Source organism: Streptomyces sp. RK9 (assembly GCF_045070545.1).
Classification (GTDB): Bacteria; Actinomycetota; Actinomycetes; order Streptomycetales; family Streptomycetaceae; genus Streptomyces; species Streptomyces alboflavus.
Genome location: NZ_CP173703.1, coordinates 3,739,136 through 3,794,695, shown reverse-complemented (window position 1 = coordinate 3,794,695; position 55,560 = coordinate 3,739,136). Strand labels below are relative to the sequence as shown.

Sequence of the window (55,560 nt, the reverse complement as noted above, 5' to 3'; positions counted from 1 at the left end):
GCCTACGACGAGCTGATCGCCGAGCTGCGCGCGCTCGCCGCCGAGGGAGCCGGCAGGGCCGAGGTCATGCGCGCCTACTACCGCGTGTACGCGGGACAGCGCGCCGCGGACCTGTCCGCACAGGGGCGTGCGTGGTTCCGGCGGGAGCAAAGTGCCGGGGAGCTGTTCCTGCCCGCCTGCGTGGAGGCCTTCCAGGAGCATCTGCGCCGGGGAGACCTCACCGTGCTGGTGTCCGGCTCCTTCGCCCCGTGCCTCGATCCGCTGGCCGACTTCCTCGGCGCCGCGCAGGTCGTGGGCGCGCGCCTCGAAACCGTCGAAGGCGTCCACACCGGCCGCCTCGTCACGCCCATGCTGGGCGAGGACAAGGCGGCCGCGGCCCAGGCCGTCATGGACGCCCACGGCATGGACCCCGCCGAGTGCGCCGCCTACGGCGATCACTCCTCCGACCTGCCCATGCTCCTGACCGTCGGGCACCCGGTCGTGGTGGGCGACGATCCCGTCCTGGTCCGGTACGCGACGGCCCGTGGCTGGCGGCGGCTGCCGGGCCGGACCGGCTGCCTCGACGCCACGACGGCGCCGGAGGATGGCGCCGGATTCTCGCCAGCCCGCCCACCCCCCGGCTGGCATCGTTGATCTCCCTCCCCGCGAAGCGTTCAGAGGAGTCCAGACATGACCGACACGACGGAGTACGCAGCCGAAGCCGCCGACCCGTACTTGCTGTCCCCGGGCGAGGGCGCCCGTCTGCTGGCCGACGCCCCGTGGAAGCGGCTCGCCGTGCTGGGCGACAGCGGCGCGGAAGGAGTCACCGAGGCGTACGAGGGCTATCGGCACCTGCCCTGGGTGGAGCGCTTCGTCCCGGAGCTCCGGGCCGTGCAGCCGGGCCTGGAGACCCTCAAGCTGGGGCTGCGCAACCTCTTCGCCGCGCAGGTGCGCGAGACGCAGCTGGCACCGGCGCTGGAGTTCCGGCCGGACCTGGCCGTCGTGTTCTGCGGGGGCAACGACATGTTGCAGCGGCACTTCGACGTCGACGCGGTCGAGGCCGAACTGGCCCTCATCATCACGCCGTTGCGCGAGGCGGGGGCCACGGTCGTCACCTCGGGCCTCTTCGACATCACGGTCTCCCCGTACGTCGACGAGCGCTACCGCAAGCCGATGAGCGAGCGCATCGCCGCCTGGTCGGAGCGGACCAAGCAGGTGGCCGAGCGGCTCGGCGCGGTCCACCTGGACCTGCCCCGGCACCCCGCCGGCGACCAGGAGATCTTCAGCACCGACGGCCTGCACCTCAATGCCCGCGGCCAGGCGATCTTGTGCACCGAGATCGTACGAAGCCTGGGGAAGCACCTGCAGGGCCGCTGACCGGAGCCTGCGTCGCGGGCGCCGCCGACCACATCTGTCCAGGGGAGAATCTGTGATGTCCGGTGCGCGGGCGTGCGTGGCCACGACCAAGGACGACGTGCGCCGCCTCGGCGGCTCCTTCATGAAGAGCCCGGAGGCCCGGCAAGCCGCCGCGGACCTCGGCATGTCCCGCTTCGGCTACTACTTCCGCGGCCGTGGCGGTGTCCTGGGCCCGGTGAGCGCGGAGGTCACCGCCGCCGTCTTCGGGTTCTTCCCGCCGGAGTTCGTGCGCACGCACTGCGCGGCGCCACCGGACACCCCGCCGCTGCCGCGGATCGCGGCCAGCTACGCGGATTCGTGCCGTGCCTGGGGGCGCCGCTGCCTGGCCGGCTTCTCGTCCGCCGACCGGCTGGCCGAGCTCCTGGAGGCCGTCGTCGACCGCGTGGAGGTGCCCGGCATCCCGCTGTTCGCCGGCTGGCGGGACGTCCCGCGCCCCGACGACGCGCCCGCGCGCGTGGGCCAACTGGCCCATGTCCTGCGGGAGCACCGGGGCGGCCTGCACCTCTCGGCCGTGCTCGCCACGGGGATCAGCCCGCTGGAGGCCACCCTCACCCGGGACAACGGCCTGCGACGGGCGGAGTTCCTGGGCTGGGAAGGCCCCTACCCCCGTATCGACGGCGAGACCCGCTCCCGCCGTGCGGCGGCCGAGGAGCTGACCGACCGGATGGCGGCCCCCGCCTACGAGACGCTGAGCGCGGGCGAGGCCGACGAGTTGACCGGGCTGCTGCGCGCCGCGTCCGCCCTGGCGATGGCACGGCACCGGCCCGCCGCGTCGCAGACCGCCGGCACCCCCGCCTGAAGCGCCGTCGTGCGGGACCGGAGTTCGCCCGGCCCCGCACGACGGCGCTTCGTCACTCAGATACGGCTCGACAGGAGCATCCCGAGGCCCTGGATGACGGCCCCCGCCGCGATGGCGTGGCCACGGCCGTTCAGATAGGGAGCGGTCGAGCTCCACGGGCTCGGCCCCGGTGTCACGGGCCGCCGCGCGAGGTCCACGTAGAGCGCCCCGTGCCGCAGCGAGATGGCCTCGGTGCGCTCGGCCAGGAGCCGGGCGCGGTACCGCGTCTCGACCCGGCACTGTTCCAGCACCAGCTGGGGGCAGGACAGATCGGGCACGCCCATCGTGAGCACCGCGCAGCCGGTGTCGCGCAGCGGGCCGATCATCCGGCTCAGCTCGATCTCCACCGCGTGGGCGTCGAAGGAGTCGCCCAGGACGTCGGTTCCCCCGCAGGCGATCACCGCGAGGGTGGGCTTGAGGGTCAGCGCCCTGGCGAGCTGACGGGCCCGTACGTCGGCGGCGAGCAGATCCCGCTTACCGAGATTGATGTAGGCCAGTTCGGGATGGACGGCCCGCAGCGTGTTCGCGACACGGTCCGCCCACGACCTGCGCCGGAACCCCTCCACCGGCTCGCCCACCCCCTCGGCCGCTCCGTCGCCGATCACCACGAGGCGATGCCACGGGGAGCCCGCCACCAGCCGCTGCGCCTCGTCCTCGGGCAGGCAGCACGGATCGTCGAGCTCCGCCGGGGCCGCGACGGTCACACCGCCGCGCACGCGTGCCTTCACCCCGCCACCCGCAGGGTCTCGGCGTCCGGCCCCGACCAGTCGGGGACGTCCTCGATCTGCACCACGGCGGTCGTCCAGCAGTAACCGATGCCGACGCCGACCAGCACCACGAGGTCGCCGGCCCGCAGCTGACCCGACTCCAGGAGGTAGGTGAGCCCCGCGAACTGGTCACCCGCGCCGATGTGCGCGGTCCGCCGTCCCCACTCCCACAGGGTCCGGTCCAGGTCGATCTTCAGGGGAGCCAGCAACTGCCAGCTCAGCAGCGGCTTTCCGAGGTTCGGGAGCACGATCTTGACCATCTGGTCCAGGTCGGTGCCGGCCTCGGCCAGGGTCTGCTCCACGTTCTCGACGAGCGCCGCCGAGAGCCGGCCCATCACGGTGTCGAGGCCCTCGCGCTCCGCGAAGCGCTTCTTGCGGCCCCGCAGGTCCAGCGGGGTCCCCGCGAGGTGGGGAGCGTCGGTGAAGCCCCGGTCGGTGTCGCGGTAGAGCCCCTCGAAGAACGGCTCCGACGAGGAGTGGGTGGCGAGCACCCGGGCGACCCCGCCACCGCGGGCGGCCACCATGGCCGTTCCGCCGTCCCCGAAGGCCAGGCCGATGTCGCTGCTCCAGCGGTTGAACCCGGGCGGTGCGAAGCGGTCACCGGTGGTCAGCAGGGCCGCCGCTCCCTCGGGGCCCGCCAGCAGCGTGGGGATGGCCAGGTGCAGGGCGACCATGCCGCCGTCACAGCCGTGGTTCAGCTGGATCGAGGGCGCGCTGCCGCCGATGGTGTGCTGCTGCACATAGGTCGCGGGCGTCCACAGGTCCTCGCCCTGGTGGTAGGTGTGGGCGTGCAGCAGCAACGTGACGGCCTCGGCGTCGAGGCCGCTGCGGGCCATCGCCTGGCGTCCCGCGGCCGCCGCCATGTCGACGGCCGGCTCGCTCTCGCTGACGAGGGCCGATATCAGTTCGTTGTCCTTGCACTCCTGTGTGGAGTATCTGCCTTCGGACACCGCCGTTTCAGCGGGCTCCGGCGACGGCAGGCGGGTTCCCAGACCGGCGATGTAGATGTCGTTCCAGCGCACAGGTGCCAACTCCCTCAGTGGAATGAATCCCGGGCCGTGCGGTCAGACCGTCGGCCGGGCCCGCCGTTTGTCGAGCACCATCAGGGCCACGTTCTCGATGGTCCGGAAGTTGTCCGGGCTCATGTCGCGGGGCGACACGGTCACCTCGTACCGCTCGCTCACGAAGGTGGCGAGCCGCGTCGTGTTCATCGAGTTGAGGATCCCCCACTCGAGGAGCGGGGAGGCGAAGGTCAGGTCGACCGAGGAATCCCCGTCCAGGAACTCCTTGCGGATGTAGGCGTCGATGTCGTTCATCACCGAGGTGGGTTCCATGCGGCGGTGCCGCCTTTCCATGGGTCGTGGGAGGGGGTCGTGGGAGGGGGTCGTGGGAGGCCGGGTTCAGGCGTCGGGGGATGCGGGGGAGCCGGGAGATCCGGCGGACTTCGTGGAGTCGGTGGAGTCGGTGGAGTCGGTGGAGTCGGTGGAGGGGAGCAGGGCGGCGCGCAGCGCCTGCCGGTCGGTCTTTCCGTTCCGGGTGCGCGGGAGTTCGGCGACGGTCAGGACCGCGTCCGGGATCATGTAGCGCGGCAGCCGCTCGGCGCAGTGCCGCTTCAGGGCAAGGAGTCCTGGCGGGGTGCCGTCGGGGACCACCGCGGCGACGATCCGCGCCGCGGTGCCGACGCCGTCCACGAGCACGGTCGCCTCGCCGACGGCGGGGTGCCGGGCCAGGCACGCCTCGATCTCGCCGAGCTCCACCCGGTGGCCGCGCACCTTGACCATCTGGTCGAGGCGGCCGCGGTACTCGAAGCCGCCGTCCGGCCGTAAGCGCACGATGTCGCCGGTCCAGTACGGGCCCTTGTGCGCGCCATGGCCCCAGTAGCCCGCCATGACGGTGGGCCCGTCGACGACCAGCTCCCCCTCCTCTCCGGGGCCCGCGCGCCGCCCGTCGGGCAGGGCCGCCCACACCTCGTCGCCCGAGCAGGCCCGGCCGATCGGCACGGCCTCGCCGGAGGCGATGTCCGCCGCGGTCACCTCGTGGAAGGTGCACACGTTCGTCTCGGTCGGGCCGTACAGGTTGAGGAAGCGGACGCCCGCCAAGTGCCGGTACAGGACGGACAGATAGTCGACGGCGAAGGGTTCACCGGCGAAGAGCAGCGCCCGCAGCGCCGGGGGCGGCGGTCCCTCGCACAGGCTGCCGTCGCGGATCATCAGGATGAGGACCGACGGCACCGAGTACCAGACCGTGATCCGCTCGGCGTGCAGGAACTCGCGCAGCTGCTGCGGCGCGTAGGCCATCGCCGAGGGGATCAGATGGACGGAGGCACCGGCCCGGAAGGCCACGTACAGATCGAGCACCGACAGGTCGAAGCCGAACGGGGCGTGGTTGGCGAAACGGTCCTCGTCCGTCGCGGCCACTTCGGCGGCCGCCCAGTCGACGAACGCCAGGGCGTTGCGGTGGCTGACGCACACCCCTTTGGGCTCACCGGTCGAGCCCGACGTGTAGAGGATGTAGGCGAGATCATCGGGATCCACGGGCGCGGCGGGCACGGCGGGCAACAGCTCACGCCCGTCGTCGTCGGGAAGGCCGTCCAGGACGAGGAGCGGGGGCAGGCCGTCGTCGGACTCCCGCAACAGGGCCGCGCGCCGGGAATCCGTGACGATCACCGTCGCGGAGCAGCCGCGCGCGATCACCTCGGCCCGCCGCGGCGGCACCGAACCGTCCACCGGCACGTAGACCGCGGCGAGCCGGAGCACCGCCTGCATGGCGGCGACCGCCGCGATCGACTTGTCCAGCCAGATCACCACGCGCCCGCTTCCGCGCACCCCCCTCTCGTGGAGCTGCCGGGCCAGGATGTGGGCGGCCCGGTCGAGTTCGCGGTAGGTGACACGGCCTTCCGCGCCCGCCACGGCGAGGTTCCCGCCGGCCCGGCGCGCGCTGTCGCTGACCAGTGCGGCGAGGTTCACAGGCCGAGCCCCTTCGCGATGAGTTCGTGCTGGATCTCGGAGGTCCCGGAGAAGAGCTTGGCCGGGATCACGTCCCGCAGGACGCCTTCGAGCCCCTCGCCCACGAGGTAGCCGCGCGAGCCGAAGATCTGTATCGCGTCGATCGCCGCCTGGACGGCCGCCTCCGATATCGCGAGCTTGGAGAGCGCGCTGTCCATGGGCTCGGCCTCGTTCCGGTCCAGGCGGAAGCAGGCCCGGTAGAGCAGCAACCGCCCGGCTTCGAGCCGGAGTTTCATGTCGGCGATGCGATGGGACACCGCCTGGAAGTCGGCGATGCGGTGACCGAACTGGCGCCGCTCGCGGGCATGGGCCACGCACTGTTCGAGCAGCCGGTCCATGAGCCCGATGTACCCGGCGAACAGGCAGGCCCGCTCCCACGCCATCGAGTGCTGGAAGACGGCGCCGCCCTGCCCCTCGAAGCCCAGGAGGTGGTCCGCCGGAACCCGGCATCCGTCGAACCGGACCGCTCCGGCCGCGCAGGTGTCGAGCCCCATCTTGTCGAAGGGCCCCTCGACGACGAGTCCGGCGGTGTCCCGCTCGACGACGAAGGCGGAGACGCCGAGGAAGCCCGCCGTCGGATCGGTCACCGCGTAGGTGACGAAGACATCCGCCTCCGGAGCGTTGCTGGCCCAGGACTTCACCCCGTCCAGCACGTACGCGTCGCCGTCGCGGACCGCACGCGCGGTCATCGCGGAGACGTCCGAACCGGCCCCGGGCTCCGTCATGGCGTTGGCGGCGACCGAGGTGCCGGAGCACATCGCGGGCAGCAGCCGGGCCTTGAGCTCCTCGGAGGCGAAGACGGAGATCGGGACGGCGCAGGCGAACTGGTGGGCGCTCGCGGCGAAGACGAGTCCCGTGTCGGCGCAGCCCCGGCCGAAGGCCTCGGTCAGATGCGCGGTGTCCAGCGCGGACCGGCCGCCTCCGCCGTGCTCGGCCGCCACGCAGAGCCCCAGCAGCCCCAGCTCGCCGCAGTGCTTCCACAGCTCCCGGAACCCGCCGTCGGCGGTGGGCCCGCCGCTGAAGCGCTCTCGGACCGCCGAGAGCATGTCGTCGTACTCCTTGGCCTGATCGGGCTGCCAATCCAGAAACATCTGACCTCGCTGTAGGGGCGGGAGGAAACCGAAGGGGCCGCGAAGGCCCGGTGCACGGGCACAGGGCGCTCTACCAGCTGACCGGCAGCTCCTCGATGCCGCCGAGATGGGCGTAGGAGCGCCAGCGCAGATCCTCGAAGGGCACCGCGAGCCGCAGGCCGGGGAAGCGCGGCAGGAGGGCGCTCAGCGCGCTCTCCAGTTCGACGCGGGCCAGCGAGGACCCGACGCAGAAGTGCGTGCCGAAGCCGAAGGCGATGTGCGGGTTGCTCTCGCGGTGGATGTCGAGCCGCTCCGGGTCCGGGAAGACCGAGGGGTCCCGGTTGGCCGTACTGATCGACGCGACGACGGCGGTCCCCGCGGTCACCCGGCCGCCGCCCAGCTCGACGTCCTCGGTCGCGATGCGCAGGAACGAGCCGTCTCCGGGTTCGTTGAGCCGCACCAGCTCGTCGATCGCCTTCGGGACCAGCGTCGGGTCCGCGCGCAGCTCCGCGAGGACGTCCGGGTTGCGCAGCAGGGTGATGACGCCGCCGCCGAGCGAGGTCACCGTGGTGTCGTGGCCCGCGAGGAGCAGGATCACGCCCAGGCTCACGAGCTCGTTCTCCGTCAGCTTCCCGTCGGTGTCCCGGGCGTGCACGAGGGCGCTGAGCAGATCCTCGCCGGGGTCCCGCCGCTTGGTCTCGATCAGCTCGGCCAGATAGGCCCGCATCTCGGCGTTGGCCCGGCCGACCTCCTCCAGCGGATACTTCGCGTACGACATGAAGTGGTCGCACCACCGGCCGAACCTCATGTGGTCGGCGTAGGGCACTCCCATCAGATCGCAGATGACCTGCAACGCGAGCGGCCGTCCCAGGAGTTCGTTGAGGTCACCGGGCGGTGTCGCGGCCTCCATCGCGTCGAGCAGCTCGGCCACGTGCTTCTCGATCTTCGGGCGCATGGACTCGACGCGGCGCCGGCTGAACTCCCGGTTGATGAGCCCCCGCAGCCGGGTGTGGCGCGGCGGGTCGATGCTGATGATGCTGTCCTGGTCGGGCTCGGCGAGCTGGGAGCGCGGCGCGCCGGGCTCGAACAGCGCGTCGCGGCTGAAGCGGGGATCGGAGAGCACGGTCCTGACGTCCTCGTACGCGCTGACGAACAGCGCGGGGAACCCCGTGGCCAGAGTGATGGGACAGACCGGCGCCTCCTGCTGGAGCCGCTTGTACTCCTCGGGCGGATCGGTGACCGTCGTCCGCTGGACCGGATAGGTGAGGTGCGGTGGCTGTGCAGACACGAGCAGCAGACCTTTCGCCGGATACGGGAGAGAGTCGCGTGAGCGGGGGTCGCGGTCGGCGCCGCGTGATGCCAAGCCGCCGACGTCTGTCACCGTCACCACTGGGCCTCTCGTGCGAGCAATGTGTCAGCCGACCCTGAGATGCCGCTGACATCCCCCTGGCGTGGCCGCCGTCAGGCGCCGCGCCTCGCCGCGGGACCGGCGGCGAGGCCGGTCTCACGCACCGTGACGCTCACCCGGCCGCCCCGGATGCCCAGTTCGGCCGGGGCGGTGCCGGGCAGGGTGCGCACCACGGCGTGGTGGGCCATCCGCGCCGGGCCGCCGAAGACGAACAGGTCACCGCTGTGCAGCGGCACGTCCTGCCAGGGGCGCGTGCGCGTCTCGTTGTTCCCGAAGCGGAACACGCAGGTGTCCCCGAGGCTGAACGAGACCACCGGCGCGCCGCTCTCCTCGGCCCGGTCCTGGTGCATCCCCAGACGGGCCCCGTCGTCGTAGAAGTTCACGATCGAGGCATCGGCGGCATGGGTCCGGGGGCTTCGGCACACCTCCGGGTCGAGTGCGGCCGCCTCGGTGACCGCGTCGCGCGTGAGGTCGGCGAGCCACCCCGGCAGCGGTTTCACCGGCACCGAGTCGCCCGTGGTCCGCGTGTAGCCGAAACCCACGGAGTAGTGCCAGCCGAGGCAGACCGACTGCACCCGCATCGGCGTGCCGTCGGGCATCACCGGGCGGTACAGTCCGGCGGTCCCGCGGGCCCACTCCCGGCAGGCTTCGAGCAGGCTCCGCTGCCGCTCGGGGTCGAGCCACCCCGGGAGCAGCACCGCGCCTTCGCGCAGCACGAGCGGCGGACGGCCGAAGAGCGCGTCGTGGTCCTGGTGGGTCAACGTGCGTCCTCCGCGGCGGCCCACAGGTGCTGGGCGGCGTACGACCGCCATGGGCGCCAGGCCTCGGCCCGGTCGTCGACCGGTGGTTCCGCGTCGGCGGAGGACGGCCCGGACGCGTCGTGCGGCGTCGGCGCCTCGGTGTCCCTGGGGACGAGGACGTCGGGGTCGCCCAGCGCCCGCATCCTGATCACGGCGACGGTCCGCGGTCCGATGCCGTCGACCTTGCGGAGTTTCCTGGTGGCCTCGTCCCGGTCGACGCCACCGTCGAGGACCAGGTCCTCGGCGGCGAGGGCGGTGGCGATCGCCTTGACGCGGACTCCCCGCTCGCGGGTGCCCGCCAGCTCGTCCGGCGCCAGCTGGGCGAGGGTCTCGACCGCGGGGAACGTGTGCGTGATCCCGCTGACCTCCCGGGTCAGCGGTTTGCCGAAGCGGGCGACGAGCAGGGCCGCGTCGTCCCTGGCCTCCCGCGGGTCCGTGTCCTGGGCGAGCACCGCGCGCACGGCGCACTCGGCCGGGTCCACGGAGCCGGGCACCCTGCGGCCCGGGGTGCGGGCGACGAGCGGGGCGAGCAGTGGATCGCGCGCCAGCACCTCGTCGACGGACCCGGGATCGGCGTCCAGGTCGAGGAGGTCGCGGCACCGCTGGACGGCCGCGGTCATGTCGCGCAGGTCCTGGAGGTGCAGCTCGCACTCCACGAAGCCGCGCCCCGGGGGCTGGAGCGTCTTGCCCGCGGGCTTTCCTGCCGCCTTGAAGAGCGTGGCGACGGCGGGGCCGTGCGGCAGGGACAGCGCCCGGTGGTAGACGCCGTCGGTGTACTCCTCGATCCCCGGCACCGCCTCGTCGCCGAGCTGACCGAAGAGCACCCCGAGGTCCAGCGGGGTGCGGTACGGCAGCTGGATGCGGATGCCGTGGCCCCACGGCTGGGCGGGCGCTCCCGTGCGGGGGCGGCGGGCGGTGGCGCGGGCCCGCAGCTCCGTCGGGGGCATCGAGAAGATCGCCCGGATGTTGTCGTTGAACTGCCGGATGCTGGCGTAGCCCGCCGCGAACGCGACCTCGCTGACATGCAGGTCGGTGGTCTCCAGGAGGAGCTGCGCGGTACGCGCCCGCTGCGCCCTGGCGAGCGCGAGCGGGCCCGCGCCGACCTCGGCGACGAGCTGCCGCTGGAGCTGGCGTTCGCTGTAGTTCAACCGCGCGGCCAGGCCGCCGACGCCCTCACGGTCCACGAGGCCGTCGGCGATCAGCCGCATCGCACGGCCGACCAGGTCGGCCCTGCTGTTCCACTCCGGGGATCCCGGGGTCGCGTCGGGCCGGCAGCGCTTGCAGGCACGGAATCCGGCGGCCTGTGCGGCGGCCGCCGTCCGGTAGAAACGCATGTTGACGCGCTTGGGAGTCATGGCCGGGCACGTCGGGCGGCAGTAGATGCCGGTGCTGGCCACGCCGATGTACAGCCGTCCGTCGAATCGGCTGTCGTTGCTCAGAGCGGCCCGGTAATGGAGCTCCTCTTCCGTCATCTGTCCACCATGGAGTTCCGCGGAGGCCATTGCCAGCAGAAATCCGACATCAACGTCCGTGGGGCACGCGGGGCCGGGCGTGGTTCAGGGCCGCATCCGTACGGGCAGCCGCAGCGGGCCGCGGAACAGGTACAGGTCCCGGTACGGCGGCTCGTCGGTGAGCAGCTCCAGACGCGGGGCCCGGGCGAGCAGTGCGCGCAGGGCGACCTGCATCTCCATGCGGGCCAGCTGGGCACCGAGGCAGCGGTGCGGGCCGTTGCTGAAGGTGAGGTGGCGCGGTGCGCCCGGCGGGCGGTCCACGTAGCGCGTGACGTCGAAGGTCTCGGGGTCCGGGAACGCCGCCGGATCGCGGTTCGCCGCGCCCACCATCAGGATGATGCCGTCGCCGCGCGCGAAGGTGCGGCCGGCGAACTCCCGCTCCTCCAGGGCCACTCGGGAGGTGAACTGGATCGGCGCGTCGTGGCGCAGCGCCTCCTCGACCGTCGCGGGGACGAGGCCGGGGTCCGCCGTGACGAGGGCCCGCTGGCGGGGGTTGCGGTGGAGCGCGATCATCAGGGCGCCGAGCGCGTTGACCGTGGTCTCGTGCCCGGCGACCATCAACATCGCGCCGATCTCGTGCAGTTCGTGGTCGGAGAGGATGTCGTTGTTCTCCCTGGCGGCGACCAGGTCGCTGAGGAGGTCGCCCCGGTGGTGCGCGCGCCGGTCCTCGGCCAGCGCCTTGAAGTACTCCTCGAAGGCGGCCTCGGCCTCGTAGCGCGCGGTGATCTCCCGCGGGCTGAGCAGGTAGTCCGGATCGACGCCGCGCACGATCGCCGTGGACCACTTCCGGAAGAGCGGCATGTCGGCCGTCGGTACGCCGATCAGTTCGCAGACCAGGGTCAGCGGCAGCGGGCTGGTGAACGCGTCGACCAGATCGACCTCGCCCGCTTCGAGTGCGGCGTCGAGCAGGCGGTCCACGATCTGCTCGACGCGGGCGCGCAGGGACTCGATCCTGGCCGGTTTGAAGACTTTGCTGATCAGTCGGTGGAGCCGGGTGTGGTCCGGCGGGTCCATGCCAAGGAGTGAGCCGGGCACCTCCTCCCGGCCCACGCCCGGCCGGAAGGGGCTGATCCGGTCGCCGTAACCGTGGCCCCAGAGCGGGTCGCTGAGGATCTTGTTGCAGTCCGCGTGGCGCGAGGCGAGGTGGATCCGAGGTCCCATGGGGTGGACCGGACCTGCCTCGCGCACCGCGGCGTAGAGGGGATAGGGGTTGGGGCGGTGTGTGGGGTCGAAGATCTCCAGGGCGCGTCGAGACGGTGCCGTGGTCATGCTGCGAGCTCCTCGGAAGGGGGACTTCAGTGGGGGGCCTTCGCGCCGAGCCTCGTGGGGGGAGGGTCAGGGCCTGGGTCAGGGTCTGGGTCAGTTCTGGGGCGTGGTCAGCCGGTCGTGGTGGTGGCGCCACGCGTGGGGGTGGTGGCGGGAGCCGAGGGCTTGGGCGGACGGGGCGTCAGGGACAGTCCGAGACCGGCCAGGCCCGCGATGCCCGCCGCCACCGTGCAGAACAGCAGTACGTGGGCGAACGGGGTGGTGGTGGCGGTGTCCGCGCCGGCGAGGATCGAGGCGAGCACCGCGATGCCCAGCGCCCCGCCCACCTGACGTGCCGCCATGTTGAGCCCGGTCGCCCCGGCGAACTGCTCGGGGGGCACGGACAGGGCCGCCGCCGTCGAGACGCCGGTGCTCACCGCGCCCATGCCGAAGCCCGAGATGACGGTCGTCGGCAGCCAGAGGTCCACCAGGTGCGGTTCGGCGGGCAGTACGGCCACGAGCCACACGCCGATCCCCACGATGAGCAGGCACCCGCCGCAGACCATCAGCCGCGGTGACGCACGCTTGCCGAGGACGCGGCCGATGCCGATGGCCGCGAGCGCGGAGAAGAGGGCGCCGGGGCTGAGGACGAACCCAGCCTTCAGCTCCGAGTACCGCCAGACGTTCACCAGGAACAGCACCCCGCACAGCAGCCACGCGTAGAGCGCCGCACCGTAGAAGAACGAGACGACGTTGGCCAGGGAGAAGGTCCGGCTCCGCCACAGGGAGGTGTCGATCGCGGGGACCGGCCGGGTGCGCGCCCGCAGCACGCCGTACGCGAGCACGGCGACGCCCGCCAGCAGGCAGCCGAGCGTCCGGGGGTCGCTCCACCCCCAGTCGGAGCCCTGTGTCACGCCGAGGACCACGCCTCCCATGCCGAGCGCCAGGGCGAGCGTGCCCAGCACGTCGGGGACGCGCCCGGCGGGCGGCCGGGTCTTCTGGACGGACCGCGCACCGAGCATCAGCGCGATGCCGAGCGGCACGTTGATCAGGAAGACGGTCCGCCAGCCGAAGGCGTCGATGAGAACGCCGCCGAGGCTGGGTCCGATCGCCGCGGCGGCGGACCCGGAGGCGCTCCACAGACCGATGGCCGCCATGCGGCGCACCGGAGGCGTGTCGAACAGGATCACCGCGAGCGACGCGGGGATCATCGCCGCCGCGCCCGCGCCCTGCACCGCACGGGAGACCAGCAGGAAGGGCAGGTTCGGCGCGACGGCGCACGCCAGGGAGGCCAGCGTGAAGAGCCCGACGCCCGCGCCGTAGAGCGTGCGCCGCCCCACCGCGTCCGCGAGGCGTCCGGCCGGGGCCAGGAGCGCCGCGAAGAAGATGGCGTACAGCGTGATGACCCAGGAGAAGTCGGCGATCGACGCCCCCTGGAAGGTCTCCTGCATGTCGGAGACGGCCAGGTTGGCGATCGTGGAGTCGAGGATCGCCAGGAACATGGCGCCGGCGCCGAGCACGGCGACCGTCAGGTATCCGGGCCGCCGCGCGGAAGCCTCGCCCCCGCTCACGCGGCGCCCTCGGTGGCGCGCCGTGGACGGGTCAACAACTCGCCTCCGCAGTTCGGGCATCGGTTGCCGCCGCTTTCGGCGCAGGTGACGCAGAACGTGCACTCGTAGCTACAGATCTTGGCAGGGGTTCCGAATGCGAGCGCGGCAGCGCACTTTTCGCATGTGGGCTTCATCTCGAGCATCGCCGGTGTCCTCCAGAAGAGTCGGAGCCATGCAATCCTGTCGGGCCCCGGCTGCGCTGTCTGGCAGATTTCGGTCGGCAACCTCCCGCGTCGGAAAGGGAGTTGAAGCCGGAAGTCCCCTAGCGCGGCGCCGGGAATTGCGCGAAGGTCACCCCCTGGCCAAGCCGCATGTGGGGTTTGTATCCGCTGCCGCGCGCGCCGTTCCCGTCAGCTGTCCGGAACGACCTGTGGAGGGATTCACCAGTGAGCGAGACCGTTGTCCTGGCAGGCGCCCGCACACCCCTGGCGCGCGCCCTCGGGGGCCTGCGGGCCCTGTCCGCCGCCCAGTTGGGCACCGTCGCGATCCGCGCGGCCCTGGAGCGGGCCCGGGTCAGGGCCGGCGAGGTCGATCAGGTGCTCCTCGGGCACACGGCCGCCGACGCCTCCGACGGCCGCGCCGCACGGACGGCGATGGTCGACGCGGGGATCCCGCCCGAGGTGCCCCTGCGCGTCATGAGGAGGATGTCCCTGTCGGGCCTGAACGCCATCGCCCTGGGCGACCGGCTCATCCGTTCCGGCACCAGTGACATCGTCGTCGCAGGCGGCATGGAGTCCATGACCGCCGCACGCCCGGTCCTCGACGCCCCCGCGCGGTCGCGCCCGGCGTGCCCGCGGCGCAGACCGCTGAAGCTGGACCGGCGCACCCAGGACGAGATCGCCGCGCTGTCCCACGAGCGCGCCGCCGCGGCCCAGCTCAAGGGCCTCTTCGGCGAGGAGATCGTGCCGGTCGCGCTGCCCCGGCACGCCGGCGGCGGTTTCGTGCGCAGCGACGAGGGCGTCCGGCACGACCTCGACGCCGGGACGCTGGCCGCGGCCGAACCGCTGTATTTCCCGAACGGCACGGTCACGGCCGCCAACACCTCCCCGGCGGCCGACGGAGCGGCGGCGGTGGTCCTGATGCGCCGCTCGCTCGCCAAGGAGCGCGGCCTGGACTGGCTCGCCGAAGTCATCGGGCACGGCGAGGCGTCGGGCCGCGCGGACGGCCTGCACCTGCAACCCTCGCTCGCCATCCGCCGGGCGCTCGTCCCGCTCGGCCTCAAGGTGCGCGACCTCAACCTCATCGAGATCAACGAGTCGTTCGCAGCCGTCGTGGCCCAGGCGGTGAGCGTGCTGTGCACCGGCATGAACCGCATCAACCCGCACGGCGGAGCCATCGCCCTGGGGCACCCGACCAGCACGTCGGGGGCGCGCATCGTCCTGCACCTCGCGCACTCCCTGCACCGCAGGGGCGGCGGTCTCGGAGCGGCCGGCGTCTGCGGCGAAGGCAGCCTCGGCGAGGCCCTGTTGCTCCGCTCCGACGGCCGCTGACCGGTTGAACGGTCACTGGCACCACGGTCTCAGTGGCGTGCCAGTGGCGGCTGCCAGTGTTCCTCCCGAGGTTCTTCGACCAGGGAGGAGAGTGGTGGCATGCCCGCACCCCGGTGGGCCCGTACGGCGCTGGTCCTGGTGAATCCGGTGGCCGGCGCGGTCGATTCGCGCCTCGTCGACGAGGTGACGCGCCGCTGCCGCTCCCACGTGGACGACCTGGACCTGATCACCACCCAGGCCCCGGGCGAGGCGGCGGACATCGCGGCGAAGGCCTGCGAGAACGGCATCGACGCGATCGTCGTCCTCGGGGGCGACGGCACGACACGGGACGTGGCGTCCGGTATCGCCCGCACCCGGCTGCGCAGCCCACGGAGCGCGGGCGCGGGCGGCACCGCCATGGTCAACCTGCCCGCGGGGACCGGCAACTCCTTCTACCGCGAGATCTGGTCGGACCACCCCTGGCAGGACGCCCTTGAGGGCGCGCTCGCCACGGGGCGTCCGCGGATCCGCAGCATCGACATGGCGCGGATCGTCGAGACGGACACCCTGGTCCTGCTCGGCGCCTGCTCCGGCCTGGTCGCCGAGGCCCTGGTCACGGCGGGTGAACTCCGGGATCTGACGGGCCGGGAGCGCTACCGCGCGGCCGTGGCCCGGACCCTGCGGACGTTCCGGCCGTATCCGGGCCGCGTGACGGTCGACGGAGTGATCGTCCACGAGGGCACCGCGGTGCTCGCCAACGTCGGCGGAGGCCGCTACCGGGGCGGTCAGTTCAAGGTGCTGCCGCGCTCCGTGCTCGACGACGGCCTGCTGGACGTGTGCGTCGTGGGCGGTGAGCTCGACCCCGCGGCGCTCCCGGGCCTGACGGCCGACGGAAGCCATGTGGACCGCCCCGAGACCGTCTACGCCAGGGGCCGCCGCATCGTCCTTGAGCGCACCGACGGCGCGCCCCTGACCTTCGAGCACGACGGTGAACTCCCCGCCACCGGCGCCGGTCGCCACACGATCGAGGTGCTGCCCGACATTCTGCCCGTCCTCGCCGCACCGGGCGCATGAGCGAGGGCCGGAGGAAAGCCGAACACGGAGGACTGGTCATGAATGCCAGCAACGTCCCCGATGGGACGTCGAAGAGCACGAACTGGACGTTTCCCACCGCCGGCGACAACTTCTTCACCTGGGAGTACGACACGGGACGTGAACGGCTGCTCAACCTCTACCAGAAGGGAAAGGACAAGCAGTGGGACAGCACCCAGCGCATCGCATGGGAACTTGAGGTCGACCCCTACGACGCCCTCGGAACACCGGAGAAGACCCTCGCGCTGTACGGGTCCCGGCAGTACGAGAAGCTGAACGCGCGTGAGCGGCAGGAGATGCGCCAGCACATGGCGGCCTGGGAGTTCAGCCAGTTCCTGCACGGCGAACAGGGCGCGATGATCTGTTCCGCCCGCATCGTCCAGTCGGTGCCCGACATCGACTCCAAGTTCTTCGCGGCGACCCAGGTGATGGACGAGGCGCGGCACGCCGAGATATTCACTCGTTTCCTCAACGAGAAGATCGGCATGACCTATCCGATCAACCCGCATCTCAAGTCGCTCCTCGAAGACTCCCTCAACGACTCCCGCTGGGACATGCCGTACCTGGGAATGCAGGTCCTCATCGAGGGACTCGCGCTCGCCGCCTTCGGGATCCTGCGCGACAGGACCGACAAGCCGCTGCCCAAACAGATCCTCGCCTACGTGATGCAGGACGAGGCACGGCATGTGGCGTTCGGCCGGCTCGCGCTGCGCGACTACTACGCCGAGCTGTCGAGCAAGGAGATCGCGGACCGCGAGGAGTTCGTCATCGAGGGATGTCATCTGATGCGGGACCGCTTCCGCATGCAGGAGGTGTGGGAGAACCTCGGCTTCGACATGAAGGAGTGCATGGAGTACATGAACCGAGGGCCGCGGATGCGCGCCTTCCGGTCACTGCTCTTCGCACGGATCGTGCCGTGCGTGCGGGACATCGGACTGTGGGGCCAGGCGGTCCGGGACGCCTATGACGGCATGGGGGTCCTGGACATGGCCAACAGCGACCTGGTCAAACTCATGGAGTCCGACGAGGCGCAGGCCGACGAACTGGACAGGGAGCGACGCGACACCCTCGCCCGCACGGCGGAGGTCCAGGAGAGCATCGCGCTCGGCGCGGCGGCCGCCGAGGACGCGCCGTCGGCCGCCCCGTCCGGGCAGCGGCCGTGAAAACGGCTCCCGGCACGGCCGACCGCAGCGGAAGGCCGCGTCCGGCGTTCCTGGTGGACTGGTCCCCGACCCGGTTCCGGCGCCGGCTGAGCCCGCTGTCCCGGACCCCGCACACCGGACGGATCGGTGAGGCCTGGCATCTCGCCGCCCGGCGCGGCCGGTTCGGCCCGGTGATCGTCGACCGGGCGCCCGACGTCGACCCGGACGGGCCCCTGGTCCGCGGCTACGCCGAATGGGCGTCGCTGGTGGACGAGTTGACGGCACGGCTCCACGCGCTGGGTGTCCGTGCGTGGGACCGGGTCGCCGTCGTGAAGCGCAACCACCTCGACGTGGCGCTGCTCGCCTCCGCCGCCGCGCGGCTCGGCGCCATCCCGGCGCTGATCACGGACAACCACCCCGCCGAGACCCTCGTCGTGCTGCTCGAACGTCTGGAGCGCCCCTTCCTGGTGGCGGACCGGAACACCCTGGAGCGGTTGGGCGTGGACGAGGAGCGCCTTGCCGCGCTGACGGAACGCACCGTCTGTCTCGGCGCGCCTCCGCCGGACCTGCCCCGGGTGCCCGACCTCGCGGATCTGGCCGGCGGCCCGGCGCCGAGGGTGAGCATGCGCAGGCCGCACGAACCGATGGTCATCACCCACACGTCGGGCACGACCGGGGTGCCCAAGCTGGTGCTCCACTCGGCCGAGTCCCTCTACTCCCTGGGTCTGGTCGAGACCGAGCGATGGCCGCTGTTCCGGCTGCGCCGGAACGACACCGTGGCGTTCTGCCACCCGTATGCGCACCAGCGCGTCATCACCGGTCTGCTGCCCCTGACCACCGTCGGACCGAAGCTCCTCATGCTGTCGGACCCGGAGTCGCCCCGCGCCCACGAGCTCCTCGCCCAGCACGCCCCGACGCTCGTGGAGACACTGCCGAACGCCTTCCTGGCCTGGGAGGAGCTGGCTCGTGACCCGCGTCGGCCGTTCCGCGACGTCCGCCTGTACGTCAACTCGTTCGACGCGATCCACACCCGTACCGTGCGGATCTTCCTGGCGGCCACCGACCGCAGGCTGCCCGTCTGGGTGCAGTCCTGGAGTCAGACCGAGGCCGGGGCCGTCGCCATCCGCCCGTACGTGCGCGGCTCGGTGAGGCGGCGCGGGCGCCGGCCGCCGCCGACGCAGAACGTGGGGTGGCCGGTACCGGGATTCGGCAAGGTGCGCGCCGTGTGCCCGGACAGCGGTGAGGCCGTGCCGGCCGGGCAGGTGGGTCTGATCCAGTTCTCGGCGCCCGGGCGCTGCCTCGGCTACGTCGGCGAGCCGAAGCGGCACGCCGACAAGTGCGAGGGACCCTGGTGGGACCTCGGTGACATGGCCGTCATCGGCCGCTGGGGAACGGTCCGTCTGATCGACCGTGAGATCGACCGCATTCCCGGCACGAGCGCGCTGGAGATCGAGGACCTGCTCCTGGACCGGTTGCCGCAGATCACCGAAGTGGTCGTGCTCGCCGTCCGGGACGGCAACCCCCAGCCCGTGCTCAGCGTGCGCGAAGGAACCGACATCACGCCCGGGCAGTGGCGTCGGGCGACCGCGGGCCTGCCGGTCATGGCGGCGCCCGTCCGCATCGGGTGGGACGAGTTTCCGCGCACCGCGACGTGGAAGATCCGCCGCACGATGCTGCGCGAGCAGCTCCTCGCGGGGACCTCGGGGATCGGCATCGGCCGGTGGACGTGACCGCGGGAACAGGGCACTTCGGGTGCCGGACAGGGGCTCCGTCGTGCTGATGAACCGCATCGAGAAGGCGGCGATCGACAACGCAGGGCGCCGGGCGCTGCAACGCCACTACGAGTTCCCCCGGTTGCTGCGGCTCGCGGGCGGGCCACTGGCGCCCGGCGCACACGCGGTGGAGATCGGCTGCGGCTCCGGCTACGGCACCCGGCTGATCCTGGAGAAGTTCCGCGCGGCGCGGGTGGACGCCGTGGACCTGGACCCCGGCATGGTCGCCAAGGCGCGCCGCCGACTGGCCCGGCACCACGCGGACCGGACGCGGGTCGCCGTGGGAGACGCGACGGACCTGCGGTCCGCCTTGGGCGCCACCGACGGTTCGTACGACGCCGTCTTCGATTTCGCGATCATCCATCATGTGCCGAACTGGCGTGACGCGCTGGCCGAGGTCGCCCGCGTGCTCAAGCCGGGCGGCCTGTTCGCCTTCGAGGAGGTCACGGCGCACGCGCTCGCCAGGCCCAGCTACCGGCTGCTGTTCGATCACCCCGACGAGGATCGCTTCACGGCCGGGCAGTTCCTCTCCGAGCTGCATCGGCACGGCCTGACGGTGCGCGACGCCCTGACCCGCGTCAGCGGGGACTACCTGCTCGGAGCCGCCGAGCGCCGGGCCTGACGAGGGCGTCCGCCCCCGTCGGCGCCCGCTGAGAAGGTCGTCTCAGCGCCGTGCAAGCCGGAACTGCCATGCTGTTGCTCGTCACCCGCCAAGGGTGGCAAGGAGAGATGCCCATAGCGGCCCAATGGGGACCGGAGCCTGCTCCGGTCAGGGGTTCTGCCCCACGCAGGTTCGAATCCTGCTCTCTCCGCCGACCAACTCGGAGACCGGACGCACCGCATTGCCGTACGCGGCAAGCTCGGTGACGGGATTGGGTGACGGGATTACGACGGTACTGCCGACGCCTGGCGGGTAATGCTGGTCCATGAGGATTGTCGTGCTCTGCGGAGCGGAGAGCCTCGAACGCTACGTCTCCCTGGAATCCGGCCTGTCGGTGGCCCGCGCGTTGACGGAGCTGGGGCACGAGGTCGAGGTGATCGACCCGGCCGCCCCGCACCCGGTCCTCGCAGGGCCGACGCGCGACTCCGGCGCACTGCCACGGTTCACCTCACCGGGCGGCCTCCCCGACAGGGACGAGGCGGAGGACCGACGGCGGATGTTCACCGCTCTCACCCGCGGCCCCGTCCGGGACGCGCTGCTCTCCGCCGACCTGGTCTTCCTCGCACTGCACGGAGGCTGGGGCGGCGACGGGCACGTGCAGTCCCTCCTGGAGATGGCCGGCATCCCCTTCACCGGTGCGGGCAGCGCCCAGTGCAGCCTCGCCTGGGACAAGCGCCGCACCCTGCAACTCCTTCCGCACGCGGGCGTGCGGGTCGGGCCGTGGGCGGCGCACCGCACCGACGACGGACAGCTGCCGCCGGAGTCCGTCGCGCTGCTGAAGGAGGGCCCTGTCGTGGTGAAGGCCGCGGCAGGCACGGCCCACGAGATGCTCCATCTGGTGTGCGTGGAGGACGAGTTGTCCCGCGTGCTCCACGGCACGCCCGGGGGCGAGGAGGTGGTGCTCACCCCCTATCTGCCCGGCCGGGAGTTCTCGGTGGGGGTGCTGGGTCGCCGCGTACTGCCCGCCGTTGAGTACATGTTCGACGGCCCCTTCCTGGACTACCGGGCGAAGTACGCCGAGGGCGGCGCGTCCCACGCCTGCCCCGCTCGGATCCCGCCCCGCCTCGAGCAGCACCTGCGCGAGCAGGCCCTCCGGGCCCACCGTGCCGTGGGCCTCGGGGACGGGGACTACTCCCGCTCGGACTTCCGCTGCGACCGGCGGGGAGAACCGCACTGCCTGGAGGTGAACGCCTGCCCGGGGCTGCGCACGGTCAGCGCCCTCGCGCACTCGGCCGAAGGCGCCGGCATCCCCTACGTCGGCCTCATCGACCAGATCCTGCACATGCGGCGGCACGGAGATCACAGCGAGCGCTAGGTCGTCCCGTTTCGGACCGGCGGAGGCGCGTATCGTCAGGAGATCTACGTGGTTAGGCTTTCACGGTGGTCAACTCGCCTATAGCTCCTGACGAAGTGGTGGTTCGGGTCTCGCGGTCGCATGCCCGGCTGCTCGAACTGGTCGATCGACTCGACGACCGGGAGAAGGACTCACCGTCCGCCCTGCCGGACTGGACCCGCGGGCACGTGCTCCAGCACCTCGCCGACAACGCCCGCGCCTTCGAGCGGCAGGCCCTGGCCGCCGCGCGGGGCGAACTCGTCGACATGTACGACGGCGGCCAGGCGGAGCGCGACCAGTCCATCGACCGGGGGGCCGCTCGGCCCGTGGCCGACCTGCGCGAGGATCTGATCCTCGCCCAGCAGGCGCTCGTCGCCACATGGGGCCGACTGACGGCGGCGGACTGGCAGCGCACGGTCCGCTTCCGCCACGCACGGGTCCTTGACACCGCGCTGGCGCGCTGGCGAGAGGCGGAGATCCACGCCGTCGACCTCGCGGTCGGCTACCGTCCCCGCGACTGGCCGCGGGAGTTCGCCCTGCACGCGCTGGACTTCCTGTCCGCTCGTGCCCCCGTCGGCACGCGGCTGGCGCTGCGGGCCACGGACGACGCGTTCTCCCGGGTGCTGGGCGCGGGCACGGAGGTCGAGGTCTCCGGTCCTGTGCGTGACCTCGCGGCCTGGATGGCCGGCCGGAGCACCGATGAGCGTCTGGAGACGACCGGCTCCCACATGCCGGACCTGGGGCCCTGGCCCCCTGACCCCGCGGACTGACGTGCAGGCGGCGCACCTGCCCGCGAGAGCGGATGCGCCGCCTGACGGCCCGGCCGTGCCAGGTGGGGGCCTGCGCCGGTCGGGTTTCCAGGCGGCGTACCAGCCGCGCCAGGCGTTGGACGTGTAAGTGCTCCGCCAGTGGGTGCCGTTGGCGGCCTTGACGACGAACGTGCGTCCCCCGTGGCCCCAGTAGGCGTGGACGGTGTCGACGGCGCGCCCGTTGTTCGGCATCTGCTTCCAGCCGCCGGAGGTCTTCCAGATGTGCCAGATCTTGTTGTTCGAGGTGATCGCGAAGACCTCGTCGGTGGTGCGGTCCTGGTGGGCGGTCCAGTTCACCTTCAGGACGTGGCTGTTGCACTTCACGACGGCTCTGTGCTGGAAGTAGGTGCCGCCGTGGCAACTGGCACTTGCCGTGCCCGCGCCGTGGTTCATAGCGTGGCTCGCGCATGCGGCAACGGTGGGGGCACACGGGGGGGGAACCGTGCGATGGGTCGACCGGAAACGCCTCTGGATCCCGGCGCGGGGCCGGTCCAGGAGTTCGCGTACGCGTTGCGGAAGTTGCGCCAGGAGGCCGACAGCCCCACGTACCGGCAGATGGCGCGGAGCGCGCGCTACTCGGTGACGGCCCTCTCGCAGGCGGCCGCGGGCACGGCCCTGCCCTCCCTCGCCGTCACGCTGGCCTATGTCCGCGCCTGCGGTGGGAACGTGCCGCAGTGGGAGGACCGGTGGAAGCAGGCCCACGAGGCGACGGCGCTCGCGGAGCCGCGCGACGACAAGATGCAGCCGCCCTACCAGGGTCTTGCCCGGTTCGAGCCGGACGACCACGACCGGTTCTTCGGGCGCGACGCCCTGGTGGACGTCGCACGGGCCCTGGTGGGTGAGCACCGGTTCACGGCCGTGCTCGGCCCTTCCGGCAGCGGCAAGTCCTCCCTGCTGCGCGCCGGGCTGATCCCCGCGCTGCGGGCTCGGACGGACGGCGTGGCGGCGATCCGTATCCTCACCCCCGGCGAACACCCCTCGCGCACCCACGCCCCGGCCCTGCAGCCAGCCGACGGCGACGGCGACACCGTCGTCCTCGTCGACCAGTTCGAGGAAGTCTTCACGCTCTGCCACGACCCGGCAGAACGCGCCGCCTTCATCGACCGACTGCTCGCCGCCCGCGAACCGGCCGGCAGGCTGCGCGTCGTGATCGCCGTCCGCGCCGACTTCTACGGCCGCTGCGCCGAACACCGCGCCCTGGCCGACGCCCTCACCGCCTCCAGCCTCCTGGTCGGCCCCATGAGCGAGACGGAACTGCGCGAAGCCGTCGTCCAACCGGCCAAGGCCGCGGGCCTGATCGTCGAGCGCGACCTCACCACCCGGCTGATCAGCGAGACCAAGGACGAACCGGGCGGACTGCCGCTGCTGTCCCACGTGCTCCTGGAGACCTGGCGCCGCAGCCGCGGCCGCACCCTGACCACGGCGGCGTACGAGGCAGCGGGCGGCCTGCACGGAGCGATCGCCCAGACCGCCGAGACCGTCCACACCCAACTCACCGCCACCCAGGCGGACCTCGCCCGACTCATCCTGCTCCGCCTCATCACCCCCGGCGAGTGCGCCCCGGACACCCGCCGCCCCGCGCCCCGCTCCGAACTCGACCTCACCGAGGACACCGGAGACGTCGACCAGGTCCTGGACCGGCTCGCCCGTGCCCGCCTCATCACCCTCGACGAGGACACCGTGGACCTCGCCCACGAAGCCCTCATCACCGCCTGGCCCCGCCTCCGCGGCTGGATCGACGCCGACCGGGAACGACTGCTCGTACACAGGCGACTGACCGAGGCAGCGCACGCATGGGCCCAACTCCATCACCACCGCGACTCACTGTGGCGGGGCCCTCGCCTGACTGCCGCCGAGGAACACTGGACCACCCCGTCCCAGCAGCAGTCCCTGACCTCCCTGGAGAGAGACTTCCTCCGCGCCGGCACAGCGGCCCGCCGCCGCGCCCGCAGACTCCGGCGCGTCCTGGTCTCCGTCGTGTCGGTCCTTGCCGTACTCGCATCGCTGGCCGGCGGCCTGGCCCTGCAACAACACCGCACCGCGGAGCGGCAGTACGAGGAACAGGAGGGCCGCAAGGCCGCCATGGCCGCGGTCAGCCTCATGGCGTCCCCTTCCGGGCGCGACCGCATCCTGGGGATGAAGCTCAGCGTCGCCGCCTGGCGCATCGCGTCGGTGGAGGAGACCAAAGCCGTACTCAGCCAGGCACGGTACATCCAGTACACGTCCGAGCGGCTGTCCTTCCCCCGTGATCCGGCCACCGCCGACCCCGAGGAAGGAGAGGAACTGCGCCGCACCCTCTTCAAGGGACGCCAGACCTTCAAGATCTTCCTCGCGGACGACTACGACGGCGGCAAGGGCTTGGCAGGCATGGCTGACGCTCTCTGCGCCTACTTCGGTGGCCCTTCTCGCCAGGAGTGGAACTCGATACTGCGTGCTCCTTATCGGGACGTCTGCTGATGCCGCCGTCCGCAGGGCACACCACGAGGCAGGCCTGGTGCGGGCCGGTCGAGCAGACGCGGCCCGGCGGTGAAGTTCCCGTCCCCGCCGAGGCCTACGGGGCCCTCTGGCTGTCCGCGATGCGCTCGACCTCGATCAGCTGGGCCGCGCCGATGCGGCCGTCGTCCAGGGAGAGCAGCCAGGGCAGCAGCTCGGGCGTGACGTGCAGCTCGTCGTAGAAGCCGAGATGGAGATCGGCGAGATCGTCCTCGATGAGCCAGCGGTCGAGTGCGTCGCGCAGGTGCAGGTCCGATGCCTCGGTGCGGGTCTCGGCCCAGATGGCCAACCAGGGTACGGACGTGCCCTCGGTGGTCGAGAGTACGCCCAGGATGTCAGTGACATGCCCGATGCCTGGGTGGGTGTGCAGGGCCGAGCGCCACCAGGCGTGCCAGAGCCGCTCCAGAGCTGTGCGCTCCGGCGCGGGCCAGTTCTGCCAGTCGGCGGTGAGCAGGCGTGAGGCGACCAGGCTGTGGTCGAGCTCGTCCGCGGTGAGGAGGCGGACGATCCGGGGCGTCAGCCGTCGGTACAGGCCGGGGAAGTCGTCCCAGTGGTTGAACGCCTCGTGCGCGACGCAGGAGATCAGCTCGTCGGAGACCCGGGGCACGGGACCGGCCAGGGCTTCGAGATCAGCGGCGCTGTAGCAGTAGGTGCAGCCGCCCACGGAGACGGACAGCTCCGCCAGCGGTGCGAAGGCAGTGTCCAGAGCGTCGAGTGCGTCGTGGAACTGCTGGTGCGGGTCGATCATGACGTGCCTGACAGGACTCCGTCCGGACGTGCCGGAGAAGAGAGGGACGCTATCACGGACCAACCGTGGGACTGCCGGGACTCCGTACGTCACGTTGAGCAGGACGGCGCGCAGTGCCGTGTCGCCTGCGGACCGGCCAGGACATCGAATCCGTACCCGAAGGCGGCGGTCCCGCCGAGCACCAGGACCGGCAGGCCCAGTCGGAGCAGGTCCTCCTTGGCCTCGCCCTCGAACCCGCCGAAGAGGCCCCTCAGTACCACCAGGAACTGCCTCCAGCACCAGGAACCGCCCCCGGTCGATGTGGCGTCCACCACCGCGACAGGAGTACGGGAAGCGTCGCGCGCAGCGTGGAAGGGGAGGCGGCCGTGTGGGTTGCGATGTCGCTCCTTGCCGGTCTCACCCTCCTCGGGTTCGGCACCCATGAGGCCGTGCTCCAACGCCGCCTCCAGCGCGACGGCGTCCGTGTCAGGGGCCTGGTGGTCCGCCATCACAGGGAAGGCTCCGGAATGGACGGTGACCCCGTCTACTTCGCGATCGTCGAATTCGCTGACGCGCGGGGCAGCCGGCACACCTTCCAGGCCGGGTCGTCCGGAGTCAAGGGCTTTCCCGTGGGCGGCGGGGTCCCGGTGCGCTACCTTCCCGACGCCCCGAAGAGCGCGCGCATCGACCTGCGCGGACGGCGAATCGGGGAGGTCACGGCACTTCTCGCGGGCAGCGCCGTGTTCACCGCCATCGGCATCTGGCTGCTCGTCACCGGTCGTTGAGCCCGTCCCTCGGACCGTGTGCTTCCGCCGTCGCCGTCTTCGACTGCTCGAAAGGCCTTCCGCACAGGCCGACCTCTCCTACTTCTGCCCGGCCGAGCCCCGGCACGTCACGTCCTCGGCGGGCAGCCTGCCCGTCGTCAGACAGACCGTCGCGGCCCTGTCCGCGCAGCGGTTGCCGTCGGGCGCGTAGAGGACGCCGTGTCCCTCGCCGCCGACGACGGTGAGCATCCGGGAGCCGCGCAGGGCCCGGTGCATGGCCCGGGCGGCGAAGAGGGGCGTCTGGGAGTCCCACTCGTTCTGTGCGATCAGCACGCCGCCCTTGTTGTCGATCCTGGTCTGCGGCTCGCTGCCCCGCGCCCATACGGCACAGGGTCGGACGGCGGCCTTCCGTACGTGGAAGAACGTGCTGTTGTCGGCCCGGTGCGGGAACAACTGCATGTAGACGGCGCCGAGGTAGGTGCCGTACGAGGCCCCCCAGACTTGTACGGGGTGTCATTCTGCTCGTCCGCGGTGAGACCGCAGCTGACGGGGCTGCTCCGCCCGACGCCCCGCGGGTCGAAGCCGACGAGGTCGTAGCGCCGCTTCACCTCCGCGGGGAACTTCATGAGCGGGTCGGCCGGCAGACCCAGTCCCGGCCCGCCGGGGCCGCCCGGCTTGAGCAGCAGAACGCCGCAGCGTTTCCAGCGGAGCTACCGCTGCGTGAACTGTCGCAAGGACTCCTTGGCGGTCGAGGTGTCGGATGCCTTGGACGGGGCGGAGAGCGTTTCGGGCGCAAACGCCGCGAGGGAAGCTGCCGCCAGGCCCGCGGAGAGCACGACGGCCATGCGGGCTTTCTGTTTCGCAAGGTGATGCTCGTCCTTACGGTGATGCTCGTCCTTGTCGAGAAGGGCGGTCCTTGTCGAGAAGGGCGGTCCTGGTCGAGAAGGGCGAGGGGGCGAGGAGGAAGAGGAGAATGCAGGGGGCGAGGAAAGTCGGCTGCCGGTCCGCCGGTGCGGGAAGGCCGGTCAGTTTCCGTTCAGGTGCTCGCGGACGCACTGCGTGTACTGGTGGAGGCTTTCGGGCTGGTAGCACTCCTGCGTCTTGTTCGCGTACCAGACCATGAAGACGGCGACCAGCCCGGACATCACGATCGCGAGGGACGACGTCACCACGGCGGTGACGGCCTTGCCCCGGCCGACGCCTGTCCGCCCGTACGGCGTTGTTCTGCCGTACGGCCTGGTGCTGCCGTACGACCTTGTGCTGAGCGGACACCTGGCGGTCCGGCGGCGTCTCGATTTCCTGGGCGTTCATCAACCCGTCCTTCCGTCCCGTCGATTGCTGAGGCCCTGATTCTGGTTTTCGGGGCGCACGCGCACATCGCGGAAAGGCAGGAGAATTCCCTCCCCCGATCGAGGGAGGCCGAAGGTGGGCCGACCGGTCATGCTTGCCTGGCCATGTCCAGAGGAATCCGGCCGCTGCTGCGCGGGTCCACGTATTCGGGTGCGCTCTTCGCCTCTTGCGGCGCGTTGGCGAGCCTTCCCCTGTTGCCGTTCGCAGCACTGCCGGCGATGGCGTTGTCGTCCGCGTCACTGGGAGTGCAACTCGCTCTGACCCTGCTGGCCTGGTCCGTACTGATCGGCGTGATCGGGCTGGCCCGCACCACGCGGCGGGTGCTGGTCGCCTGCGCCCGGCGGATGCTGGGGGTGCCGCTGCCGGACCCCGTGGACGGACGTCGACGCGCGGGTTCGCCCGATGACGGGACGGCCTCCTCGACGGCGTCGGGCGCCGACCGCCTGCGGACCCCGCTCTGGCTCCTGGCGCACGTGGCGCTGGGGTGGGCGGGGGCGCAGCTGAGCGTCCTGCTGTTCGTCGCGGGCCTGCTCCTGCCCGGCGGTTGGGCCGGCGCGGAGGCCGGGGTGAGTGTGAACGGCTGGACGCTGCGGGCGGAGAGCGGCTGGCAGAGCTGGGCAGCGGCGCTCTGCTGCCTGCTCCTTGCGGTGGCGCTGTGCCCGGCGGTGACGTTCGCCCTGCGGTGGCTTGCGCCCAGGCTCCTCGGCCCGTCGTCGGCCGAGCGGCTCGCGCTGGCGGCCGAGCGGGAGCGGGCCCTCGCCGCACGCAACCGGCTGGCCCACGAACTGCACGACTCGATCGGGCACACCCTGACGGCCGCCACGATCCAGGCAGCCGTGGCGGGCGAAGTGCTCACCGCCGACCCGGTGGCGGCGCGCGCCGCCCTGCGCAGCATCGAGGAGTCGACCCGGGCCGCCCTCGAGGACCTCGACTATGTGCTGGGCATGCTCCGCGAGGAGAAAGCGGGGACGGCGCCCGCCCGCACCCTCGCCGACCTGCCCGAGCTGCTCGACCGGCTGCGGCACGCGGGCGCGGTCCTCGAGCCGGAGCTGTCGGGCGACCGCGCGCAGGTGCAGGGCACGCTCTCCCGGGCGGCGTACCGGATCCTGCAGGAAGGCCTCACGAACGCGCTGCGGCACGGGGCGGGCGGCCCGATCCGGGTCACGGTGGCGGCCGCGCCGGACTCACTGGAGCTCGAGGTGGTCAACCGGACCGGAACCGGAACCGGAACGCGCCCGGGTGCCTTCCCGACGTCCGGGCACGGACTGCCCGGCCTCATGGAGCGCGTACGGCTCCTGCACGGCGAGATCGCGGCCGGACCCGACGGACCGGAGCACCGGCGGCTCGCGGTCCGGCTGCCGGTACGCTTGCCCGCATGACCGGCTCACCCGCGAGCGCGGCGGTCATGACCGGCCCCGACACGAACGCAGCCGTCACCCCCGGCCCCGACCCGAGCGCAGCGGACCCCGCCGACGCCTCCGGCCGCACCACCCTCCTGATCGCGGACGACGACGAGGTGACCCGCAGCGGCCTGCGCACCCTGCTCGCCCTGCAGCCCGGGATCGACGTCGTCGGGGAGGCCGCCGACGGCGTCGAAGCGGTCGAGCGGGCGCGGCAGTTGCGGCCGGACGTGGTCCTGATGGACGTACGGATGCCGCGCCGCAACGGCATCGAGGCCACCCGGCAGCTCCTCGCCGGTCCTGCCGAACCACCGAAGGCCGTGGTGATCACCACCTTCGAGAACGACGACTACGTCACCGCCGCACTCGGCGCCGGAGCCAGCGGCTTCGTCCTCAAACGGCTTCCCGTCCCCAAGATCGCGGAGGCGGTGCGCGTGGTCGCGGCGGGCGAGGCGATCATCTTCCCGGCGGCCCTGCGCCAGATGGTCACCGCCCGCCCGCGGGGATCCGCCGAGGCGCTGCCGCAGGCCGCGCTGACGGGCCGGGAGGAGGAGGTACTGCGCCTGATGGCCACGGGCCGGTCCAACCCGGAGATCGCAGAGTCCTGCAGGGTGAGCCTGGAGACGGTGAAGACCCACGTCGGGAACGTGCTGACCAAGCTCGGCGCGCACAACCGGACGCACGCGGTGGTGATCGCGTACGAAACCGGTCCTGTCGTGCCCGGGGTCACGGGCTGACGCGACATCAGGTGGTCAGCCCCCGGCCTGCCGGTGCCGCTGGACCCGCCTCGCGGGCGATCCGCCCCTGCCCCGAGAAATGTGGCGCCCTGGAGCCCGCTCCATCCTGCACAATCCCGGCATGAAGACTGCTGAGCACATGGAACTCCTGGAGCGCGAAGGCACGTTGCTGGCGGACGCGGCGCGGGAGGCGGGGCTGGACGCGCCCGTGCCGACCTGTCCCGACTGGCGGGTTCGCGACCTGCTGCGGCACACCGGCACGGTGCACCGCTGGGCCACCCGGTTCGTCGCGGAGGCGCTGCCCGGGTTCGAGCCGTGGCAGGAGCGGCTCGACCTGGACGGCGACGCCCTCCTCGACTGGTTCCGGGAGGGGCATGCCCGGCTGGTCGCCGCGCTGCGGGAGGCGCCCGCGGACCTGGAGTGCTGGACGTTCCTGCCCGCGCCGTCGCCGCTCGCCTTCTGGGCACGGCGGCAGGCCAACGAGACGGCTGTCCACCGGATCGACGCGGAGTCGGCGCGCGGCGGTGCGCTGTCGGCGCTGGACGCGCGGTTCGCGGCCGACGGGATCGACGAGTTGCTGCGGGGGTTCCACGGACGCGCGAAGAGCCGGGTGCGGACGGCCGAGCCGCGCGTACTGCGGGTGCGGACGACGGACACGGAGGGGACGTCGACGTGGACGGTACGCCTGTCCGCCGACGTCGCCGTCACCGAGCAGGGGGAGACGGCGCCGGCCGACTGCGAGGTGTCGGGCGCGGCCGCGGACCTCTATCCGGCCCTGTGGAACCGGCGGTCGTTCCCGGAGGTGTCGGGGGACGCGGACCTCGCGGCGCTGTGGAGCGAGAAGTCGGGGGTCTGAGGCACCGGCCCGACCGCGTGCGCCGGGTGTGACGTCGGGCGTCCACGCCCCGGCCAGGCGTCAGGCGCCCGCCCCCGGAAGCATCCGGGCGAGGACCGCCCGCTGCACCGGCCGTGCCTCGGCGTGCACCTTGCGCCCCTTGTCGGTGAGGCAGACCCGGACGCCGCGGCGGTCCTCGTTGCACATGCCGCGCTCCACCAGGCCGTCCTTCTCCAGGCGGCCGATGAGGCGGGACAGGGCGCTCTGACTGAGGTGCACGTGGCAGGCGATCTCCTGGACGCGGAAGGCGTCGTCGCCGTCCTCCGCAAGGCCCGTGGCCAGCACGTCGAGCACCTCGAAGTCGCTCGCGCCCAGGCCGTGCTGATGCAGCTCGCGGTCCAGCTCGCACTGGGTGCTCGCATGCACCGCGAGGATCTCCCGCCACTGCTTCACGAGCCGCTGCTCGGCGTCAGTCGCCGCGGGCCCGGCCTTGGTCGCCGCCATGGACGCACGGTAGCAGGAACAGGACCTTTATTGCACATGAATTAAATGCACTTGCATTGAATGCATGTGCATGCGAGCCTCCTCGGCATGACTTCTCCGCTCCCCTCCGGCTCCACCGGCCTCCCCGGCCAGGCCGGCCCCGCAGGCTCCGCCTCCCCGTCCCAGGAGCGCTGGACCCCGCGCCTGTGGGGCACGCTGCTCGTCCTGTGCGCAGCGATGTTCCTGGACGCCCTCGACGTCTCGATGGTCGGCGTCGCCCTGCCCTCCATCGGCTCCGAACTCGACCTGTCCACCTCGTCCCTGCAGTGGGTGGTCAGCGGCTACATCCTGGGCTACGGCGGTCTGCTGCTGCTCGGCGGACGCGCGGCCGACCTGCTCGGGCGCCGTGAGGTGTTCCTGATCGCGCTCGGCGTCTTCGCCCTGACCTCGGTGCTCGGCGGGCTCGTCGACTCCGGTCCGCTGCTCATCGCGAGCCGCTTCGTGAAGGGCCTGAGCGCCGCGTTCACCGCCCCCGCGGGCCTGTCGATCATCACCACGACGTTCGCCGAGGGCCCGGTCCGCAACCGCGCCCTGTCCATCTACACCACCTGCGCCGCCACCGGCTTCTCCCTCGGCCTCGTCCTGTCCGGCGTGCTCACGGAGGTCAGCTGGCGGCTCACCATGCTGCTGCCCGCGCCCATCGCCGTGATCGCGCTCATCGCCGGTCTCAAGCTCATCCCGCGCTCGGCGCGCGAGGAGAAGCGCGGCGGCTACGACGTGCCGGGCGCCGTCACCGGCACGGCGTCGATGCTCCTGCTCGTCTTCACCGTCGTGCAGGCCCCCGAGGTCGGCTGGGCCTCCGCGCGCACGCTGCTGTCGTTCCTCGCGGTCGCCGTCCTGCTCGCCGTCTTCGTCCGCATCGAGCTGCGCACCCCCAACCCGCTCATCCGCCTCGGCGTGCTGCGCTCCGGGCCGCAGATCCGGGCCCAGCTCGGCGCGGTGACGTTCTTCGGCGGGTACGTGTCGTTCCAGTTCATCGCCACCCAGTACCTCCAGTCGCTGCTCGGCTGGTCGGCCCTGGAGACGGCGCTCGCGTTCCTGCCCGCGGGCGTGATCGTGGCGCTGTCCGCCACGAAGATCGCCGGTGTCATCGACCGGTTCGGCACCACCCGCGTCATCGTGACGGGCTTCGCGCTGCTCGTGGCGTCGTACGGCCTCTTCCTGCGCATCGACCTGACGCCCACGTACGTCGCGGTCATCCTGCCGTCGATGGTGCTGCTCGGCATCGCGTGCGCGCTGGTCTTCCCCTCGCTCAACATCCAGGCCACCAACGGCGTCGACGACCACGAGCAGGGCATGGTCTCGGGCCTCCTCAACACCTCGATCCAGGTCGGCGGCGCGGTGATCCTCGCCATCACCACCGCGGTGATCACGGCGTCGGACGGCGGCTCCGCCGAGGGCACCGCCTCGCCGCAGGCGGTCCTCGACAGCTACCGGCCCGGCCTGGTCCTCGTGACGCTGTTCGCACTCGCGGGCCTGCTCATCAACCTCACCGGGCTGCGGGCACGCCGCAAGCAGCAGACCGTCGTCGTCGCCAAGTCGCCGACCGCGGCGCCGTCCCGGGAGAGCGCGGACGAGCGGGTGGCCGTGGGCGACTGAGACGAGCCGGTTCGTCCTTCAGGTGTGGAACGGCCCGGCGTGGATCCCACGCCGGGCCGTCTCCTGCCTCCCCGGACGCCCGGAGATTTCCTTGCCTACCGGGCATTCGGCTGTGAGACTCCCCGTACAGGACGAACTGCGGGGGAACGGGAATCATGGACGAGGCAGTGGGCCAGGGGCGGCGCAGCCAGGCCGAGCGGGACGCCATCACGGTCGAGATCGGGTACGCGCTCGCGAGCGCGACGGCCGTGGCGCTCGCCATCATCGGCGTCGTCGTGGCCGGTCCCGCGATCGCGTTCAGCCTGTCGGAGTCCACCGAGCGCGCCCTCCTCGGCGTGGGCGGTTCGCTCGCGGCGACCGCGTTCGTGGCGCGGCTCGTGACGGTGCTGTGGCGCTTCACCACACGCCAGCGCGAGCGGCGGGCCCTCGGCGACACGGGTGTCACCGGGGGCGGGATCGCCGACGGCGGCCGTGACAGGGGCGGCGCGGGCCTGTCGTGACGGGGGCGGTCGGTCCGGTGGCGGATCAGCCCAGCCAGCCCGGCCTGACGAGGCCCGCCTCGTAGGCGAGCACGACCAGTTGGGCCCGGTCGCGGGCGCCGAGTTTCACCATCGTGCGGCTGACGTGCGTCTTCGCGGTGAGCGGGCTGACGACGAGGCGGCGGGCGATCTCCTCGTTCGACAGGCCGATGCCGACGAGGGCCATCACCTCCCGTTCCCTTTCGGTGAGTTCGCTCAGGGTCTCGGCTGCGGCGGGCTCCTTGGAGCGCGCGGCGAACTCCCCGATGAGACGGCGCGTCACACCGGGCGAGAGCAGCGCGTCCCCGGCGACCACCGCACGTACCGCGCGCAGTAGTTCTTCGGGCTCGGTGTCCTTGACCAGGAACCCCGAGGCACCGGACCGGATCGCCTCGAAGACGTACTCGTCCAGCTCGAACGTGGTCAGCATGACCACCTTCACGCCGTCCAGGGCCGCGTCCCCCGTGACGCGCCGGGTCGCTTCGAGGCCGTCGAGCACCGGCATCCGGATGTCCATCAGGACGACGTCGGGCCGAAGTTGCCGCACCAGACGCACCGCCTCGTCGCCGTCCGCCGCCTCACCGGCGACCTCGATGTCCGGCTGCGCGTCGAGCAGGGCCTTGAACCCGGCGCGGACCAGCGACTGGTCGTCGGCGAGCAGTACGCGGATCACTGGGTCTCCTCGGGTGCGGTGCGGGTGGGCAGGACCGCCGTGACGCGGAAGCCGCCGTCGGGGCGCGGGCCCGCCTCGATCGTGCCACCGAGGGCGGCGGCGCGCTCCCGCATTCCGGCGAGTCCGTTGCCGCTGCCGCCCGCCTCCGCCCCGGTCGCGGGCCCCTCGTCGTCGACGCGCAGGGTGACGGCGTCGGGAGCACGGTGGACCAGGACAGTGGCTGTCCTGGATTCCGAGTGCCGTACGACGTTCGTCAACGCCTCTTGGACGATGCGGAACGCGGCCAGATCCGCGCCGGGCGGCAACGAGGCGCGGCGGCCCTCGGTCGTGACGGTGACGGTGAGCCCGGTGCTCCGGGCCTGCTCGACGAGTTCGGGGAGGCGGTCGAGCCCCGGGGCGGGGGCGCGCGGGGCGGCGCCGGGGGCGCGGAGGGTGTCGAGGACCTGGCGGACCTCGCCGAGCGCTTCCTTGCTCGCGGCCTTGATGGTGGTCAGGGCGGTGCGGGCCTGCTCGGGGTCGGAGTCGAGCAGGGCGAGGCCGACGCCCGCCTGGACGTTGATGACGGAGATGCTGTGGGCGAGCACGTCGTGCAGTTCCCGCGCCATGCGCAACCGCTCCTCGTCGGCGCGCCGCCGGGCCGCCAGCTCCCGCTCGGCGCGCTCCTTGGCCCACTGCTCGCGGCGGGTGCGGGCCAGCTCGGAGACGGCGGCGATCGCCACGACCCAGACGGCGATGACGACTTCCCCGCCCCAGGAGCTGGGGCCGTCGTCGCCCGGCGGGAGGTACTGGTAGAGCCAGTGCGCGATCAGCAGGTGCCCGGCCCACAGCATGCCGACGGCGCCCCACGCCGCGTACCGGTGCCCGGCGACGACCGCCGCGAAGCAGCCGACGGCGACGGTGATGAGGACCGGCCCGTACGGGTATCCGGCGCCGAGGTACACCAGCGCCGTCCCGGCGGTGGCGTACGCCACGAGGACCGGGTGGCGGTGCCGGAACAGGAGTGACGCCGTGCCCGCGAACAGCAGCGCCCGCGCGAAGCCGTCAGGTGACTCGCGGTCGGACTGGCCCTCCGCGGCGAAGGTGGTGCCGACCTGCACGAACACGGTCAGCACCGCGGTGGTCAGCCACGGCAGGCGGCGCGTGGCCGCGTCCCCGATCCGCCACCACGGCGGGCCCTGGTGCCACCACGGCGGCCCCTGCCGCCAGGCCGCCGGTCCCCGGCGCGGCGGCGGCCCGCCCGCTGTCCGGGGCGGGCCGCCGCCGTCGCGCTGATGCTGCTGTTCCATGGCAGTCACGCTAGACCGGGGCGTCCGCGGAGGGCGTCCGCCAGGCGTGGCGATCAGGCGTACTCCCGGTGGAGTACGAGAGGGGGTGCGCGGTGGGGTGCGGGAGCCCTGGCCCGGCGGCCGTCAGGGACCCGGCCTGACGGCCCGGGCCTCCGCCAGGGGCGGGTCCCGCCGGACTACCGGTCCAGTCGGCTCAGCGCCCGTCCCGCCAGCGGATGCGTCCGGACCAGCTCGGCCAGCGTCATCGAGCCGCGGGTGATCTTGGCGAAGGCGTTCCACGCCGGGCGGAAGCCCGTGATGGCCGTGTGCAGCAGGCCGGGGCGGCGCTCGAAGACGTTCAGCATGCGGCGGCCGACGCTCATCTCCACGCCGAGGCCCGCCTTGATCGCGAACGCGTAGTTCAGGGCCTGGCGGCGGGCGTCCACCGCGTCGTGGGCCTCCGCGATGCGCACGGCCCACTCCCCCGCGAGCCGCCCGGAGCGCAGCGCGAACGAGATGCCCTCGCGGGTCCACGGCTCAAGAAGGCCCGCCGCGTCGCCGCACACCAGGACGCGCCCGCGCGAGAGCGGCGAGTCGTCGCTGCGGCAGCGCGTGAGGTGGCCGGAGGACAGGCTCGGCTCGAAGCCCGCGAGGCCGAGGCGGGCGATGAAGTCCTCCAAGTACCGCTTCGTGGCGGCGCCTTCGCCGCGCGCGGAGATCACGCCGACGGTGAGGGTGTCGCCCTTGGGGAACACCCAGCCGTAGCTCCCGGGCATCGGTCCCCAGTCGATGAGGACGCGGCCCGCCCAGTCCTCCGCGACGGTCTCGGGCACCGGGATCTCCGCCTCCAGGCCGAGGTCCACCTGGTCGAGCTTCACGCCGACGTGCGCTCCTATGCGGCTGGCGCTGCCGTCGGCGCCGATGACGGCGCGGGCCAGGACGGTCTCGCCGCCCTGGAGGACGACGGCGACGGTGCGCCGGTCGGGCACGGCGGGGCCGTGCTGCTCGACGCGGCTCACCGTGGCGCCCGTGCGCAGCTCCGCGCCCGCCTTCTGGGCGTGCTCGACCAGCTGCTGGTCGAACTCCGGGCGGTTGATCAGCCCGAACAGCATGCTCCTGGAGCGCCGGGTGCGGGCGAACTTGCCGTCCAGGGAGAACGTCACCGCGTGCACGCGGTCCTTGAAGGGCAGCTCGAACCCCGGCGGCAACGCGTCGCGCGAGGGGCCGATGATGCCGCCGCCGCACGTCTTGTACCGCGGCAGTTCGGCCTTCTCGAGGATCAGTACGCTGCGTCCGGCGACGGCTGCCGCGTACGCCGCCGAGGCGCCCGCGGGGCCCGCGCCGACCACGACGACGTCCCAGACCTGCCGCGCGTCGTCCGCTGAGTTCTCGCTGCTCACGTTGGTCTTCCGCTCCCGATCCCGCTCTTGGCCGCGCTCTCTTGAGGCATCCTACGGCGCACGCTTCCGCGATCCGCCTGTGGGAGGATCACGTACACCCCGCACAACGTCGCACCCACGAGGAGCGTGCCCATGTCGCCGCATCCGATCGCCGAGACCGTCGCCTCCCTCATGCCGAAGGCGAAGGCGGAACTCACCGAACTGGTGGCGTTCAAGTCGGTGGCGGACTTCGAGCAGTACCCGAGGAGCGAGAGCGAGGCCGCCGCGAACTGGGTCGCCGACGCGCTGCGCGCCGAGGGCTTCCAGGACGTCGCGCTGCTCGACACCCCCGACGGCACCCAGTCGGTGTACGGCTTCCTGCCGGGCCCCGAGGGCGCGCCGACGGTTCTGCTGTACGCGCACTACGACGTGCAGCCGCCGCTCGACGAGGCCGGGTGGGCCACGCCCCCGTTCGAGCTGACGGAGCGCGACGGCCGCTGGTTCGGGCGCGGCAGCGCCGACTGCAAGGGCGGCATCGTCATGCACCTGCTCGCGCTGCGCGCCCTGAAGGCGAACGGCGGCGTCCCGGTGCACATCAAGGTCATCGCCGAGGGCTCGGAGGAGCAGGGCACGGGCGGCCTGGAGCGGTACGCGGAGGAGCACCCGGAGCTGCTGCGCGCGGACACGATCGTCGTCGGTGACGCGGGCAACTTCCGCGTCGGCCTGCCGACGGTGACCGCCACGCTGCGCGGCATGACTCTCGTCCGCGTCCAGATCGACACCCTGGAGGGCAATCTGCACTCCGGTCAGTTCGGCGGCGCGGCGCCGGACGCGCTGGGGGCGCTGGTGCGCGTCCTCGACTCGCTGCGCGCCGAGGACGGCTCGACGACGGTCGACGGCCTGGACAGCGACGGCGTCTGGGAGGGCCTGCAGTACAGCGAGGCGGACTTCCGCAGGGACGCCAAGGTCCTCGACGGCGTCGGACTCATCGGCGAAGGGTCGGTCGCCGACCGCATCTGGGCCCGCCCGGCCGTCACGGTCCTCGGCATCGACTGCCCGCCGGTGGTCGGCGCGACGCCGTCGGTGCAGGCGTCGGCGCGTGCGCTGATCAGCCTGCGGGTGCCGCCGGGCGTGGACGCAGCCGCGGCGACGAAGCTGCTGCGCGCCCACCTGGAGTCCCGCACGCCGTGGGGCGCCCGGGTGAGCACCGAGCAGATCGGCCAGGGCCAGGCCTTCCGCGCGGACACCACGAGCCCCGCCTACGAGGCGATGTCCGGGGCGCTCAGCGAGGCCTACGACGGCGAGAAGATGCAGGCCGCCGGCATGGGCGGCTCCATCCCGCTGTGCAACACCCTCGCCGCGCTGTACCCGGAGGCGGAGATCCTCCTGATCGGCCTGAACGAGCCGGAGGCCCAGATCCACGCGGTCAACGAGAGCGTGTCCCCGCAGGAACTGGAGCGGATGTCGGTCGCCGAGGCGCTGTTCCTCCAGCGGTACGCGAAGAGCTGACGCGACGGCGACGGTACGGGGCCGGAGCGCGGTACGGGACTGGGGCGACCCGGCCCCCGGCCCCGGCCTCGTACCTGGAATTCCTCGGCGCCCGGCGGGCGTTGGCGCGAACACGAGCTTGATCGTGTTCGCGTCCACGTTTCTGGAGGGGTTCGATGACGGTACTGGTCACCACGCCGAACGGTGCGGTGGGGCGCCATGTGGCGGCGGCGCTGCGCGACCGCGACGACGTCCGGTTCTTCGTGCGTTCCGATGCCGGCGCGCGGGCGCTCGGCGCGGTGCGCGGTGCGGTCGTACGCGGTGACGCCACCGTCGCGGCGGACGTCCGGCCCGCGGTCGCGGGCGTGGACCGGATGTATCTGGCGCATCCCTTCGCGGTGGACCAGGTGGCGGCCGAGACGGGGCTCGTGGACGCGGCGCTCGACGCGGGGGTGCGCCGGATCGTCAAGCTCGGCGCCCGGCCGTTCGCGGGCGCGGGGATCGTGCCGGACGCCGTCACCGGCGCCCACGACGTCGTCACCGGGCGGCTGCGCGCGGGCGGGGTGCCCGAGCTGACGGTGCTGCGGCCCGACCGCTTCCTGCAGAACTTCCTGCCGTCGGCCGACGCGATCGCCCGCGGCACCTTCGCCGACCCGGCCGGGCCCGCCGGAGCCCGCGGCTATGTCGACGTGCGCGACATCGCGGACGTCGCCGTCGCCGAGCTCCTCGCGGAGCGACCGGTGGGCGGCGACATCGACCTCAGCGGCCCCGAGGCCCTGACCCTGCCGGACCTGGCCGACCGCTTCGGCGCGGCGCTCGGCAGGCCCGTCGCGTACGTCGACGTGCCGCTCGACGACGCCTGGCGCACGGGACTCACCGACGGCGGGGTGCCGCCCGGGGTCGTGGACGGACTGCACGACCTGTACGCGAACTACCGTGCCGAGGGCGTGGCGGGGCTCGGCGACGGCGTGCGCCATGTGCTCGGCCGCGCGCCGCGCTCGGCGGCGGACTTCGCGGCGGAGGTGCTTGTGCCCGCGGTGTCCGAGGGCTGACCGGACGGGCTGGACTCTGCTCACAGCAGCCCGCGGTCCCGGGCGTACAGCGCGGCCTGGGCGCGTCCGCGCAGGCCGAGGCGGGTGAGGATGCGGGAGATGTGGTTCTTGACGGTGCCCTCGCTGAGGTAGAGGCGGGAGGCGATCTCGCGGTTGGTCGCCCCGGCCGCGACCAGCCGGAGGATGTCGACCTCCCGGGCGGTGGGTTCGGGCTCGCCGTGCGGGGGTGGCGGTGGTGCGGCCGGGGCCGGTGGCGGCGCGGGCGCTGCGGCCAGGCGCCGGGTGACCGCCGGGTCGAGCTGGGCCACGCCGCGGTGCGCGAGGCGTACGGCGGCGGCCAGTTCGGCCGCGGGCAGGTTCTTCAGGAGGTAGCCGACGGCTCCGGCCCGCAGTGCCTGGACGACGTACTCCTCGTCGTCGAACGTCGTCAGCATGACCACCTTGCAGCCGGGCGCGCTGCTCCCGATGGCCGTCACCGCCTCGACGCCGTCCATGCCCGGCATGCGGACGTCCATGAGGATCACCTCGGGCGCGAGGGCGAGCGCCGCGTCGACGGCCTCGGCTCCGTCGGCCGCCGTACCGACGACGCGGATGCCCGGCTGGATGCCGAGCAGGGAGGCGATGCCTTCGCGGACCAGCTCTTGGTCGTCCACCACGAGGACGCGCACGGGGGCGGGGGCGCCGCCTGGGGGCTGTGGGAGTTGTGGCGGCTGTGGGGGTTGCAGAGGCTGTGGAGTCTCCGGGGTCTCTGAGGTCATGGCTCGCCGCCCGGCGTACGCGGCACCGTCACCGTGAGCGCCGTCCCCGCCCCGGCCTCGCTCTCCATGTGCAGTGCGCCGCCGAGGAGTTGGAGCCGTTCCCGCAGGCCGCGCAGCCCGACGCCCGAAGCCCCGCCCGAGGCCGCCGGGTCGGGCAGGCCGCGCCCGTCGTCGGCCACGATGAGGCGCGCGGCGGACGGGCCGTACTCCAGGGACACCGTGACGTGCCGGGCGTCGGCGTGGCGGCGGGCGTTGGTCAGCGCTTCCTGGGCGGCGCGGTACAGCGCGGTCAGCCGGTCCGCGTCGTACCCGGTCTCCGCTCCGGTGATGCCGAGGGTGACGCGGGGCCGGCCGGTGTCGGCGTGGCGGACGAGGTCGGTGAGCGCGGCCGACAGGGAGAACGGATCGGCCTCGGCGCGCAGGGCGCGGACCGACCGGCGCACCTCGTCGAGGGCGCGCGCCGCCGACCAGCGGGCGTCGGCGACGGCACGGTCGGCCGCCGCCGCGTCGAGGGCGCGGAAGGCGTCGGCCTTCTCCAACTGCACGGCGATGGCGGTGAGGTGGTGGCCGAGGCTGTCGTGGATGTCGCGGGCGAGCCGGTTGCGCTCCTGGGCCGTGGAGAGTTCGGCGACCCGCGCCGCGTACTCCCGCAACTGCCGGTGGGACGCGGTGAGTTCACGCACGGTCGACTCCAGGCTCCGCCGGGCCTCCTGCTCGCCCGTCGCGACGGCCGCCATCGACACGGCGAGCACCAGGCCGAGCCCGAACATCAGCAGGTCGGAGATCGCCCCGGCGTCCGCGTACCAGCCGTCTGCCGTCAGCGCGTACCGACCGAGCAGCGCGCCCGCGCAGCCCGCGCCGAGTGCGAGGCTCGCGCGCCGCCCGAACGCGAAGTACGCGGTGAACGGCACCAGGACGAACAGCACCCGGGACAGGCCCGCGCTGTCGCAGGCGGCCACGGCGAAGAAGAGTCCGACGCGCAGGATGAGGACGGCCGCCGCGACGATGCGGTGCCGCGCGCCCGTCCGGCACCAGTGGGCCTCGGCCGCATCCAGGGCGAACAGGGCAGCCACGGCGGCGATGAAACCCGCTGTGCGCGCGGGGTGTTGGGGGTCGTCCCCGACGATGTCGTAGTACACGCCCGCGAACAGCACGGCGGCGTAGAGCACGGAGGAGACCCACGGCACGGGGCGTGACGGCCGGCTCTCCGCCATGCGCGCTTGGGGCGCGCCCAAGGGGTGCACCGTCGCCGTCATCCGCGCCTCCCGGTGCGTGTCCGCCCCGAACGGGCTTGGCTGTCACGGTACTTGGGACGGCTCGGCCACAGCGAGGCTTCGGGGGCGTCCGGTCGACTGTGGCCGTTCGGCATGTGCCGTACGGCCAACTGCCCCTCGAAACCCGCCCGCACACATGGCCGCCGCCCTGGCCGGTCGGCACTTATGGCCGTCCCCAGCCGCTCCCTACGGTCGCCCTGCACCGCTCCGAGTACCGACTCTCCCGTCGAGCGGGGACGCACCCGCCCCGAGCGGGGGGCCGGACCACCGACCGAAGGAGCCCACACATGATGTTCCGTCACCTGACACTGGCCGCAGCGGCGTCACTCCTCATCACGCTCACCCCGACCACCGCCCTCACCCCGACCGCCGCAGCCACCCCGGACACCACCCCTTGCCCCGGCGACCGGCTCCGTGTCCCCGGCGCCGAGCGCACCGTGGCCGCCTGCCTCCGCGACCTCACCACGGCGGGCACCGTCGCGTCCGGCCACACCGACCCCGCGGACTGGGCGGGCCTGGTGGCGCCCGGCACCCGCAACCCGAGCGGGGTGCCCGGCGTCCAGCTCGACGGCTACTTCCCCGACTCCTCCACCACGAACGGCACCCACGGCTGGGACCACGACAGCCAGTTCGTGATCCGCCTTCCGGAACGCTGGAACGGCGGCCTGGTCGTGGCGGGGCCGCCCGGGGTCCGCGAGCAGTACGCCAACGACCGCACCATCGCCGACCACGTCCTCGCGCGGGGCTACGCGTTCGCGGCGACCGACAAGGGCAACACGGGCCCCACGCTGTACCGGGACGGAAAGCGCCCCGGTGACGCCATCGCCGAATGGCATCGGCGTCTCACCCAGCTCACCGTCGCGGCCAAGAGCGTCGCGGCCCGGCACTACGGCCGCGCGCCCCGGCACACGTACGCGGCGGGGATGTCCATGGGCGGCTATCTGGTGCGCTGGCAGCTGGAGAACGTGCCGTGGCTGTACGACGGCGGTCTCGACTGGGAGGGCGTCCTGCTGACCCGCAGGTCACCGAACCTCCTGGCGACGCTGCCGCCCGCGCTGCGTGCCTACCCACGGCTCCTGGCGGGCGAGCCCGGCGCACGCGAGGCGCTGCGCGCCGCGGGCTATCCGCCGGAGTCCGAGCCGCTGTGGGAGACGCACCACCGCACACAGTGGGACACCTTCCAGCGCCTCATCCGCGAAGAGGTCGACCCCGGCTACGACGGCGCCACCGAGGCCGGGACGCCGTTCTGCCGCGAGGGCACGGGCAAGGGCTGCGACACCGACTACGACTACGCGGCCCGCCCGCGCGCGGTCCACGACACCCTGGGCCGCCTCTCCCTGACCGGCCGCGTCCAGCGCCCCCTCGTCACCCTGCACGGCACCCTCGACGCCCTCGTCCCGATCGGCCCCGGCTCCGACCGGTACGCGCGCCTCGTGGAACAGGCGCACCGCGGGGACAAGCACCGCTATTACCGCGTCACCGGCGGCAACCACACCGACGGCCTGTACGGCGCGCACCCCCGCCTCGTGCGCCCCATGCTGCCCTGCGTACGCGACGCCTTCGACGCCCTGACGGCGTGGGCCGAGGACGGGACGGCCCCGCCGCGCAGCCGCACGGTGCCCCGCCCGGACGGCGACCCGGTGCAGGACTGCACGCTCTGACCAGCCGGTCGTCCCGCCGCGGCGCACGTCACGCAGCGGTGCTTTGCCCTGGGCAGAACGCGTACGCCCAGGGCGAAGCGGCCCTCCGTCGGCGGCGGCCGTCTCCGTACGGTCGCCGCATGAACGCCATCGAGATCATCGAACTCCGGCCCCGCCTCCACCTCTTCCGCTTCCCCGTCGGCCAGGCCTACCTGTGGCGGGACGACGAGGAGCTGACCCTCGTCGACGCAGGCCCGCCCGGCGGCGGCGCGGCCCTCGCGGACGCGATCACCGGACTCGGCCTGCGCCCCCGTGACGTGCGGCGCGTCGTGCTCACGCACTTCCACGGCGACCACGCGGGCGGCGCGGGCGAGTTCGCGGAACTCACCGGGGCGACGGTGTACGCGCACCACCTGGACGCGCCGATGGTGCGCGGCGAGGTGCCGGGTCCCCCGCCCGTCCTGGAGGACTGGGAGGTGCCGATCTTCGAGGAGGCGACGAAGCACGTGCCGGCGGCGACCGAGCAGCACGTGTACGCCCCCGACCTCCAGGAGGTGGCGGACGACGACGTTCTCGACTTCGGGGGCGGCGCGCGTCTGGTGAGCGCGCGCGGGCACACGGCGGGCAGCGTCGGCGTGCATCTGCCCCGGCACGGCGTGCTGTTCACGGGCGACGCCGTCGCCGCCGCACCCGGGCACGGCGTGCTGCTCGGCGTCGGCAACCAGGACCGCGACGAGGCCGTCGCGTCCTTCCACCGGCTCGCCGCGCTGGAGGCGGACGTGGCGTGCTTCGGGCACGGCGATCCGGTGGAGCGGGGCGCGTCGGCGGTGCTGCGGGAGGCGGCGGAGCAGTACGGGAACGCCTGAGGGCCGCTTGGGCGGTGGTCACGCGGTGGCGAGCACCGCCTCCGCCCGTTTCAGCGCCGCCGTCTCAAGGCACGCCCCGAAGCACCCGCCGGGCTCAACCCCCCACCGGCTCCCCGGCCTCCAGGTACAGCGTCGCGCCCCGCTCGCGCGCCCGCAGCGCCCAGCGCAGGCGGGCGTAGCGGACGGGCGGGAGCATCCGGGCGGCCTCGTCCTCGGTGGCGAAGCGCCAGTCGCGCAGTTCAGGGCCCGGCAACAGCAGTCGGCGCGCCTCGGCGCTGTCGAGGCGGCCGCCGTCGAAGAGGAAGCGCATGCCGCCGTAGCCGGGCGGCGCGGGCGGCTCCCAGTCGGCGACCAGGAGGCGCGGTGTGCCGGTGAGGCGGATGCCGGTCTCCTCGGCGACCTCGCGCACACCGGCGCGCGCGGGCGCCTCGCCGGGCTCGACGACGCCGCCGGGGAACTCCCAGCCCGCCTTGTACGTCGGATCCACCAGGAGCACCCGGTCCTGCTCGTCGAAGAGCAGCACGCCGGCGGCGAGGGTCTCGGCGGTGGGCTCGGGCGTCTGCACGATGTCGCTGACGGCGGCGGCCCCGGTGCGGACGGCCTCGGCGATGTGCTCGGCCGTCTCGGACGGCGTCAGGGCGCCGTTGTCGACGCGGTGGGCGTCCGCGTCCAGCCACGCGGAGAGCGCGGCGAAGTAGGGCTCGATGTGGTCGAACGACCACTGGCGGACGCGCAGTTCGCCGTCGGGCACGTCCGGGGAGACCTCGCGTCCGGCGATGCGCGCACGCAGGATCGTTTCGTCCGGAGCGAGCAGAACGTGGCGCACGGCTATGCGGCGGGCGGCGAGGCCGCCGAATATCTCGTCGCGGTACTCCTGGCGCAGCAGTGTCATCGGTACCACCAGTACGCCGCCGACCTCGGCGAGCAGACCGGCCGCCGTGTCCACCACCAAGCGCCGCCAGATCGGCAGGTCCTGGAAGTCGCTCACCTCGGCGAGGTGCTTGGCGGGCAGCAGCTGCGGCAGTTCGCCGCCGATGACCTCAGGGTCGAAGAGTGTGCTGTTCGGGATCAGCTCGATCAGTTCCCGTGCGGCGCTGGTCTTGCCCGCACCGAACGCGCCGTTGATCCAGACGATCACGGTTCCCCCTCTTCTGTTGGCCCCCAGTGGCTTGCCCGCAACACACTGCCACGGAAACCAGCGCCTGATGAGGGTGGCCGTTCTCGTACGAACAGCCAAGCCGTCTTGTCAAGAACCTTGAAGCAACTTCCCCCTATCGGGTGGCAGTGCTCTCCCGCGAATCGTTCCCGCACTCCGCGTCGCGGCCCTGCCCGATACGGTGATCCGCCAGGCACCCTGGCCCCTGGTGACCTCCTCGTTCCGGTTGCCGCACGGCAGCCGCCCCCGGCCGCGCGCACTGGCCGGGGCTCGCCCTGGGGGGATTGGTGCATCAGGACAAGTTGAGCGAATTCACGTGCGAGAACCCGGAGTTACCGCCTCGGGTGTACGAGGTCGGCAACGCCACCGTCGTGGAGCTGTACGGCGACATGGACCTCGTGGGGTTCCAGCGCACGCTCCCCCACCTCGACCCGGTGACGGCGGGCCCGGCCCGGGTCGTCGTGGTCGACCTGACGCGTGCCACCTTCCTCGACTGCTCCGGCCTCTCCCTGCTCATGCGGGCCCACCGCCGCCTCACCTCCCGGGGCGCGGCGCTGCGGGTGGTGTGCGCCGACCCCATGACCCTGCGCGTCATGGGCATCACCGGCGTGAAGGCAACGCTGTCCCCGGTCGCCTCGGTACGGGAGGCGCTGGCGCAGCCCCGCCGGGACCCTTGACCGGGGACGACCCGGGCCCCGGACCGCACGCCCGGGGCCCGCACGGCCGCGTCGCTCCCGCGAACCACCGGGCGGAATCGCGAGCCCCGCGACGGTGTGGAAGGGTGGAAAACGCCAGAAAACAGCGCAACCGGCGCCATCCCACCTCCGAGAGGAGCCCGGACATGTCCTCGAAGCGACGCCGCAAGAAGAAGGCCCGCCGCAAGCACGCGGCCAACCACGGCAAGCGGCCGCAGTCCTGACGGCAGGGCCGCCGCGAGCGGGGCGGCGCCGGGTTTCTGGTCCCCGTACAGGGACGGAATGGGGACACGGGCGTATCCCCGCACAGCCATGACTGGTAGTCCGCCCGCGGCGCCGGAACGAGCCGCGGCCCGACGACTGCCGTAAGCGCGGCGCGCGCCGTGCCGAGGTCCGGCCGCCGCCGTCCGTCGCGGCCGGGAAGGGATGCGGCGCGGGACAGCCCGGGTATTCGCCGGGGGCTCGGTCATCCCGCCCCGCCGTCGAGCAGCCAGTGATGGCGCAGCCGCAGCGCCCGCTCCGTGCTGGCCGCCGCGGCACCGAGCCCCACCAGGACGTTGCCCCACGCCGACAGGCCCACAGGCGAGCTGAAGGCCCCGACGTGCCGGGCGATCTCCTCCGGCCGGGTGAGCTGCTCGACGAGCTGGGAGGCGAGCAGGAGCAGGGCGACGACGCCGCTCCCGTCGCGACCGTGCGGTCGTTCTCACTCGTGTTCAGCGGTGGCAGCCAACGGTGTCGGCGTACCCGTGGAAGGACCCTCTCCCACCGGCGCGACCGGCACATCGACCCGTCGGACGGAACCGTCCTCGACCAAGGGCGAGGCGGTCGTTCGACTCTGGTCGAAGGGCATACCCGCCTCAGGTCGGACGCGGTGATCGCGCGGTCCCGTGATACTTGCCGGGTGAACACGGACGTCGCGCCACCGCTCGGATGGTGGCAGCAGACCTGGCGCCTGGCGGCGGCCGTCGCCGTGGGCCTGTCGGCCTGGCTGTCCGTCGGAGTGCTGCTGCACCGGGAGACGGGTGGGACGGGTTCCTGGTTCCTCATCGGTGATCCGCTGGTGGCGCTCGGCTGCCTGACCGCGCTGCTGTGGCGGCGCCGGTTCCCGCGGGCCGTCGCCATGACCGTCGCGATCGCCGCGACCGCGTCGGCGCTCGCCGGCGGCACCGCGCTGGTCGCGCTCGGCTCGGTCGCCACCCGTCGCCGGCCGGTGGAGATCGGGGGCGTCGTGCTGGTCTACGTGGCCGCGTCCCAGTTGCCCTCGCCCTACCCCACTCAGGACGCACCCGGCTCGACGTGGGTCCAGATCGCGTTCCCGGCGCTGGCCGCGGGCATCGCGGTGGCCGTGGGCATGGCCGTCGGCGCGCGCCGCGTCGAGGTGCGGTCCCTGCGGGAGCGGGCGGAGAGCGCGGAACGGGAGCAGACCGCACGCGAGGCGCAGGCACGGGCCCTGGAGCGCAACCGGATCGCCCGCGAGATGCACGACGTGCTCGCGCACCGGATCTCCCTGGTCGCCCTGCAGGCCGGAGTCCTCGACCACCGCGGCGACCTCACCGCCGAGGAGAACCGCGTCCTTGTCCGCGGCATCGCCGAGGGCTCCCACCAGGCCCTGGAGGAACTGCGCGACGTCCTCGGCGTGCTCCGCGCGGAACCCGGCCGCCCCGAACCACCACAGCCCGACCTCGACCACGTCCCCGCCCTGGTCGAGGACGCGCGCGCCTCCGGCATCGACGTCACGCTCAGCACCACCGTGACGGGCAAGCCGTCCGACGTCGTCGCGCGCACCTGCTACCGGATCGTCCAGGAAGGACTCACCAACGCCGCCAAGCACGCGCCGGGCGCCCGCGTGCGCGTCGCCCTGGAGGGAGCGGCGGGCGACCGGCTCACCGTCAGCGTCCGCAACTCGGCGACCGCGGGCACGACGACGCGACCCCCGGCGTCGGGATTCGGGCTGCTCGGCCTCAGCGAGCGGGTCGGCCTCGTCGGCGGAGAGCTCGACCACCGCCCCACATCCGGCAACGGCTACCTCCTCACCGCCGCCCTGCCCTGGCCGCACCCCGTGCTCGAGAAGAGAACCTGAGTGGACACCGAACAGCCGAAGGTGCGTGTCGTCATCGTCGACGACGAGCAACTCGTGCGCATGGCCCTGCGACTCATCATCGACGGCGAACCGGACCTGACCGTCGTCGCGGAGGCAGCCGACGGCGACGCCGCGCTCACCGTCGTGGACGAACAGCGGCCGGACGTCGTCCTGATGGACGTGCGCATGCCCGGTCGCGACGGCCTCAGCGCGACCCGCGAACTCCTCACCCGACGGCCCGCGACCCGCGTGCTCATGCTGACCACCTTCGACTCCGACGATCTGGTGCTCGGCGCGCTGCGCGCCGGAGCACTCGGGTTCGTGCTCAAGGACACCCATCCACCCCAGATCCTCGACGCGGTACGGACCGTCGCGGGCGGCAACCCCGTCCTGTCCCCCGCGGCCACGGCACGAGTGATCGCCGCGGCCACGGGACCGCAGTCCGCGCACGCCGGCGACCCGACCCGCGAAGCCGCACGGGACCGGCTGTCCACCCTGACCGAACGGGAACGCGAAACCGCCCGGGCCATCGCGGACGGCCTCGGCAACCCGGAGATCGCCCAGCGGCTGCGCATCAGCGTGGCGACCGTCAAGGCACACACGACCAACCTGTTCGCCAAGCTGGCGGTCGAGAACCGGGTGCAGATCGCACTCCTGGTCCGCGACGCGGAGCAGTGACTCAGCCCTTGCTCGACCCCAGCGTGAGCCCCGCGATGAAGTGCCGTTGCAGCAGCAGGAAGACGAGGATCGTCGGCAGGGCCACCAGGACCGAGCCCGCCGCGAGCAGGTTGTAGTCCGTGAAGAACTGGCCGCGCAGGTTGTTCAGGGACGAGGTGATCGGAAGCTTGTCGGGGTTGGAGATGAAGATCAGGGCCCAGAGGAAGTCGTTGTAGATCCAGGTGAACTCGAGCGTGGCGAGGGCCGCGATCGCGGGGCGGCACAGAGGCAGGGTGATCCGCCAGAACTGGGTCCAGACCCCGGCGCCGTCGACGATCGCCGCCTCCAGGATCTCCTTGGGCAGCGTGCGCATGAAATTGGACAGGACGAAGACGCAGAAGCCCACCTGGAAGCCGATGTTGACGAGGATGACGGCCCAGTACGAGTCGTAGAGGGTCATCGAGTCGGACATCCACCAGGGCAGATCGATCTTGAGGAACAGTACGTAGAGGGGCGTGACCAGGACCTGCGGGGGCAGCAGGTTGCCCGCGGTGAAGAACATCAACAGGGCGAGGCTGCCGCGGACGTTGATGCGGGCGACGGCGAAGGCGACGAACGCGGCGAGGAAGAGCGTGATGATCACCGCGGGGACGGCGATGATCAGCGTGTTCATGAAGTACTTGCCCATACCGGATTCGGTGTAGGCCTCGCGGTAGTAGTCGAAGGACAGCTTCTTCGGGAACGAGAAGTAGCCGTGCTGGGCCGTCTCCTCGTACGGGCGCAGGCTGGCGTAGACGGCGAGCAGCAGCGGCGCGAGGAAGGCGAGCGACACCGCGGACAGGAAGATGTGGGCGCCGAAGCGGCCGCGGCGCGGGCGGCGGGGCGGGCCGGACTCCCGCGCGGGCGGCGCGGATCGGCCGGGGCGGGTGGTGGCACGGATGTCCGCGGTCATTTCTCGCGCGCTCCTCTCAGCTCCTGGACCAGGAACGTCACGATGAATCCCAGGGAGACTCCGAGCAGGACCACGGCGATGGCGGAGCCGAATCCGATGCGGCTCGCCTCCCCGATGATGTTGTCGGTGATGAGCACGGAGAGCAGTTCGAGGCCGTTGCGGCCCTTGTTCACCGCGTACACGATGTCGAAGGCGCGCAGCGCCTCGATGACGGTGATGACGCCGACGATGACGTTCACCGGGCGCAGCGTCGGCAGGGTGACGCGGAAGAACGTCTGGCGTTCGTTCGCGCCGTCGATGGCCGCCGCTTCCTTCAGGGCCGGGTCGACGGACTTCAGTCCGGCCAGATAGAGGATCATGACGTAGCCGGTGTGCCGCCAGCTCGCGGCCAGCATCATCATCCACAGGTTGATGTCGGAGTCGCCGAGCCAGTCCACGGGGTCGTCGGGGTCGTTCAGGATCGTGTTGACGACGCCCTGGTCGGTGCCGAGCAGGAGCTGTGCCATGAAGCCGACGACGGCGAGGGACAGCACGACCGGCATGTAGAGCACGGACTGGTAGAAGCGGCTGAAGCGGATGCCGCGGTCGATGAGGACGGCGAGGAAGAGCCCGAAGGGCGTCGCGACCAGGCCGAGGAAGGCGATCCACAGCAGGTTGTGGCGGACCGCCGGCCAGAACGCGGGATAGTCCTGGACCAGGTTCTCGTAGTTGTCGCCACCCACCCAGTGGATGTCGCCGATGCCGTCCCAGGACGTGAAGGACAGGCCGACGGAGGCCAGGGCCGGGCCCCAGACGATGACGATGTCCAGCAGGACGGGGATGCCAAGGAGCACGCCGAGCACGGCGATGTCACGGCGCGTGAAGCGCCGCGTCGCCCGCCGGCCGGCGCGCCGCGCGGTTTTCGGCACGGGGTGCGTTCCTCTCACGTGGAGAAGATGTTCTTCTTCTGGCGTTCGATGCTGTTGACGAGTCCGTCGACGTCCTTCGGGTTGTCGATGAAGTCCTGCAGCGCCTTGATCATCACGGTCTGCGCGAAGTCGGGGCGGGTGTCCCGGTCGAGGAACTGCGAGATGTGCTTGGCCTTGGAGACGAGTTCGGCGGACTTCTTCTGCAGCGGGCTGTACTTCGCGGTGTCGGCGCCGTCGTTGACCGCGACGTTGTTGGGGTCGCCCTTGAGATAGACGTCCTCGGCCTCGGCGGTGCCGAGCCAGGCGAGCAGGTCCTTGGCGCCTTCCACGTTCCTGGACTTCTTGGCGACGAGGAATCCGTCGATGGGCGCCTCCACCGCGTCCCGGCCGAACTGCGGGTCGATCTCCGGGAAGGGGAAGAAGTCGATGTCGTCGCGCTCGTTCACCGGGAACTGGGAGCCGGGGTGCGGCATGCCGAAGACGGCCATGGCGGTCTTGCGCTGCTGGAGGCCCTGCCCGGCCTCCTCCCAGGTCCGGCCGAGCGCGCCCTTCTGGTAGTACGGCATGAGTTCGCGCCACAGGTCGAAGACCTTCTTCACCTTCTGGTCGGTCCACGCCTCCTCGCCCGCCATCAGGTTCTTGTGGAACTCGTATCCGTTCAGGCGCATGTTGATGTAGTCGAAGGTGCCCATGGCGGGCCAGCCGTCCTTGTCGCAGAAGGCGACCGGGGTGCCGTCCTTGTGCATCTTCTTGGCCAGGGCGATGAACTGGTCCCAGTTCTCGGCCTGTTCGTATCCCTGCTTCTCGAAGAGGCTCTTCCGGTGGAATACGGCCCACGGGTAGTAGTAGTACGGCACGAAGTACTGCTTGCCCTCGTGGGTCGACTGTTCCTTCAGCGCGGGCGAGAAGCCCTTGAAGTCCTTCCAGACGTCACTGATCTCGATGAGCAGGCCCTTTTCGGCGAAGTACTGCATGCGGTAGCCGGCGAACCACATGAAGACGTTGTCCGGTGAACCCTGGAGATAGCGCGTGATGTTCTGCTGGAATTCGTTGTGCTCTGTGGTGTTGACCTTGACCTTTTTGTCGCTCTGCTTCTCGTACGCGTCGAAGGCCGCGGCGAACGCCTTCTTCGGTACGGCGTCCGAGGCGTTGGAACCCACCGTCACTTCGTTCTTGTTGCCGCCGGGCCCGTCGCCGCAGGCGGTGAGCAGCGCGGGCAGCGCGACCGCTCCGGCGCCCACGGCCGTACCGCGCAGGAGACTCCGCCGGGACATCGGATGTCCAGCCCCACCACGCGGGGTCGGTGGACCGGTGAACGATGACTGCGTCATGTCCCCTCCTCGGGGTGCAACCGAACACAACCGAACGCGAGGATTGGATCTCACTCCCACGAGTCCCCGCCGTCAAGGGTTTTGACGGGGACGGCCCGAACCGTTACCGCTCCTCTTCCAACAGAGTTCAACACGCCCTACCGTAAGCGCGCACGAGTGACACGTACACGAAGACATCCCATCTTCCGCGAGTACGGAGGAACGTCACGATGCGTCACCTTTCCAGCCGCACCATCCCCCGAAGAGTGGTCGGGTCGCTCGCCGCGGCGCTGCTCTGCGCGGCCGGGCTCGCGGCGCCCGCCGTCGCCAGCAGCGACACCCGGGACACGGACACCGCCCGGTCCCCCGCGGCGGACGGCGTCCGGGCCCGGGGCGGCGAGGGCCCCCGGCTGCCGGGCGGCCTCGCGCTCACCCCGCCGATGGGCTTCAACAACTGGAACGCCACGCACTGCCGCGCCGACTTCGACGAGTCCATGGTCAAGGGGATCGCCGACATCTTCGTCGAGAAGGGCCTCAAGGAGGCGGGGTACGAGTACGTCAACCTCGACGACTGCTGGGCGCTGCCGCAGCGCGACGCCGACGGCAAGCTGGTGCCGGACCCCAAGCGGTTCCCCGGCGGCATCAAGGCGGTCGCCGACTACGTCCACGCCAAGGGCCTGAAGCTCGGCATCTACACCAGCGCGGGCACGAAGACCTGCAACTCGGCGGGCTTCCCCGGCGCGCTCGGCCACGAGCGCAGCGACGCCCAGCAGTTCGCCGACTGGGGCGTCGACTACCTCAAGTACGACAACTGCAATAACCAGGGCGTGGACGCCAAGAAGCGCTACATCGCCATGCGGGACGCCCTCAAGGCGGCGTCGGAGACGACGGGCCGCCCGATCGTCTACAGCATCTGCGAATGGGGCGAGAACAAGCCCTGGGAGTGGGCCGCCGACGTCGGTCACCTGTGGCGCACCACGGGCGACATCAGCGACAACTGGGGCTCGATGCTCTCCATCATGAAGAAGAACCTGCCGCTCGCGCGGCACGCGGGACCCGGCCGCTGGAACGACCCCGACATGCTGGAGGTCGGCAACGGCGGCATGACGGCCACCGAGTACCGCACCCACTTCTCCATGTGGTCGATCATGGCCGCGCCGCTGCTCATCGGCTCCGACCTGCGCAAGGTCTCCCCCGAGACCTTCGACATCCTCGGCAACAAGGAAGTCATCGCCGTCGACCAGGACCCGCTGGGCAAGCAGGGCCACGTCGTCTCGTCCGAGGGCGGGCGCTGGGTCGTCGCCAAGGAGATGAAGGACGGCAGCCGCGCCGTCGCCCTGTTCAACGAGACCGGCGGCGCGAAGACCATCACGACGACCGCGAAGGCCGTGGGCCTGCCCGCCGCCGACGGCTACTCCCTGCGCGACCTGTGGAAGCACGAGAGCTACAACGTCGCGGGCACCATCTCCGCGACCGTGCCCGCGCACGGCACGGTCCTGGTCCGGGTCGCGGCCGACGGCCAGTGGCAGGACAAGCCGCCCGCCGTCGACCTCGGCGCCGCCGCCGACCCGCTGGTGGAGGCGGGCAAGGCCGAGAAGCTGCTCACCAAGGTCGCCAACCGCGGCAGCACGGACGCGCGCGACGTCCGCGTCTCCCTCACCGGACCCTCCGGCTGGCGCCTGAAGGCGACCTCCCCGACCCGTGCGTCGGCCCTGCGCACGGGCGAGGCCCTCGGCACGTCCTGGCAGGTGACCGCGCCGCGGAACGCCAAGCCCGGCACGTACGCCCTCGATCTGAAGGCGAGCCACCGCGCCCCCGGCGGCGGCCGCGTCCAGCTCCAACTGCCCCTGACCGCACGGGTCGTGGTGGCACCGCCCGCGGGCGACACCGCGCTCAGCGGCCTGCCGTGGCTGTCCACCACCAACGGCTGGGGTCCCGTCGAGAAGGACACCAGCAACGGCGAGAGCGCGGCGGGCGACGGCAAGCCGCTCACCATCGGCGGCAAGGTGTACGCCAAGGGGCTCGGCGTGCACGCGGAGAGCACCGTCGAGTACTACGCGGGCGGGGCCTGCGAGAAGCTGACGGCCCAGGTCGGCGTCGACGACGAGAAGCCGGACAAGGGCACCGTCGCCTTCCAGGTCTGGGCCGACGGCAAGCTCGCCGCCGCCACCGGCGTCCTCACCACCGCCGACCCCGCCGAGACGGTCTCGGCCGACGTGCGCGGCGCCGAGGTGATCCGCCTCGTCGTCACGGACGGCGGCGACGGCATCGACTCGGACCACGCGGACTGGGCGGAGCCGGTGCTGGGCTGCTGAGTTCGCGCCCTGGCACGGCTGGGGCCCGGCCCTGTCCCCGCGACTCGGCCGGGCCCACCCAGCGGGTCACGGGGTGCGACCGCGGGTCACGGGGTGCGGAAGCCCCGGAAGGTCACCGACTTGCGGCTCTCGAACCCGAGCCGCTCATAGAGGGCGATGGCACCGGTGTTCGCCTCGGCCACGTGCAGGAACGGCCGCTCGCCCCGGGCGAGAATGCGCTCGGCAAGGGCGAGCACCAGGCGGGCGGCGTGGCCCTGGCCGCGTGCCTCGGGGGCCGTGCACACGGCGCTTATCTCGGTCCAGCCCGGTGGCCGCAGCCGCTCGCCCGCCATCGCCACCAGGCGTCCTTGCACACGGATCCCGAGATAGGTGCCGAGTTCACAGGTGCGGGGCCAGAACGGTCCTGGTGCGGCCCGCGCGACGAGGTCGAGCATGTCCGGCACGTCCTCCGGCCCCAGCTCCAGGACCGCGGCATCATCGGCAGGACGGGGAGCACCGGCCTCGCGGCCGGGCCACACCATCTGCCGCCCCTCCAGCTCGAAGACCGGCTCCCAGTCCGACGGCGGGAGCGCCGGGCTGCTGAACATGTCGGCGAAACCGCCGCTGCCGAGCAGTCGCGCCAGATCGGCCCAGTCCGTCGCGTCGGGCTCGGCCGGTACCGCACAGAAGGTCGCGACATCCGGCAGATACGTGGCAGCCTGCCCGCACCGCCGGGCCAGCTCCGCGTGCTGCCCGAGCAGCGACTGGGCGACGGGATGGTCGAGCACGGCGGCATCACTGGTCACCGACCGATCCTCCCATCCCGGCGTCCCCCGGCCGCACGGGGGTCGAGGGTCATGTCCGGTCGCGACGACGCACACGGGGTCCTTCGCGGTGCCTCACCCGCCGTGGCGGAGCCTTCTTCGCAGCCTCGGCTTCGGCCTTTCTGCCGGAGCGACGCTGCCAGAACTCGTGGATCGTCACCCAGGCGACGCCCAGACCGAACACCGCGCCCATGAAGGCAAGCACCGCGAACGCATCGTCCTTGGCCTGCCGGGCCGTGTGCGACGCCGTCGCGCCGACACGGGCCTTCTGCATGAAGGGTGGTTTCTCGAAGAGGACGTTGTCCGTGTCCCGGTGGTACGCCGTGACCGTCAGGGCGACCGTCATGGTGCCCGTCGCAGACGGCTTGACGATCCACCGCCATCTCGCCTTGTCGTCGGGTGTGAGCACGTTCTGCCGCGCGGAGGAGAGTGCCGTACAGGTGACACCCGCCCCGCTGCAGTGCAGCTTGACGCCCACGAGTGTGCCGACCTGCAGCTCACCCGTGTGCTGCAGGTCCTTGCGCGCACCCTGCGATCCGGCGGCGCGGAACCCTGCCACTTCCGCCTGGAACTCAAAGGCACGACCGATCTTCGCCGACCGAAGACGCGTATAGCTGATCCTGCCTTCGAACATCTCCTTGCGGCTCTCGATGATTTCCTGTCCATAGAGAGCTTGGCTTTCCGGGTCGTCACCCCCAGTCGGCCGACCCGCACATGAGGTCACCAGCAGAGCGACGAGCGCGGCACCGACCGTCCACGCGGCCGCCCGAGGCGCTGTGACTCTTTTCCGGCCCGGATCCTTCTGTGCTGCCATCGTGATCGCCTGACGCTCCCCCCGTTGGCAGCATCGTGCCGCAACTGGGCGCAGGCCGCTGGCCGTTCACACGACGTCGACGAGATTCGGCCAGTCCCCACGGGCGGCGGCCTCCTGGAACCGCCGGAGCCACCGCGACCGGGCTCAGCGATTGGCCACCGGGCGCAGCTGTCCGACCGTCGCGTCGGGGAACGCCCGCAGCGCCGCCGCGGCCGCGCCCACGAGGCCCGCGTCGGTGCCCATCAGGGCGGGGGCGACGGTCAGGCCGCCGACGAACGACAGGGTGGCGTACTCCCGCAGGGCGCGGCGCAGGGGTGCGAACAGAAGGTCGCCGGCCATCGCCACGCCCCCGCCGATCACCGCGATGTCGATCTCGACGAGCGTGGCCGTGGCGGCGATGCCCGCCGCGAGGGCCTTCGCCGCGCGGTCGAAGGAGGCGACGGCGACCGGGTCGCCCGCGCGGGCCGCGCGGGCCACGGCGGCGGCGGAGGTGTCGCCGTCGGGTCCGGGGAGCCAGCCGTTCTCCAGGGCGCGCCGGGCGATGTTCGGGCCGCTCGCGATCCGCTCGACGCAGCCGCGCCC

General features: G+C 72.3%; 55 protein-coding genes and 1 tRNA gene (2 of these 56 only partly in view). 28 read left to right on the top strand and 28 right to left on the bottom strand.

What is annotated here, in order from left to right:
* The 3 genes in view from AB6L24_RS15660 to AB6L24_RS15650 are tightly spaced (at most 55 nt apart) and all read left to right on the top strand, a layout consistent with a single transcriptional unit that may run on beyond the window.
* A protein-coding gene (locus AB6L24_RS15660; protein ID WP_405655839.1) for an HAD family hydrolase crosses the window boundary here: on the top strand, positions 1-633 show its 3' portion. The gene continues 132 nt to the left of window position 1, outside the view; 633 of the gene's 765 nt are visible here — the last part of the coding sequence; the start codon falls outside the window, past its left edge; it ends in the stop codon at positions 631-633.
* Between the two features lie 36 nt (positions 634-669).
* On the top strand, positions 670-1,356 hold the full coding sequence (locus AB6L24_RS15655) for an SGNH/GDSL hydrolase family protein (RefSeq protein ID WP_405655838.1): 687 nt from the start codon (positions 670-672) through the stop codon (positions 1,354-1,356).
* A 55-nt stretch (positions 1,357-1,411) separates the two neighbouring features.
* Complete coding sequence (locus AB6L24_RS15650; RefSeq protein ID WP_405655837.1) at positions 1,412-2,194, top strand: SCO6745 family protein; 783 nt, start codon at positions 1,412-1,414, stop codon at positions 2,192-2,194.
* 56 nt (positions 2,195-2,250) lie between these two features.
* Here AB6L24_RS15650 and AB6L24_RS15645 read toward each other — a convergent pair whose 3' ends face one another.
* From AB6L24_RS15645 to AB6L24_RS15595, 11 genes are all read right to left on the bottom strand, one after another.
* Entirely contained in the window at positions 2,251-2,961 is a 711-nt protein-coding gene (locus AB6L24_RS15645) for an SGNH/GDSL hydrolase family protein (protein ID WP_405655836.1), read from the bottom strand.
* Positions 2,958-4,022 carry a ketoacyl-ACP synthase III family protein gene (locus AB6L24_RS15640; protein WP_405655834.1) on the bottom strand — a complete coding sequence of 355 codons (1,065 nt, stop codon included), beginning with the start codon at positions 4,020-4,022 and terminating at the stop codon, positions 2,958-2,960. The genes AB6L24_RS15645 and AB6L24_RS15640 overlap by 4 nt, the downstream gene beginning before the upstream one ends.
* A 42-nt stretch (positions 4,023-4,064) precedes the next feature.
* The gene (locus tag AB6L24_RS15635) at positions 4,065-4,334 is read right to left on the bottom strand and encodes an acyl carrier protein (RefSeq protein ID WP_405655832.1); all 270 of its coding nucleotides are present in this window, start codon (positions 4,332-4,334) and stop codon (positions 4,065-4,067) included.
* A gap of 66 nt (positions 4,335-4,400) precedes the next feature.
* The gene (locus AB6L24_RS15630; protein WP_405655831.1) at positions 4,401-5,966 is read right to left on the bottom strand and encodes an amino acid adenylation domain-containing protein; all 1,566 of its coding nucleotides are present in this window, start codon (positions 5,964-5,966) and stop codon (positions 4,401-4,403) included.
* A complete protein-coding gene (locus AB6L24_RS15625; RefSeq protein ID WP_405655830.1) occupies positions 5,963-7,096 on the bottom strand; it encodes an acyl-CoA dehydrogenase family protein in 1,134 nt (377 codons plus the stop codon). The genes AB6L24_RS15630 and AB6L24_RS15625 overlap by 4 nt, the downstream gene beginning before the upstream one ends.
* A gap of 70 nt (positions 7,097-7,166) precedes the next feature.
* Positions 7,167-8,363, bottom strand: a complete 1,197-nt coding sequence (locus tag AB6L24_RS15620) for a cytochrome P450 (RefSeq protein ID WP_405655829.1) — start codon at positions 8,361-8,363, stop codon at positions 7,167-7,169.
* Between the two features lie 173 nt (positions 8,364-8,536).
* Entirely contained in the window at positions 8,537-9,244 is a 708-nt protein-coding gene (locus tag AB6L24_RS15615) for an alpha-ketoglutarate-dependent dioxygenase AlkB (protein WP_405655828.1), read from the bottom strand.
* A complete protein-coding gene (locus tag AB6L24_RS15610; RefSeq protein ID WP_405655826.1) occupies positions 9,241-10,755 on the bottom strand; it encodes a DNA-3-methyladenine glycosylase 2 family protein in 1,515 nt (504 codons plus the stop codon). Before AB6L24_RS15610 ends, AB6L24_RS15615 begins: the two co-directional genes overlap by 4 nt.
* Positions 10,756-10,839: 84 nt before the next feature.
* A complete protein-coding gene (locus AB6L24_RS15605) occupies positions 10,840-12,063 on the bottom strand; it encodes a cytochrome P450 (protein WP_405655825.1) in 1,224 nt (407 codons plus the stop codon).
* A 107-nt stretch (positions 12,064-12,170) separates the two neighbouring features.
* Positions 12,171-13,610: a DHA2 family efflux MFS transporter permease subunit gene (locus AB6L24_RS15600; protein WP_405655824.1), complete on the bottom strand. Its 1,440-nt coding sequence runs from the start codon at positions 13,608-13,610 to the stop codon at positions 12,171-12,173.
* Entirely contained in the window at positions 13,607-13,783 is a 177-nt protein-coding gene (locus AB6L24_RS15595) for a DUF1272 domain-containing protein (protein WP_405657175.1), read from the bottom strand. Before AB6L24_RS15595 ends, AB6L24_RS15600 begins: the two co-directional genes overlap by 4 nt.
* 252 nt (positions 13,784-14,035) lie before the next feature.
* Between AB6L24_RS15595 and AB6L24_RS15590 the strand changes: the two genes are divergently transcribed.
* From AB6L24_RS15590 to AB6L24_RS15545, 10 genes are all read left to right on the top strand, one after another.
* The gene (locus tag AB6L24_RS15590; RefSeq protein ID WP_405655822.1) at positions 14,036-15,139 is read left to right on the top strand and encodes an acetyl-CoA C-acyltransferase; all 1,104 of its coding nucleotides are present in this window, start codon (positions 14,036-14,038) and stop codon (positions 15,137-15,139) included.
* Between the two features lie 99 nt (positions 15,140-15,238).
* Positions 15,239-16,192 carry a diacylglycerol/lipid kinase family protein gene (locus tag AB6L24_RS15585; protein WP_405655820.1) on the top strand — a complete coding sequence of 318 codons (954 nt, stop codon included), beginning with the start codon at positions 15,239-15,241 and terminating at the stop codon, positions 16,190-16,192.
* Positions 16,193-16,230: 38 nt separating this feature from the next.
* Positions 16,231-17,373 (top strand): ferritin-like domain-containing protein, encoded by a 1,143-nt coding sequence (locus AB6L24_RS15580; RefSeq protein WP_405655819.1) that lies wholly within the window; start codon positions 16,231-16,233, stop codon positions 17,371-17,373.
* Positions 17,370-19,082, top strand: coding sequence for an AMP-binding protein (locus AB6L24_RS15575; RefSeq protein WP_405655818.1), 1,713 nt, complete (start codon positions 17,370-17,372; stop codon positions 19,080-19,082). Before AB6L24_RS15580 ends, AB6L24_RS15575 begins: the two co-directional genes overlap by 4 nt.
* A gap of 49 nt (positions 19,083-19,131) precedes the next feature.
* A complete protein-coding gene (locus AB6L24_RS15570; RefSeq protein WP_405655817.1) occupies positions 19,132-19,746 on the top strand; it encodes a class I SAM-dependent methyltransferase in 615 nt (204 codons plus the stop codon).
* Positions 19,747-19,847: 101 nt separating this feature from the next.
* Positions 19,848-19,936: transfer RNA gene (locus AB6L24_RS15565), tRNA-OTHER, on the top strand.
* 114 nt (positions 19,937-20,050) lie between these two features.
* Positions 20,051-21,100 carry a D-alanine--D-alanine ligase gene (locus tag AB6L24_RS15560; RefSeq protein WP_405655816.1) on the top strand — a complete coding sequence of 350 codons (1,050 nt, stop codon included), beginning with the start codon at positions 20,051-20,053 and terminating at the stop codon, positions 21,098-21,100.
* A gap of 65 nt (positions 21,101-21,165) precedes the next feature.
* Complete coding sequence (locus AB6L24_RS15555) at positions 21,166-21,888, top strand: maleylpyruvate isomerase family mycothiol-dependent enzyme (protein WP_405655815.1); 723 nt, start codon at positions 21,166-21,168, stop codon at positions 21,886-21,888.
* Between the two features lie 202 nt (positions 21,889-22,090).
* Positions 22,091-22,273 (top strand): hypothetical protein, encoded by a 183-nt coding sequence (locus AB6L24_RS15550; RefSeq protein ID WP_405655814.1) that lies wholly within the window; start codon positions 22,091-22,093, stop codon positions 22,271-22,273.
* Positions 22,274-22,374: 101 nt separating this feature from the next.
* Positions 22,375-24,384, top strand: coding sequence for a hypothetical protein (locus AB6L24_RS15545; RefSeq protein WP_405655813.1), 2,010 nt, complete (start codon positions 22,375-22,377; stop codon positions 24,382-24,384).
* Positions 24,385-24,478: 94 nt separating this feature from the next.
* Here the strand turns inward: AB6L24_RS15545 and AB6L24_RS15540 are convergent, their stop codons facing one another.
* Together AB6L24_RS15540 and AB6L24_RS15535 are read right to left on the bottom strand one after the other, a co-directional pair.
* Positions 24,479-25,168 carry a hypothetical protein gene (locus AB6L24_RS15540; protein WP_405655812.1) on the bottom strand — a complete coding sequence of 230 codons (690 nt, stop codon included), beginning with the start codon at positions 25,166-25,168 and terminating at the stop codon, positions 24,479-24,481.
* An 89-nt stretch (positions 25,169-25,257) separates the two neighbouring features.
* Positions 25,258-25,656: a hypothetical protein gene (locus AB6L24_RS15535; RefSeq protein WP_405657237.1), complete on the bottom strand. Its 399-nt coding sequence runs from the start codon at positions 25,654-25,656 to the stop codon at positions 25,258-25,260.
* On the opposite strand from AB6L24_RS15535, the gene AB6L24_RS15530 reads away from it, so the two are divergent.
* Positions 25,546-25,932 carry a DUF3592 domain-containing protein gene (locus AB6L24_RS15530; protein ID WP_405657173.1) on the top strand — a complete coding sequence of 129 codons (387 nt, stop codon included), beginning with the start codon at positions 25,546-25,548 and terminating at the stop codon, positions 25,930-25,932. The two genes, AB6L24_RS15535 and AB6L24_RS15530, sit on opposite strands and share 111 nt — an antisense overlap.
* A 78-nt stretch (positions 25,933-26,010) precedes the next feature.
* Here AB6L24_RS15530 and AB6L24_RS15525 read toward each other — a convergent pair whose 3' ends face one another.
* Together AB6L24_RS15525 and AB6L24_RS15520 are read right to left on the bottom strand one after the other, a co-directional pair.
* Positions 26,011-26,370, bottom strand: a complete 360-nt coding sequence (locus AB6L24_RS15525) for an alpha/beta hydrolase (RefSeq protein ID WP_405655811.1) — start codon at positions 26,368-26,370, stop codon at positions 26,011-26,013.
* A gap of 566 nt (positions 26,371-26,936) precedes the next feature.
* Positions 26,937-27,083, bottom strand: a complete 147-nt coding sequence (locus tag AB6L24_RS15520; protein ID WP_405655810.1) for a hypothetical protein — start codon at positions 27,081-27,083, stop codon at positions 26,937-26,939.
* Positions 27,084-27,455: 372 nt separating this feature from the next.
* On the opposite strand from AB6L24_RS15520, the gene AB6L24_RS15515 reads away from it, so the two are divergent.
* The 3 genes from AB6L24_RS15515 (at position 27,456) to AB6L24_RS15505 (ending at position 30,254) form a co-directional block, all read left to right on the top strand.
* Positions 27,456-28,640: a sensor histidine kinase gene (locus tag AB6L24_RS15515; RefSeq protein WP_405655809.1), complete on the top strand. Its 1,185-nt coding sequence runs from the start codon at positions 27,456-27,458 to the stop codon at positions 28,638-28,640.
* A complete protein-coding gene (locus tag AB6L24_RS15510) occupies positions 28,637-29,398 on the top strand; it encodes a response regulator (protein ID WP_405655807.1) in 762 nt (253 codons plus the stop codon). Before AB6L24_RS15515 ends, AB6L24_RS15510 begins: the two co-directional genes overlap by 4 nt.
* Positions 29,399-29,519: 121 nt before the next feature.
* Entirely contained in the window at positions 29,520-30,254 is a 735-nt protein-coding gene (locus AB6L24_RS15505; protein ID WP_405655806.1) for a maleylpyruvate isomerase family mycothiol-dependent enzyme, read from the top strand.
* Positions 30,255-30,314: 60 nt separating this feature from the next.
* Here the strand turns inward: AB6L24_RS15505 and AB6L24_RS15500 are convergent, their stop codons facing one another.
* Positions 30,315-30,737 carry a MarR family winged helix-turn-helix transcriptional regulator gene (locus AB6L24_RS15500; protein ID WP_380853610.1) on the bottom strand — a complete coding sequence of 141 codons (423 nt, stop codon included), beginning with the start codon at positions 30,735-30,737 and terminating at the stop codon, positions 30,315-30,317.
* 87 nt (positions 30,738-30,824) lie between these two features.
* Here AB6L24_RS15500 and AB6L24_RS15495 point away from each other — a divergent pair, with 87 nt between their 5' ends.
* Positions 30,825-32,375 (top strand): MFS transporter, encoded by a 1,551-nt coding sequence (locus AB6L24_RS15495; protein WP_405655805.1) that lies wholly within the window; start codon positions 30,825-30,827, stop codon positions 32,373-32,375.
* A 155-nt stretch (positions 32,376-32,530) separates the two neighbouring features.
* Positions 32,531-32,875 carry a DUF6332 family protein gene (locus tag AB6L24_RS15490; protein WP_405655803.1) on the top strand — a complete coding sequence of 115 codons (345 nt, stop codon included), beginning with the start codon at positions 32,531-32,533 and terminating at the stop codon, positions 32,873-32,875.
* Positions 32,876-32,900: 25 nt separating this feature from the next.
* On the opposite strand, the gene AB6L24_RS15485 is transcribed toward AB6L24_RS15490, so the two are convergent.
* The 3 genes from AB6L24_RS15485 to AB6L24_RS15475 form a co-directional block, all read right to left on the bottom strand.
* A complete protein-coding gene (locus AB6L24_RS15485) occupies positions 32,901-33,566 on the bottom strand; it encodes a response regulator (RefSeq protein ID WP_405655802.1) in 666 nt (221 codons plus the stop codon).
* The gene (locus AB6L24_RS15480) at positions 33,563-34,852 is read right to left on the bottom strand and encodes a sensor histidine kinase (RefSeq protein WP_405655800.1); all 1,290 of its coding nucleotides are present in this window, start codon (positions 34,850-34,852) and stop codon (positions 33,563-33,565) included. The genes AB6L24_RS15485 and AB6L24_RS15480 overlap by 4 nt, the downstream gene beginning before the upstream one ends.
* 176 nt (positions 34,853-35,028) lie before the next feature.
* Entirely contained in the window at positions 35,029-36,231 is a 1,203-nt protein-coding gene (locus tag AB6L24_RS15475; protein ID WP_405655799.1) for a geranylgeranyl reductase family protein, read from the bottom strand.
* Positions 36,232-36,363: 132 nt separating this feature from the next.
* Between AB6L24_RS15475 and AB6L24_RS15470 the strand changes: the two genes are divergently transcribed.
* Both AB6L24_RS15470 and AB6L24_RS15465 read left to right on the top strand, forming a co-directional pair.
* Positions 36,364-37,719: a dipeptidase gene (locus AB6L24_RS15470; protein WP_405655798.1), complete on the top strand. Its 1,356-nt coding sequence runs from the start codon at positions 36,364-36,366 to the stop codon at positions 37,717-37,719.
* A 155-nt stretch (positions 37,720-37,874) separates the two neighbouring features.
* Positions 37,875-38,750 (top strand): NmrA family NAD(P)-binding protein, encoded by an 876-nt coding sequence (locus AB6L24_RS15465; RefSeq protein ID WP_405655797.1) that lies wholly within the window; start codon positions 37,875-37,877, stop codon positions 38,748-38,750.
* A 20-nt stretch (positions 38,751-38,770) separates the two neighbouring features.
* Here AB6L24_RS15465 and AB6L24_RS15460 read toward each other — a convergent pair whose 3' ends face one another.
* Together AB6L24_RS15460 and AB6L24_RS15455 are read right to left on the bottom strand one after the other, a co-directional pair.
* A complete protein-coding gene (locus AB6L24_RS15460) occupies positions 38,771-39,418 on the bottom strand; it encodes a response regulator (protein WP_405655796.1) in 648 nt (215 codons plus the stop codon).
* An 86-nt stretch (positions 39,419-39,504) separates the two neighbouring features.
* Positions 39,505-40,764 (bottom strand): sensor histidine kinase, encoded by a 1,260-nt coding sequence (locus AB6L24_RS15455; protein WP_405655794.1) that lies wholly within the window; start codon positions 40,762-40,764, stop codon positions 39,505-39,507.
* A 305-nt stretch (positions 40,765-41,069) separates the two neighbouring features.
* Here AB6L24_RS15455 and AB6L24_RS15450 point away from each other — a divergent pair, with 305 nt between their 5' ends.
* Together AB6L24_RS15450 and AB6L24_RS15445 are read left to right on the top strand one after the other, a co-directional pair.
* On the top strand, positions 41,070-42,443 hold the full coding sequence (locus tag AB6L24_RS15450) for a tannase/feruloyl esterase family alpha/beta hydrolase (RefSeq protein WP_405655793.1): 1,374 nt from the start codon (positions 41,070-41,072) through the stop codon (positions 42,441-42,443).
* 128 nt (positions 42,444-42,571) lie between these two features.
* Positions 42,572-43,288, top strand: coding sequence for an MBL fold metallo-hydrolase (locus tag AB6L24_RS15445; RefSeq protein ID WP_405657172.1), 717 nt, complete (start codon positions 42,572-42,574; stop codon positions 43,286-43,288).
* 94 nt (positions 43,289-43,382) lie between these two features.
* Here the strand turns inward: AB6L24_RS15445 and AB6L24_RS15440 are convergent, their stop codons facing one another.
* On the bottom strand, positions 43,383-44,426 hold the full coding sequence (locus AB6L24_RS15440) for an NUDIX domain-containing protein (protein ID WP_405655791.1): 1,044 nt from the start codon (positions 44,424-44,426) through the stop codon (positions 43,383-43,385).
* Positions 44,427-44,746: 320 nt separating this feature from the next.
* Here AB6L24_RS15440 and AB6L24_RS15435 point away from each other — a divergent pair, with 320 nt between their 5' ends.
* From AB6L24_RS15435 to AB6L24_RS15420, 4 genes are all read left to right on the top strand, one after another.
* Positions 44,747-45,121: an STAS domain-containing protein gene (locus AB6L24_RS15435; protein ID WP_405655790.1), complete on the top strand. Its 375-nt coding sequence runs from the start codon at positions 44,747-44,749 to the stop codon at positions 45,119-45,121.
* A 104-nt stretch (positions 45,122-45,225) separates the two neighbouring features.
* Positions 45,226-45,363: a 50S ribosomal protein bL37 gene (locus AB6L24_RS15430; RefSeq protein WP_405655789.1), complete on the top strand. Its 138-nt coding sequence runs from the start codon at positions 45,226-45,228 to the stop codon at positions 45,361-45,363.
* Between the two features lie 677 nt (positions 45,364-46,040).
* Positions 46,041-47,219 carry a sensor histidine kinase gene (locus AB6L24_RS15425; protein ID WP_405655787.1) on the top strand — a complete coding sequence of 393 codons (1,179 nt, stop codon included), beginning with the start codon at positions 46,041-46,043 and terminating at the stop codon, positions 47,217-47,219.
* Entirely contained in the window at positions 47,220-47,897 is a 678-nt protein-coding gene (locus tag AB6L24_RS15420; RefSeq protein ID WP_405655786.1) for a response regulator, read from the top strand.
* A gap of 1 nt (position 47,898) precedes the next feature.
* Here AB6L24_RS15420 and AB6L24_RS15415 read toward each other — a convergent pair whose 3' ends face one another.
* From AB6L24_RS15415 to AB6L24_RS15405, 3 genes are read right to left on the bottom strand one after another with little or no spacing between them, the layout of a single operon-like run.
* A complete protein-coding gene (locus tag AB6L24_RS15415; RefSeq protein WP_030358133.1) occupies positions 47,899-48,828 on the bottom strand; it encodes a carbohydrate ABC transporter permease in 930 nt (309 codons plus the stop codon).
* The gene (locus AB6L24_RS15410; RefSeq protein WP_405655785.1) at positions 48,825-49,736 is read right to left on the bottom strand and encodes a carbohydrate ABC transporter permease; all 912 of its coding nucleotides are present in this window, start codon (positions 49,734-49,736) and stop codon (positions 48,825-48,827) included. The genes AB6L24_RS15415 and AB6L24_RS15410 overlap by 4 nt, the downstream gene beginning before the upstream one ends.
* Positions 49,737-49,750: 14 nt before the next feature.
* Positions 49,751-51,010: an ABC transporter substrate-binding protein gene (locus AB6L24_RS15405; RefSeq protein ID WP_405655784.1), complete on the bottom strand. Its 1,260-nt coding sequence runs from the start codon at positions 51,008-51,010 to the stop codon at positions 49,751-49,753.
* A gap of 266 nt (positions 51,011-51,276) precedes the next feature.
* Here AB6L24_RS15405 and AB6L24_RS15400 point away from each other — a divergent pair, with 266 nt between their 5' ends.
* Complete coding sequence (locus AB6L24_RS15400; RefSeq protein WP_405655783.1) at positions 51,277-53,361, top strand: NPCBM/NEW2 domain-containing protein; 2,085 nt, start codon at positions 51,277-51,279, stop codon at positions 53,359-53,361.
* 86 nt (positions 53,362-53,447) lie between these two features.
* Here the strand turns inward: AB6L24_RS15400 and AB6L24_RS15395 are convergent, their stop codons facing one another.
* The 3 genes from AB6L24_RS15395 to AB6L24_RS15385 all read right to left on the bottom strand — a co-directional run.
* Positions 53,448-54,146, bottom strand: coding sequence for a GNAT family N-acetyltransferase (locus AB6L24_RS15395; RefSeq protein WP_405655781.1), 699 nt, complete (start codon positions 54,144-54,146; stop codon positions 53,448-53,450).
* Positions 54,147-54,195: 49 nt separating this feature from the next.
* On the bottom strand, positions 54,196-54,978 hold the full coding sequence (locus tag AB6L24_RS15390) for a hypothetical protein (protein WP_405655780.1): 783 nt from the start codon (positions 54,976-54,978) through the stop codon (positions 54,196-54,198).
* 144 nt (positions 54,979-55,122) lie between these two features.
* Positions 55,123-55,560, bottom strand: the 3' end of a protein-coding gene (locus AB6L24_RS15385) for an ROK family protein (RefSeq protein ID WP_405655779.1). The gene runs 534 nt beyond the window's last position; only the last 438 of its 972 coding nucleotides appear in the window; the start codon falls outside the window, past its right edge — the gene reads right to left on this strand; it ends in the stop codon at positions 55,123-55,125.

What these genes read in the sequence shown, in the direction of transcription:
- AB6L24_RS15655 (WP_405655838.1), top strand. Translation starts at nt 670, where the DNA reads ATGACCGACACGACGGAGTACGCAGCCGAAGCCGCCGACCCGTACTTG.
- AB6L24_RS15650 (WP_405655837.1), top strand. Translation starts at nt 1,412, where the DNA reads ATGTCCGGTGCGCGGGCGTGCGTGGCCACGACCAAGGACGACGTGCGC.
- AB6L24_RS15635 (WP_405655832.1), bottom strand. Translation starts at nt 4,334, where the DNA reads ATGGAACCCACCTCGGTGATGAACGACATCGACGCCTACATCCGCAAG.
- AB6L24_RS15625 (WP_405655830.1), bottom strand. Translation starts at nt 7,096, where the DNA reads ATGTTTCTGGATTGGCAGCCCGATCAGGCCAAGGAGTACGACGACATG.
- AB6L24_RS15610 (WP_405655826.1), bottom strand. Translation starts at nt 10,755, where the DNA reads ATGACGGAAGAGGAGCTCCATTACCGGGCCGCTCTGAGCAACGACAGC.
- AB6L24_RS15605 (WP_405655825.1), bottom strand. Translation starts at nt 12,063, where the DNA reads ATGACCACGGCACCGTCTCGACGCGCCCTGGAGATCTTCGACCCCACA.
- AB6L24_RS15595 (WP_405657175.1), bottom strand. Translation starts at nt 13,783, where the DNA reads ATGAAGCCCACATGCGAAAAGTGCGCTGCCGCGCTCGCATTCGGAACC.
- AB6L24_RS15585 (WP_405655820.1), top strand. Translation starts at nt 15,239, where the DNA reads ATGCCCGCACCCCGGTGGGCCCGTACGGCGCTGGTCCTGGTGAATCCG.
- AB6L24_RS15580 (WP_405655819.1), top strand. Translation starts at nt 16,231, where the DNA reads ATGAATGCCAGCAACGTCCCCGATGGGACGTCGAAGAGCACGAACTGG.
- AB6L24_RS15570 (WP_405655817.1), top strand. Translation starts at nt 19,132, where the DNA reads ATGAACCGCATCGAGAAGGCGGCGATCGACAACGCAGGGCGCCGGGCG.
- AB6L24_RS15560 (WP_405655816.1), top strand. Translation starts at nt 20,051, where the DNA reads ATGAGGATTGTCGTGCTCTGCGGAGCGGAGAGCCTCGAACGCTACGTC.
- AB6L24_RS15545 (WP_405655813.1), top strand. Translation starts at nt 22,375, where the DNA reads ATGGGTCGACCGGAAACGCCTCTGGATCCCGGCGCGGGGCCGGTCCAG.
- AB6L24_RS15540 (WP_405655812.1), bottom strand. Translation starts at nt 25,168, where the DNA reads ATGATCGACCCGCACCAGCAGTTCCACGACGCACTCGACGCTCTGGAC.
- AB6L24_RS15530 (WP_405657173.1), top strand. Translation starts at nt 25,546, where the DNA reads ATGTCGCTCCTTGCCGGTCTCACCCTCCTCGGGTTCGGCACCCATGAG.
- AB6L24_RS15535 (WP_405657237.1), bottom strand. Translation starts at nt 25,656, where the DNA reads ATGGCGGACCACCAGGCCCCTGACACGGACGCCGTCGCGCTGGAGGCG.
- AB6L24_RS15525 (WP_405655811.1), bottom strand. Translation starts at nt 26,370, where the DNA reads ATGCAGTTGTTCCCGCACCGGGCCGACAACAGCACGTTCTTCCACGTA.
- AB6L24_RS15510 (WP_405655807.1), top strand. Translation starts at nt 28,637, where the DNA reads ATGACCGGCTCACCCGCGAGCGCGGCGGTCATGACCGGCCCCGACACG.
- AB6L24_RS15505 (WP_405655806.1), top strand. Translation starts at nt 29,520, where the DNA reads ATGAAGACTGCTGAGCACATGGAACTCCTGGAGCGCGAAGGCACGTTG.
- AB6L24_RS15500 (WP_380853610.1), bottom strand. Translation starts at nt 30,737, where the DNA reads ATGGCGGCGACCAAGGCCGGGCCCGCGGCGACTGACGCCGAGCAGCGG.
- AB6L24_RS15495 (WP_405655805.1), top strand. Translation starts at nt 30,825, where the DNA reads ATGACTTCTCCGCTCCCCTCCGGCTCCACCGGCCTCCCCGGCCAGGCC.
- AB6L24_RS15490 (WP_405655803.1), top strand. Translation starts at nt 32,531, where the DNA reads ATGGACGAGGCAGTGGGCCAGGGGCGGCGCAGCCAGGCCGAGCGGGAC.
- AB6L24_RS15480 (WP_405655800.1), bottom strand. Translation starts at nt 34,852, where the DNA reads ATGGAACAGCAGCATCAGCGCGACGGCGGCGGCCCGCCCCGGACAGCG.
- AB6L24_RS15470 (WP_405655798.1), top strand. Translation starts at nt 36,364, where the DNA reads ATGTCGCCGCATCCGATCGCCGAGACCGTCGCCTCCCTCATGCCGAAG.
- AB6L24_RS15465 (WP_405655797.1), top strand. Translation starts at nt 37,875, where the DNA reads ATGACGGTACTGGTCACCACGCCGAACGGTGCGGTGGGGCGCCATGTG.
- AB6L24_RS15455 (WP_405655794.1), bottom strand. Translation starts at nt 40,764, where the DNA reads ATGACGGCGACGGTGCACCCCTTGGGCGCGCCCCAAGCGCGCATGGCG.
- AB6L24_RS15450 (WP_405655793.1), top strand. Translation starts at nt 41,070, where the DNA reads ATGATGTTCCGTCACCTGACACTGGCCGCAGCGGCGTCACTCCTCATC.
- AB6L24_RS15415 (WP_030358133.1), bottom strand. Translation starts at nt 48,828, where the DNA reads ATGACCGCGGACATCCGTGCCACCACCCGCCCCGGCCGATCCGCGCCG.
- AB6L24_RS15405 (WP_405655784.1), bottom strand. Translation starts at nt 51,010, where the DNA reads ATGTCCCGGCGGAGTCTCCTGCGCGGTACGGCCGTGGGCGCCGGAGCG.
- AB6L24_RS15400 (WP_405655783.1), top strand. Translation starts at nt 51,277, where the DNA reads ATGCGTCACCTTTCCAGCCGCACCATCCCCCGAAGAGTGGTCGGGTCG.
- AB6L24_RS15390 (WP_405655780.1), bottom strand. Translation starts at nt 54,978, where the DNA reads ATGGCAGCACAGAAGGATCCGGGCCGGAAAAGAGTCACAGCGCCTCGG.